This is a genomic window from Pseudomonas sp. F-14 TE3623 (assembly GCF_053629015.1).
This window is the reverse complement of record NZ_JBRJHM010000001.1, coordinates 1,803,702-1,847,500: the sequence shown is the minus strand read 5'-3', so window position 1 is coordinate 1,847,500 and position 43,799 is coordinate 1,803,702. Positions and strand designations below refer to the sequence as shown.

The 43,799-nt window shown below is 58.7% G+C and carries 38 protein-coding genes and 1 pseudogene (1 of these 39 only partly in view); 23 read left to right on the top strand and 16 right to left on the bottom strand.

All coding sequences use genetic code 11. The features are described from left to right. Positions 1 to 3: 3 nt before the first annotated feature. Both AB7M29_RS08260 and AB7M29_RS08255 read left to right on the top strand, forming a co-directional pair. Complete coding sequence (locus AB7M29_RS08260) at positions 4 to 1,941, top strand: alkaline phosphatase D family protein (RefSeq protein ID WP_454246678.1); 1,938 nt, start codon at positions 4 to 6, stop codon at positions 1,939 to 1,941. Between the two features lie 16 nt (positions 1,942 to 1,957). Beyond that, complete coding sequence (locus AB7M29_RS08255) at positions 1,958 to 2,482, top strand: adenylate kinase (protein ID WP_454246677.1); 525 nt, start codon at positions 1,958 to 1,960, stop codon at positions 2,480 to 2,482. 88 nt (positions 2,483 to 2,570) lie between these two features. Here the strand turns inward: AB7M29_RS08255 and AB7M29_RS08250 are convergent, their stop codons facing one another. Then, the gene (locus AB7M29_RS08250) at positions 2,571 to 3,746 is read right to left on the bottom strand and encodes an aspartate aminotransferase family protein (RefSeq protein ID WP_217857715.1); all 1,176 of its coding nucleotides are present in this window, start codon (positions 3,744 to 3,746) and stop codon (positions 2,571 to 2,573) included. Positions 3,747 to 3,848: 102 nt separating this feature from the next. On the opposite strand from AB7M29_RS08250, the gene AB7M29_RS08245 reads away from it, so the two are divergent. The 3 genes from AB7M29_RS08245 to AB7M29_RS08235 all read left to right on the top strand — a co-directional run bounded on the left by AB7M29_RS08245 (position 3,849) and on the right by AB7M29_RS08235 (position 6,512). Continuing rightward, positions 3,849 to 4,754: a LysR family transcriptional regulator gene (locus AB7M29_RS08245; RefSeq protein WP_052966631.1), complete on the top strand. Its 906-nt coding sequence runs from the start codon at positions 3,849 to 3,851 to the stop codon at positions 4,752 to 4,754. A 343-nt stretch (positions 4,755 to 5,097) separates the two neighbouring features. Beyond that, the gene (locus AB7M29_RS08240; protein WP_454246676.1) at positions 5,098 to 6,111 is read left to right on the top strand and encodes a sensor domain-containing diguanylate cyclase; all 1,014 of its coding nucleotides are present in this window, start codon (positions 5,098 to 5,100) and stop codon (positions 6,109 to 6,111) included. Then, a complete protein-coding gene (locus AB7M29_RS08235; RefSeq protein ID WP_217857713.1) occupies positions 6,108 to 6,512 on the top strand; it encodes a GNAT family N-acetyltransferase in 405 nt (134 codons plus the stop codon). Before AB7M29_RS08240 ends, AB7M29_RS08235 begins: the two co-directional genes overlap by 4 nt. Before the next feature lie 8 nt (positions 6,513 to 6,520). On the opposite strand, the gene msrA is transcribed toward AB7M29_RS08235, so the two are convergent. From msrA to msrB, 3 genes are read right to left on the bottom strand one after another with little or no spacing between them, the layout of a single operon-like run. After that, positions 6,521 to 7,228, bottom strand: coding sequence for a peptide-methionine (S)-S-oxide reductase MsrA (msrA, locus tag AB7M29_RS08230; protein WP_454246675.1), 708 nt, complete (start codon positions 7,226 to 7,228; stop codon positions 6,521 to 6,523). A 27-nt stretch (positions 7,229 to 7,255) separates the two neighbouring features. Then, positions 7,256 to 9,043: a cytochrome c biogenesis protein DipZ gene (locus tag AB7M29_RS08225; protein WP_454246674.1), complete on the bottom strand. Its 1,788-nt coding sequence runs from the start codon at positions 9,041 to 9,043 to the stop codon at positions 7,256 to 7,258. Between the two features lie 43 nt (positions 9,044 to 9,086). Further along, positions 9,087 to 9,602: a peptide-methionine (R)-S-oxide reductase MsrB gene (gene msrB, locus AB7M29_RS08220; RefSeq protein WP_454246673.1), complete on the bottom strand. Its 516-nt coding sequence runs from the start codon at positions 9,600 to 9,602 to the stop codon at positions 9,087 to 9,089. 153 nt (positions 9,603 to 9,755) lie between these two features. Between msrB and AB7M29_RS08215 the strand changes: the two genes are divergently transcribed. The 3 genes from AB7M29_RS08215 (at position 9,756) to AB7M29_RS08205 (ending at position 12,843) form a co-directional block, all read left to right on the top strand. Next, positions 9,756 to 10,472, top strand: coding sequence for a response regulator transcription factor (locus AB7M29_RS08215; RefSeq protein WP_454246672.1), 717 nt, complete (start codon positions 9,756 to 9,758; stop codon positions 10,470 to 10,472). Then, positions 10,469 to 12,001 (top strand): sensor histidine kinase, encoded by a 1,533-nt coding sequence (locus AB7M29_RS08210; RefSeq protein WP_454246671.1) that lies wholly within the window; start codon positions 10,469 to 10,471, stop codon positions 11,999 to 12,001. Before AB7M29_RS08215 ends, AB7M29_RS08210 begins: the two co-directional genes overlap by 4 nt. Positions 12,002 to 12,138: 137 nt before the next feature. Then, positions 12,139 to 12,843 carry a hypothetical protein gene (locus AB7M29_RS08205; RefSeq protein ID WP_454246670.1) on the top strand — a complete coding sequence of 235 codons (705 nt, stop codon included), beginning with the start codon at positions 12,139 to 12,141 and terminating at the stop codon, positions 12,841 to 12,843. Positions 12,844 to 13,117: 274 nt separating this feature from the next. On the opposite strand, the gene cyoE is transcribed toward AB7M29_RS08205, so the two are convergent. From cyoE to AB7M29_RS08145, 12 genes and pseudogenes are all read right to left on the bottom strand, one after another. Then, positions 13,118 to 14,005, bottom strand: coding sequence for a heme o synthase (cyoE, locus tag AB7M29_RS08200; RefSeq protein WP_095055612.1), 888 nt, complete (start codon positions 14,003 to 14,005; stop codon positions 13,118 to 13,120). A gap of 11 nt (positions 14,006 to 14,016) precedes the next feature. Further along, a complete protein-coding gene (gene cyoD / locus AB7M29_RS08195) occupies positions 14,017 to 14,352 on the bottom strand; it encodes a cytochrome o ubiquinol oxidase subunit IV (protein ID WP_008025399.1) in 336 nt (111 codons plus the stop codon). Then, entirely contained in the window at positions 14,353 to 14,979 is a 627-nt protein-coding gene (locus AB7M29_RS08190) for a cytochrome o ubiquinol oxidase subunit III (protein WP_217857706.1), read from the bottom strand. A 3-nt stretch (positions 14,980 to 14,982) separates the two neighbouring features. Continuing rightward, positions 14,983 to 17,013 (bottom strand): cytochrome o ubiquinol oxidase subunit I, encoded by a 2,031-nt coding sequence (gene cyoB, locus AB7M29_RS08185; protein WP_008010575.1) that lies wholly within the window; start codon positions 17,011 to 17,013, stop codon positions 14,983 to 14,985. A gap of 3 nt (positions 17,014 to 17,016) precedes the next feature. Then, on the bottom strand, positions 17,017 to 17,961 hold the full coding sequence (gene cyoA, locus AB7M29_RS08180; RefSeq protein ID WP_052966644.1) for a ubiquinol oxidase subunit II: 945 nt from the start codon (positions 17,959 to 17,961) through the stop codon (positions 17,017 to 17,019). Between the two features lie 828 nt (positions 17,962 to 18,789). Further along, complete coding sequence (locus tag AB7M29_RS08175) at positions 18,790 to 19,299, bottom strand: disulfide bond formation protein B (protein ID WP_052966645.1); 510 nt, start codon at positions 19,297 to 19,299, stop codon at positions 18,790 to 18,792. Positions 19,300 to 19,324: 25 nt separating this feature from the next. Next, positions 19,325 to 19,489 (bottom strand): annotated as a pseudogene (locus AB7M29_RS08170) (ester cyclase); the annotation flags it as partial. A gap of 137 nt (positions 19,490 to 19,626) precedes the next feature. After that, positions 19,627 to 20,079: a molybdopterin synthase catalytic subunit MoaE gene (moaE, locus tag AB7M29_RS08165; RefSeq protein ID WP_454246669.1), complete on the bottom strand. Its 453-nt coding sequence runs from the start codon at positions 20,077 to 20,079 to the stop codon at positions 19,627 to 19,629. 3 nt (positions 20,080 to 20,082) lie between these two features. After that, positions 20,083 to 20,325, bottom strand: a complete 243-nt coding sequence (gene moaD / locus AB7M29_RS08160; RefSeq protein WP_123719936.1) for a molybdopterin converting factor subunit 1 — start codon at positions 20,323 to 20,325, stop codon at positions 20,083 to 20,085. Beyond that, positions 20,322 to 20,795 carry a cyclic pyranopterin monophosphate synthase MoaC gene (gene moaC, locus AB7M29_RS08155; RefSeq protein WP_454246668.1) on the bottom strand — a complete coding sequence of 158 codons (474 nt, stop codon included), beginning with the start codon at positions 20,793 to 20,795 and terminating at the stop codon, positions 20,322 to 20,324. The genes moaD and moaC overlap by 4 nt, the downstream gene beginning before the upstream one ends. Before the next feature lie 174 nt (positions 20,796 to 20,969). Then, positions 20,970 to 22,364 carry a PhoH family protein gene (locus tag AB7M29_RS08150; RefSeq protein ID WP_217857703.1) on the bottom strand — a complete coding sequence of 465 codons (1,395 nt, stop codon included), beginning with the start codon at positions 22,362 to 22,364 and terminating at the stop codon, positions 20,970 to 20,972. Between the two features lie 337 nt (positions 22,365 to 22,701). Next, a complete protein-coding gene (locus tag AB7M29_RS08145; RefSeq protein WP_454246667.1) occupies positions 22,702 to 23,826 on the bottom strand; it encodes a polysaccharide deacetylase family protein in 1,125 nt (374 codons plus the stop codon). Positions 23,827 to 24,063: 237 nt separating this feature from the next. On the opposite strand from AB7M29_RS08145, the gene yaaA reads away from it, so the two are divergent. The 15 genes from yaaA to AB7M29_RS08070 all read left to right on the top strand — a co-directional run. After that, complete coding sequence (gene yaaA / locus AB7M29_RS08140; RefSeq protein ID WP_217857701.1) at positions 24,064 to 24,843, top strand: peroxide stress protein YaaA; 780 nt, start codon at positions 24,064 to 24,066, stop codon at positions 24,841 to 24,843. An 819-nt stretch (positions 24,844 to 25,662) separates the two neighbouring features. Beyond that, complete coding sequence (locus tag AB7M29_RS08135) at positions 25,663 to 26,979, top strand: nucleotide sugar dehydrogenase (protein WP_052966650.1); 1,317 nt, start codon at positions 25,663 to 25,665, stop codon at positions 26,977 to 26,979. A 202-nt stretch (positions 26,980 to 27,181) separates the two neighbouring features. Next, on the top strand, positions 27,182 to 28,663 hold the full coding sequence (gene alg8 / locus AB7M29_RS08130) for a mannuronan synthase (RefSeq protein ID WP_437180799.1): 1,482 nt from the start codon (positions 27,182 to 27,184) through the stop codon (positions 28,661 to 28,663). A 35-nt stretch (positions 28,664 to 28,698) separates the two neighbouring features. Next, positions 28,699 to 29,868 (top strand): alginate biosynthesis protein Alg44, encoded by a 1,170-nt coding sequence (locus AB7M29_RS08125; RefSeq protein ID WP_217857700.1) that lies wholly within the window; start codon positions 28,699 to 28,701, stop codon positions 29,866 to 29,868. A 15-nt stretch (positions 29,869 to 29,883) separates the two neighbouring features. Next, a complete protein-coding gene (gene algK / locus AB7M29_RS08120; RefSeq protein ID WP_367616780.1) occupies positions 29,884 to 31,386 on the top strand; it encodes an alginate biosynthesis TPR repeat lipoprotein AlgK in 1,503 nt (500 codons plus the stop codon). Continuing rightward, a complete protein-coding gene (locus tag AB7M29_RS08115; protein ID WP_123719942.1) occupies positions 31,383 to 32,870 on the top strand; it encodes an alginate export family protein in 1,488 nt (495 codons plus the stop codon). Before algK ends, AB7M29_RS08115 begins: the two co-directional genes overlap by 4 nt. Positions 32,871 to 32,896: 26 nt before the next feature. Beyond that, a complete protein-coding gene (gene algG / locus AB7M29_RS08110; protein WP_454246666.1) occupies positions 32,897 to 34,486 on the top strand; it encodes a mannuronan 5-epimerase AlgG in 1,590 nt (529 codons plus the stop codon). Positions 34,487 to 34,496: 10 nt separating this feature from the next. Then, complete coding sequence (locus tag AB7M29_RS08105) at positions 34,497 to 35,948, top strand: alginate O-acetyltransferase (protein ID WP_217857697.1); 1,452 nt, start codon at positions 34,497 to 34,499, stop codon at positions 35,946 to 35,948. Positions 35,949 to 35,959: 11 nt separating this feature from the next. Further along, positions 35,960 to 37,090 carry a mannuronate-specific alginate lyase gene (locus AB7M29_RS08100; protein ID WP_123719945.1) on the top strand — a complete coding sequence of 377 codons (1,131 nt, stop codon included), beginning with the start codon at positions 35,960 to 35,962 and terminating at the stop codon, positions 37,088 to 37,090. 212 nt (positions 37,091 to 37,302) lie between these two features. Next, the gene (locus AB7M29_RS08095) at positions 37,303 to 38,868 is read left to right on the top strand and encodes an MBOAT family O-acyltransferase (protein ID WP_217857696.1); all 1,566 of its coding nucleotides are present in this window, start codon (positions 37,303 to 37,305) and stop codon (positions 38,866 to 38,868) included. Positions 38,869 to 38,879: 11 nt separating this feature from the next. Next, a complete protein-coding gene (locus AB7M29_RS08090) occupies positions 38,880 to 40,055 on the top strand; it encodes an alginate O-acetyltransferase (RefSeq protein ID WP_217857695.1) in 1,176 nt (391 codons plus the stop codon). A 14-nt stretch (positions 40,056 to 40,069) separates the two neighbouring features. Then, positions 40,070 to 40,723: an alginate O-acetyltransferase AlgF gene (locus AB7M29_RS08085; protein WP_123719948.1), complete on the top strand. Its 654-nt coding sequence runs from the start codon at positions 40,070 to 40,072 to the stop codon at positions 40,721 to 40,723. Positions 40,724 to 40,937: 214 nt separating this feature from the next. Next, the gene (locus tag AB7M29_RS08080) at positions 40,938 to 42,389 is read left to right on the top strand and encodes a mannose-1-phosphate guanylyltransferase/mannose-6-phosphate isomerase (RefSeq protein WP_454246665.1); all 1,452 of its coding nucleotides are present in this window, start codon (positions 40,938 to 40,940) and stop codon (positions 42,387 to 42,389) included. 280 nt (positions 42,390 to 42,669) lie between these two features. Beyond that, positions 42,670 to 43,134 (top strand): multidrug transporter, encoded by a 465-nt coding sequence (locus AB7M29_RS08075; protein ID WP_454246664.1) that lies wholly within the window; start codon positions 42,670 to 42,672, stop codon positions 43,132 to 43,134. Positions 43,135 to 43,164: 30 nt separating this feature from the next. Continuing rightward, a protein-coding gene (locus AB7M29_RS08070; protein ID WP_454246663.1) for an SDR family oxidoreductase crosses the window boundary here: on the top strand, positions 43,165 to 43,799 show its 5' portion. It continues 190 nt past the right edge of the window; 635 of the gene's 825 nt are visible here — the first part of the coding sequence; the start codon lies at positions 43,165 to 43,167; its stop codon lies beyond the right edge, outside the window.

The window sequence follows — 43,799 nt, the reverse complement described above, 5'->3', positions numbered from 1 at the left end:
CGGATGTCCGTATCTTTGCCATTGCCCGCCGATCACTCCCCTTTGCCACCGGTCCTCGTCGGCCCGCTATTACGGCGACTGGAACCCAAACGGCTGGTGCTGTGGCTGGTGGGGTCACGTGCGCTGACGCTGACTCTACGCTTGCAAGGAGTCGACATCCGTCTCGATGCGGATCAATGCACGATCATCCCGGTCGGAACTCATGCCTTTATTCATTTGATAGATGTGCCACTGGATGCCACCCTGCCCTGCGACACGTTGATCGAGTACGACCTGCTGATCACCGAAGCGGGTGGCACGCCGTCGGGCATCGCCGAGTGGGCGCCGCATCTGCTATATGGCGAAGCGCATTGCCCGAATTTCGTGTTGCGCTCGCGCATTGATCAATTGCTGCATGGCTCCTGCCGCAAACCTCACCATCCGGCTGCCGATGGTTTGCTGTGCGTCGATCGGTTGCTGGAGTCCGAACCGGACGCTTGCAAGCGTCCTGCACTATTAATGATGAGCGGCGATCAGGTGTATGCCGATGATGTCGCGGGGCCGATGTTGCGGGCTATTCATGCCTTGATCGAGCGTCTGGGACTGTTCGACGAACACCTCGACGGTGCGGTGGTCAGCGATAGCGCCAAGCTCTATGAACACCCGGCCAGTTACTACCATCGTGCGGATTTGTTACCGGCGCTTGAGAGCAACGAAACCCTGCGCGAACGATTTTTCGGTGGAGCGCGTAAGCCGATTTTTACCAGTAGCAGCGCCGACAATCATTTGGTGACCTTCGCCGAGGTCATAGCCATGTACCTATTAGTATGGTCGCCAACGTCCTGGACACTGATCGCGCCGCAACCACCGGCACTGACGCCCGAACGACGCAAGCGCTATGCCCTGGAGCAGACGTGCATCGATGCGTTCAAGACGGGGCTGGGTGGTGTGGGGCGAGCGATGGCGCATCTGCCGTGCCTGATGATCTTCGACGACCACGATATAACCGATGACTGGAATCTTTCCGCGCAATGGGAGGAAACGGCCTACGGCCATCCGTTCTCCAAGCGCATCATCGGTAACGCGCTGCTCGCTTATATGTTGTGTCAGGGCTGGGGCAACAACCCGGATGCATTTGGCAGCATGCTGGAAAAAACCCGTCTATTGAGTGCCACGGGGCAAGACCATTACCTCGACAGCGACGTCCAGGATAGCTTGATCGATGAGCTGCTGAGCTTTCAGAAGTGGCATTACGTGCTGCCCACCCACCCGGCGCTGGTGGTGCTCGACACCCGCACCCGGCGCTGGCGCAGCGAGATGAACCTCAAGCAACCGTCGGGTCTGCTGGACTGGGAAGCACTCAGTGAGCTGCAACAGGAATTGCTCGATCATCCCTCGGCGATCATCGTTTCGCCGGCGCCGATTTTCGGCGTCAAACTGATCGAAACCGTGCAACGAGTGTTTAGCTGGTGCGGGTATCCGCTGCTGGTAGACGCCGAAAACTGGATGGCCCATCGCGGCGCGGCCCAGGTGATCCTGAACATTTTCCGACACTCCCGCACACCCGGTAACTACGTGGTGCTGTCCGGTGATGTGCATTATTCCTTCGTCTACGAAGTATTGATCCGACACCGCAAGGCTGGCCCACGAATCTGGCAGATCACCAGCAGCGGGATCAAAAACGAGTTTCCGCCCGCCCTGCTCGAATGGTTCGACCGCCTCAACCGCTGGCTCTACTCGCCCCGCTCGCCGCTGAACTGGCTGACCAAGCGTCGGCGCATGCACATTGTTCCGCACATTCCCGAACACGCCGAAGCCGGGGAACGCCTGTGGAACTCGGCAGGGATCGGCCAAGTGTTCTTCAATGAAAAGGGCCAGCCGCAGGATATTTATCAATTCAATGCGGATGGATCGCCGAAGACGCGGATGATTGCGCCTGAAATTTCCGAAGCGATTGAATGACTTTGCCCGAGTTGCCATGAGCAATTATTACCTTCACAGCATGAACCTCACCCGACCCCTGATCATCGGCAACTCCGGCTCGGGCAAGAGTTGGCTGGCCAAACGACTGGCCGAGCACCTACAAGCGCCCTGGATCGATCTCGACCTGATTCACTGGATATCCGATGAACACAGCATCGCTCGTCCCCGCGCCGAGGCATTGGGAATGGCGCGTGTGGCGGCGAGCAAAAATCGTTGGGTTATCGAGGGTGTGTATGGGTGGATGGTCAGTGAACTTGTGGAACAGGCGACGGCGCTGATCTGGCTTTGTCTGGAGGACGAAGACTGCGTCAGTTATATTCGCCAGCGAGAGGCAAAGCGCGAGCATGACGAGTTACTGATAGCGTTACTGGAATGGGCCAGCAGCTATCGTACTCGTGAAGAGTCCAGTGGATTTGCCGCGCATCAGCGTTTGTTCCAAGGGTTTAGCGGTTCGAAACTTCAACTGATGAATCGGGATGAAGTCACGGCTTTCGTCAGTACGATGCAACAAATCGACTGATCGTTCCTGACTCCACTGATGCAGACACCGATTCTGTAGGAGCTGCCGAAGGCTGCTCCTACAGGGCAATGCATTCATCCAAGAAAGGTCAGGCTGCGCTCACCGCCCGACCAACGCCTCTGACAATCATCTCCACTTCCCGCTCATCAATCGTCAACGGTGGCAGCAGGCGAATGGTTTTGCCCCGTGTCACGTTGATCAGCAGTCCATGATCCCGAGCAGCTATCAGCGTCAGGTCGCGAATCGGTTGTTTGAGTTCGATGCCGATCATCAAGCCTTGGCCTCGAATCGCCAGGACGTTGGGGTCATCGGCCAATTCGATGCGCAATCTCGCGAGTAGGCGTTCACCCTGCAGTTTGGCGTTCTCCAGCAGGCCTTGTTCCTCAATGATCTCCAGCACGGTGCACCCCACTCTGCACGCCAATGGATTTCCGCCGAACGTGCTGCCGTGGCTGCCGGGGGTGAACAGGTCGGCTGCTTTGCCCCGGGCCAGGCAGGCGCCGATGGGGATGCCGTTGCCCAGGCCTTTGGCCAGGGTCATGACGTCCGGGATGATGCCTTCGTGCTGGAACGCAAACCACTGGCCGGTGCGGCCGATGCCAGTCTGGATTTCGTCGAGCATCAGCAGCCAGGCGCGCCGGTTGCAAAGTTCGCGCACAGCTTTGAGATAACCGGGCGGCGCCATTTGCACACCGCTTTCGCCCTGAATCGGCTCCATCAGAATCGCCACGATGCGCGGGCCGTGGGCTTGTTGCAGCGCCTCCAGCGCCGCGAGGTCGCCGAATGGCACTTTAATGAAATTCCCTGGCAATTCATTAAACCCCAGGCGAACCGCCGGGCCATCACTGGCGGACAAGGTGCCAAGAGTACGACCGTGAAAGGCGTTTTCCATGACCACCACCAGCGGCTGCTCGATGCCTTTATGCCAGCCGTAAAGCCGCGCGAGTTTCAGTGCGGTTTCATTGGCTTCGGCGCCAGAGTTGTTGAAGAACGCCCGGTCCATGCCAGACAACCGAACCAGTTTCTGTGCCAGCTGCTGCTGCCAGTCGATGCTGTACAGGTTGGAGGTGTGCAACAACAGCCCGGCCTGTTCGCTGATGGCCGACACAATTCGCGGATGGGAATGGCCAACGTTGGTCACCGCCACGCCCGCCACCGCGTCCAGATATTCGCGACCGGCCTGATCCCATAAGCGCGTGCCCAGGCCTTTACTGAAACTCAGGGCCAAGGGTTGGTAGGTGCTCATCAGGCAGGCGGCGGTCATGACATCAAACTCCATTAATAGTCGGTGTTTTTGCAGTATGGTTAGCCACCTGAGTTGGATAAACACTGCAACACTTCAATCATTTTAAAGCCGAGCTTGATAATGGATTTATTCCAAGCAATGACCGTTTACGTAAGAGTGGTGGAAGCCGGCAGCATGACCGCCGCCGCTTTGCAGTGCGAAATGTCGACGACCATGGTCGGTAATCATCTTCGAGCCCTGGAGCAACGTCTGGGTGTGCGCCTGCTCAACCGTACGACACGACGCCAGCGGCTGACGGAATTCGGCACGGCGTACTATCAACGTTGTCTCGAGGTATTGGGGCTGGTGGCCGATTCAGAACGCCTGGCCGAACAGACCCTCGACGAGCCGAGCGGCACCCTGCGAATCACCGCACCGCTGACCTTCGGCACCGAACGGCTGGCGCCGGCCTTGAGTGAATTCGCCCTGCGTTGTCCGCAAGTCAAACTCGACGTCGTTTTGACCAACCAGCGCCTGGATCTGCTCGACAACGGTTTCGATGTGGCGATTCGCTTGGGCACTACCGAGATGTCCAACATGATCGCCCGCCCACTCATCGACTACACGATGACCCTGTGCGCTTCGAAGGACTACCTGGCGCGCCGAGGCACTCCGGAAAAACCTACCGACCTGCAACACCATGACTGCCTGGCCTTCGCCTACCCGGCCGGAGATGACTGGCACTCGGTAGCCAAACAATGGCGCCTGAGAGGACCCGAAGGCGAAGTCATGGTGGAGGTCAGCGGACCGATGCTGATCAACAGCTCGGCGGGGCTGCATCAAGCGGCGCGAACCGGGATGGGCATCGTGATGGTGCCCGATGCCTTGGTGGAGCAGGACCTTCAGGACGGAAAATTGGTGGCTTTGATGCAGGACTACCAATTGCCGAGTCGGCCGATGAATCTGGTGTACGCCCAGGACCGCTACCGTTTGCCGAAATTGCGCAGCTTCGTCGACTTTGCGCTGCAGAGGTGGGGCAAGCATTAGGGGGCGTTCTCAATTAGTTTCCCCACCGCGCCGGGTCTGCTGTTGTGCAGGGCAAGGCGCGAGAAGCGTGGTTTGGTCATTCCAAATAAGCTTCGAGCAACGCAGCCCCGCACAACAGCAGGCCCGGCCCTTCGGGTTGTGCCTTAAAACGGGCCAGGCTGCGTTGCAGGCCTTGGAAAGGGAACAACCATTCCCAGCGGCCTGCGCCTTGCCTGTCCCGCTTTAAGGCGACAACGCGGCGGGGAAACTAATTGAGAACGCCCCCTAGCAGGGGCAATACCCCATGAACTAATCTCCTCGACTGGCGAGTCACGTTGATATCAGTTCGGCAGGGAGACCGATGATGGGTGAGGCATCGAATATCGAGCCGTTGAAGTTCAATCTGTCAGATTTTAACGAAGACATGCTGCACACCATTCTGGAACTGGTCAGCGATGGCATCTGGGACTGGAACGCCAACACCGGGTTCGTCTATCGCAACCCTGGGTGGTACGAGATGCTCGGCTATCCGCCTCATTCCCTGGATAACAACGTGCTGACCTGGGAAAACGTTATCCATCCCGACGATTATTCACGAGTCATGGCGCTGTTTGATGACTACCTGAATCAGCGCGCACCCGGCTATCAAGCCGAGTATCGCTGCCGCATGCGAGATGGCACTTACACCTGGATCGAAGATCGCGGCTATGTGCTGGCACGTAATGCCGACGGCTCGGTGGCACGAATGGTCGGCGCGCACCGCAGTATCGAAGACAAGAAACGCCTGTTCGAAGAAATGGAGCGGCGCAATCAATCCCTGGAAGCCATCGTCGAAGAACGCACCCGGGAGTTGTCTCGGGTCAATCAGCAGTTACAGATTCAACTCGAAGAGAATCGAAAACTGGCGGAAACCGATGTGCTGACTTCCATCGCCAATCGCTATCGGCTGGAAAAGGCCCTGCCCCAGGAATGCGACCGCGCCCAACGCTTTCGCCACCCCATGTCGCTGATTGCGATGGACATCGATGACTTCAAAAACATCAACGATCACTACGGCCACGCTTTGGGTGATGCGGCGTTGGTGCAGGTGATCGAGAGCGTGAAGCACCACGTGCGCGAGGGTGATCTGTTGGCGCGTTGGGGCGGCGACGAGTTCATCATGATCCTGCCCAATACTTCGTTGGCCGACGCCAGGTCACTTGCTGAAAAAATCCGTCATGGCCTGTCGAGCCTGCTGCCGGTCGGGGATTTCCAAGTGACCATGAGTTTTGGCGTGGTGCAACGTTTTGAAGAAGAGCAACAGACCGGGTTGCTAGCCAGGGCCGATCAGGCGCTGTATCGGTCGAAGATTGCGGGAAAGAATGTGATTTCAGGGTGAATACTGTCCTGCTTATCCGTGATGTGCTGCCATCGGATGTCGAGTCGGTGCGACTTTTTCTTGGGGCTAATGGGTGGGCTCACCGCACCGGCTCCGCTGAGCATTTCGCTCAGTTGATCGCAAATTCCCAACGTACAGCTCTGGCGATAAAGGATTCCCACATCGTCGGGTTTGCCCGAGGTATCACCGATGGTTTATCCAACGGTTATCTGTCGATGGTTGTCGTGTGTGGGCAGCATCGACGTGAAGGCGTCGGTCGCGCACTGGTTGAGCATGTCATGGGCGACAACACCGCCATTACCTGGGTTCTGCGAGCAGGCCGTGAAGGCGCTTCGGATTTCTTTTCAAAGCTGGGCTTTGAAACGTCGACCATTGCCATGGAACGCTCACGCTTGAAGTAGCCAATGCACTATTGACCAGCCTTCACCAACACCGGCTTCTCCTGATACCGATCCGGATACAGCTGCTTCAACTGCGCCACTTTCGGCAGGTCATTGATCACGATGTAAGGGTACGTCGGGTGCTCGGTCAGGAAGTCTTGATGTTCCTCCTCCGCCGGATAGAAGCCGTTGTAGGTCTCCAGTTTGGTGACGATGGGTTTGTTGAACGAATGGGCGGCGTCGAGTTGCGCGATATAGGCCTGGGCGACGCGTTGCTGTTCAGCGCTTTTCAGGAAAAGCGCTGATCGATACTGGGTGCCGCTGTCCGGGCCTTGGCGGTTGAGTTCGGTGGGGTTGTGGGCCACCGAGAAATAGATCTGCAACAGGCTGCCATAGCTGACTTGAGCGGGATCGTAGGTGACTTCGACGGCCTCCGCATGACCGGTATCGCCATTGCTGACCCGCTCATACTGAGCGGTGTTGGCTGAGCCGCCCGCGTAACCGGAGACAGCGTTCTTCACCCCTTTGACGTGTTGAAACACCCCTTGGACACCCCAGAAGCAACCGCCGGCAAAAATTGCCGTTTCACTGCGCACTTGAGTGTTCTCGTCGAGAGTTGGTGGCGGAATGATGACCGCCTCTTCGGCGCCTCCGAACGAGAACGCTGCGCACTGACCGATAACACTGGCGGTGGCCAATCCCAGCAAGGTGCCACGCCAGTTGAATGAGGTTTTCATGGGATGTCTCCTGAGTGAATGAGGCTATCAACCGAACGTAAACGCGTACGCCGACACACCGGGATCGAGAAACTCAATGCTGAATGTCCGGTCCTTTACGCCTGCGGTCTGGCGTACCAGTTGATACAACCGCTGCTCGGTGACGCTGCCGCTGCCATCGGGCGCCACGTCAACACCATGGGCATCACCTGGGGGCTTGCCGTCAATCAACACTTTGAAACGCACCGGTTTGCCATCAGCATCGGGGCCCAATACCAGATGCAGATCGCGAGCGTGGAAGCGGTAGACGATACGACTGGCCGGTGCGTTTGAAACGGCCCGCTCCGGACCTACAGTCCATTGACCCTCCAGGCTCCAGTTATTAAGGGCCAGTTGTGACGGAGGGCTATAGGCCGTCACCTTGTCTGGCGCCAGATCGGTTTCAGCAACGAAATGCTCCGCCCGTCGGTAGCCGACATAGGTCTCCGGCGATCGCACTTCATTCATGTTCGGGGCGAGCTGGACACCCTCGGCACGAGCATTGATCAGCCCATCCGCGACTTTCGCGGCCCCCGCTTCGCGCAACAGTTGCTGAATCACTCGCTCCGATTCGGCGTATTTGCCTTCACCAAAGTGGTGATAACGAATGCGCCCCTGAGCATCGGCAAAATAGTGGGCTGGCCAGTATTGATTGTTGAAAGCACGCCAGACCTTGTAGTCGTTATCGATTGCCACCGGATAAGTGATGCCCAGGTCTTTCATGGTTTTGGTGACGTTGCCTACATCACGTTCGAAAGCAAACTCGGGCGTATGAACGCCAATCACCACCAAGCCCTGATCGCGATACTTCTCGGCCCAGGCCTTCACATACGGCAGGGTTCGCAGGCAGTTGATGCAGGAGTAAGTCCAGAAATCCACCAGCACAACCTTGCCCTTCAAGGCCTGGGCGGTGAGAGGGGGTGAATTGAGCCATTGCACAGCGCCCTCCAGCGATGGAAGGTTGCCTTCAATCGGTAGTTCGCCCGGTATCTTGGCGGTCATTTTCATACTGCCGGCGGGTTGATCGCCGCCCCGTGGAATCTGCGACATCATCGCCCCACTGTCGGTCGGCAACTTACCGGCGAATCGGCTTACCAACGCCTGCTCGATGCCGCCGGTGGAGGCTGTCGAGACCCGCGCCAGAATCCCGGTGTCCAGCCCCAGGGCGATCGCCACTACACCGACCAGCATCGCAACTCCCAAGCCTCGACGCAGCCACTCGCCTGCGCCTATCGAGCGCTTCATCGCGGCGAAGACTTTACCGCCCAGCAGCAGCGCCACGGCGAGAGAGGTGGCGGCGCCGGCCGCGTAAGCCAGTAGCAACAAGGTGGTGGCGATGTTTGCCCCTTGCAGCGCCGCGCCAGTCAACAACAGGCCCAGAATCGGCCCGGCGCAAGGCGCCCAGAGCAAGCCCGTGGCGACGCCGATCAGCAACGACGCGCCGGGACGCGGCCGGGAATCGGCGCCCACGATTTCCGATAGCCGACCGCCGGCCGCCACCAGTGGACGCGTCAGGCGCTCGGCCAACCGGGGCAGCAACAGCGTCAGCCCGAACAGTGCAACGAACAGCAACGCGAGCCAGCGACCGTACTGATTGACTTGCACCACCCAACCGCCGCCCACCGCCGCCAACGAGGCGACGAGCGCGAAGGTCAGCGCCATCCCCGCCAGCAGCGGCAAGCCACTCTTCATAAACGGCTGCCCGGTGCGAGCGAAGACAAAGGGCAATACCGGCAGAATGCACGGGCTGACGATCGTCAGCACACCACCGAGATAAGCGAGGACCAGAAGCCACATAACGTCGACCTGCGTGAAGTGAGTGAAAGGAAGTGCCCATGGATTACGCCTGTGGCTTGAAAGTCAGCCCCAGGCCATTCATGCAGTAGCGCAGACCGGTGGGCTTGGGCCCGTCCTCGAAAACATGGCCCAAGTGACCGCCGCAACGACGGCAGTGAACCTCTTCACGCAGCACGCCGAAGGAGCGGTCCTGACGGGTGGCCACCGCCTTGTCCAGTGGCGCCCAGAAGCTCGGCCATCCAGTGCGACTGTCGAACTTGGTGTCGGAAGAAAACAACGGCAGATCACAACCGGCGCAGGCAAAAACGCCCTGCCGATGCTCGTTGTTCAACGGGCTGCTGTAGGCCCGTTCGGTGCCCTCTTCACGCAGGATCTCGTACTGCTCGGCGCTGAGCATGGCGCGCCATTCGCTGTCACTGTGAGTCACCTCGAAAACCTCTGCCGCGTAGGCCTCATCGATCAGCGCGACGCTTGCGGAAAATTTTGGCAATACACCGATCACCAGGCCTGCAGCCCCCAGCCCGCCGCTTGCTACGAGAAACTGTCGCCGTGAAAACATGGGCCTTCTCCAAAATTCCAGATGCCTTGCATGGAACACAGCCTAGGCTTGAGTTGATCGCCAAATCCTCACGAGGAGTTAAACAATTCGTGATAACTCAGCCTCAGGAAAACCCGCACAATGTGTTCATTGCGTCACAAAGGATTGAGCTCCATGGAACAAACCAAACGCGTCCTGGTGGTCGAGGACGACCTGCATATCGCCGACCTTATCTGCCTGCATCTTCGCGATGAGCAGTTCGAGGTAGTGCACTGCGCCGATGGCGATGAGGGCATGCGACTGCTGCAGCAAGGAAGCTGGGACGCACTGATCCTCGACCTGATGCTGCCCGGCATCGATGGCCTGGAAATCTGCCGTCGCGCCCGGGCCATGGCCCGCTACACACCGATCATCATCACCAGCGCGCGCTCCAGCGAAGTCCATCGAATTCTGGGGCTGGAACTCGGTGCCGACGACTACCTGGCCAAACCCTTTTCCATTCTGGAACTGGTGGCACGGGTCAAGGCATTGCTGCGACGGGTCGATGCCATGGCCCGCAACCTGAAAATGGACGCTGGCAGTCTGATCAGCGATGGCCTGTCCATCGACCCGATCACCCGTGAAGTCTCCCTCGATGGTCGGCGTCTTGACCTCACGCCGCGGGAGTTCGACCTGCTGTACTTTTTCGTCCGCCAGCCCGGCAAGGTCTTCTCGCGCATGGACCTGCTCAACGCGGTGTGGGGCTACAGCCATGAAGGCTACGAGCACACGGTCAACACCCACATCAACCGCCTGCGGGCCAAGATCGAGGCCGATCCGGCGCAACCGGCGCGCATCCTCACGGTGTGGGGGCGTGGTTACAAATTCGCGACGAGCGGAGAGCAGCCATGAGGTTGACCCTGACCCAACGCCTGTCCCTGGTGTTCGCCGTGCTGTTGCTGGTGTGCTACGGCACCTCGGCATGGATGCAGGTGCGCTCCAACCACATGCATGAACTGGAAGTGGTGCAGGGTTTGTCGCGGGATCTGGCGCAACACATCGCCCACGACACCGTGCTGATGGACCGCAATGGCCCGATGCCCAATGCCGTGCGCGAATTGTTCAGCCAGCTGATGCTGGTCAACCCCAGTGTCGAGGTCTATCTGCTGGACACCGAAGGCCGAATTGTCGGCAGCGCCGCGCCCGAAGGCCGAATACGCCGGGAGCGGGTCGATCTGGCGCCGATCCAGCGTTTGCTCAAAGGCGAGGCCCTGCCGATTCTCGGCGACGATCCGCGCAGCGTCGATGGCAGCAAGGTGTTCAGCGCTGCGCCATTGCGGGTCAACGGTCAACCGGCCGGTTATCTCTATGTGGTGTTGCTCAGCGAAGAGCATGACCGCTTCGCCGAACGCGGCGCCACCAGCGCAGCACTCAATACCGCGTTGTTGTCCATTGGGCTGGTGGCGTTGCTGTGCCTGATTGCCGGCCTCACCGCATTTGCCCTGATCATCCGGCCATTGCGCCGCCTGACCGAAAAAGTCCGTCAGTTCGATATCAATGGCGTTCCGTCGGCGCCGCCCGCCTCGCCCGAGCCCGAGCCAGAGCCGGTAGAAAAAACCGCCAGCCACGATGAAATTGCCGTACTCGACGCCGCCTTCCGGCAGATGCAAGCGCGCCTCGGTGAACAATGGCGCTCGCTGACCCGTCAGGATCAGGAGCGTCGCGAACTGGTGGCGAACATCTCCCACGACCTGCGCACACCACTGGCCTCGCTGCACGGTTACCTGGAAACCCTGTCACTCAAGGACGCCACGTTGTCCCCCGCCGACCGCCGCCGTTATCTGGGGATCGCTCTGGATCAAAGCCGCAAGGTCGGCGGTTTGGCGCAATCATTGCTGGAACTGGTGCGGCTGGAGCACGGTTTCGTACAACCAGTGCTGGAGTGCTTCTCCCTGACCGATCTGGTGCAGGACATTTTTCAGAAATTCGAACTCAGCGCCGAAGCGCGCCAGATCGAACTCAAAGCCACCTTCTCCCCCAACGTCGCGGTGGCCTGCGCCGACCTGGGGCTGATCGAGCGGGTACTGACCAACCTGTTCGACAACGCCCTGCGCCATACCCCTCAGGGCGGAGAAGTCGAACTCAGCCTCCGCCCTCAGGGGGCTTTTATCGAAGTGACCGTCAGCGATACCGGCCCCGGCATCACCCCCGAGTTGCGCGAAGGCCTGTTCCTGCGTCCGTTCAACATTGGTGGCGCCAGGCGCGATGGCGGACTTGGGCTGCGGATCGTGCACCGGATCCTGCAATTGCACGGTCGCGAGATCGAACTGATCGATGTGCCCGGACGCGGCGCGACCTTTCGCTTCTCCTTGCCGGTGGATGAGCAAACAGCAGAACAATGGGTGGTTCGCTCGATGAATATAAATTCGATGGGGAAATAGTCGACAGCGCTGGCAAAAATGCTGACCAGCCGCCTGTTCATCCGTGACAACGCAGCCTCGGTCCAATAGATTAGGCGGCCTGAAAAGGCCCCGTGCTTTCTCGCCTCAATCCAAGTTAAAGAAGTAGTGAAATTTCAATGTCCGATTCCAATACCGCTGAATCCGTAGTCACCTTGTCGTCCAAAGCGGAATACGAAAACTCCATCAATCTTTCACAGCATGTGCCACAGGCCAAGACCATCAGCGAGATGGTTCTGGACGCTTTTCAATCCACCCGGGAAAGCGATCAGATTCGCGAGCTGCGCGCCGCGATTCGCCAGGCTCATGACAGCTTCGACGACGACAAAGCCTACGAACTGATGGGCGAACTCAAGCAGCTGAAAGACGCCGAAGCGGCCGACATCGCCGCCCTGGAAGACCTGAGCAGCAAATTCCCGATCAGCCGCATTCTGTCCAGCTTCAAGGATGACCCGTCGTTTCAGGAGATCGTCTATGGCCTGGCGCTGAAGGTACTGAACCAGACCCACCAAGCCATCAGCAACCCGAGCAGTGGCAAGAGCAAAGCGGCTCGCGCCAAGAAAGAAGTCGAAGTGTTTACCATCAGCAAGGACGGCATCAGCGTCACCCTGCCCCTGCGCACCCCGCGCTCACGCCTGAACGTTGACCGTGAAGCGCTGGAGTTCCTGGGCTTCACGTTCATCGGCGAAGGCGATGAAGCCGAACTGGAAAGCGAAACGTTCCTGGACAATGCCGGGGCCGAACAAGCGGTCAACCGCAAGAACATCATCACCGCGCTTCAGCAGCAAACCGCGTTCGACGGCTACAGCATCGCCGCGCAGTAACGCTAAACTCCGCACATAAAAATCCCCGCCATCAGAGCGGGGATTTTTATTGCCTGTTCGCCTATTAACTTTTTCCTGTTACACCGCAGCGCTCCTTTCGCGAGCAAGCCCGCTCCCACATTGACTCGGCATCGATCACAAAAAATGTGGCAACACCAATCCAGTGTGGGAGCGGGCTTGCTCGCGAAGGCCGCGCCGCGATATTTCAGGATAAGCCAATAAAAAGCCCCGCCATTCTCTCGAAGGCGGGGCTTTTCTTTACAGCATCCGAAGCTTAAGGCGCGTAAGTCAGCAACAGCTCACTCGGCACTTTAAAATCCAGCGACATCATCACGCTCAACGCAGTAATGGTGAAGATCGAGAACACGAAGAGCTTGCGTGCCCAGACCGTGTCATCCACTGCCTTGTAACCGGTCCAGGCCATGTACAACCAGTACATGCCCATGGCCGCGGCGACGGCGAGGTAGCTCATGCCGGCGTAGCCGCTGAAGGTCAGCATCAAGGTCGCTACGAGGAACGCCAGGATGTAGAGCAGGATGTGCTTCTTGGCCACTTGAATCCCGCGCTTCACCGGCAACACCGGAATCGATGCGGCCAGGTAATCGTTGAAGCGGAAGATTGCGATGGCGTAGGAATGCGGCATCTGCCACAGGCTGAACATCACCAGCAGCGTCAGTGCGGCCATGTCGAAGCTGTTAGTCACAGCCACGTAGCCAATCACCGGCGGCATCGCCCCCGACAGGCTGCCCACCAGCGTGCCGTGAACCGACTTGCGCTTGAGGTACAGGCTGTAGAAGCCGACGTAGATGACAAAACCGATCACCGCGAACAGGGCAGCCAACGGGTTGGCCACCTTGTACAACAGTGCAACGCCGAAAACACCAAGGATGGTCGCAAAAGCCAGGGCCAGTTTCAGGGAGATCAAGCCCTGGACCAGCACTCGGTTCTTGGTGCGTTCCATCTTCAGGTCGATGTCGCGGTCGATGCAGTTGTTGAACACGCAACCGGAAGCCACCACCAGGGACGTGCCGATCATGGCGGCCAGGAAGATGGCCAGATCGACATGCCCTTTGGAGGCCAGGAAAAATCCGCCTGCCACTGAAAGCACGTTACCGAAAATGATCCCCGGTTTGGTGATTTGGATAAAGTGCTTCAAGGACATCCGGACTTACCTCAGTGCGCCATCATGTTGGTGTGGATGCTGAACATGATCCACAGCGACAGGCCTACCAACAGGACGATTACGATCGCGGCGAAAACAAACGCAATGACGTTGTTACGCTGCGCCGCCGAACGGTCCAGGTGGAGGAAGTACACCAGGTGCACCAGCACCTGGATGACTGCGAAGGCCAGTACGATCCACAGGGTCAGGGCTTTCGGCAGCGACGGGTACATCACCAGGCCGAAAGGAATGACGGTCAGGATCACCGACAGAATGAAACCGATAGCGTAGGACTTGACGCTGCCGTGGCCGGCGTCGTGGCTATCGTGGGAATGAGCGTTAGCCATTTACATAGTCCCCATCAGATAAACAACGGTGAATACGCAGATCCACACCACGTCCAGGAAGTGCCAGAACAGGCTCAGGCAGCTCAGACGGGTCTTGTTGGTCGCCGTCAGGCCGTTTTTCTGCACCTGATACATCATGATCGCCATCCAGATCAGACCGCTGGTCACGTGCAGACCGTGGGTGCCGACCAGGGTGAAGAACCCGGACAGGAAGCCGCTGCGGCTAGGGCCGAAGCCTTCGGCGATCAGTACGTGGAACTCGTTGATCTCCATGCCGATGAAGCCGGCGCCGAACAGGAAGGTCATGCCCAGCCAGCCCAGGACCTGGTTCTTCTTGCCCTTGAACAACGCCAGCATGGCGAAGCCGTAGGTGATCGAACTGAACAGCAGCAGAGCGGTTTCGCCCAGTACGTATGGCAGTTCGAAGATGTCGGCGCCCGACGGGCCGCCCGCTACGTTGTTAACCAGTACCGCGTACGCCGCGAAGATCGACGCAAACAGAATGCAGTCGGTCATCAGGTAGAGCCAGAAACCGAATACGGTCATCTCGCCCGAGTCGTGGTGATGGTCATCATGCCCATGTCCATCGACATGGGTGTGTCCAGCATTGGTCACTAAGTTCGACATGGTTTAAGCCTGTTCCAACGAGGTTTCAACACGGGTGGCGGTGGCTGGAACTTTCCCGGCCGCTACCAGACGCTTGTGCTGCTCGGCTTCGATGCGCTCGATCACGTCGACCGGCACCATATAGCCCTGATCATCACGTGCAGCATGGATCACGAAGTACCCCACGGTGCCGACCAGGCTAACGATGGCCAACCACCAGATGTGCCAGATCATCGCGAAACCGAACACGGTCAACAGAGCACCCATGACCACACCGGTGGCGGTGTTGTTGGGCATGTGGATCGGCTCGTACTTGGCCGGAGCCTTGTACGCGGTGCCGTTTTCCTTGGCTTCGGTGAACGGATCGATGGTTTCCGCTTTTGGCAGCACGGCAAAGTTGTAGAACGGTGGTGGCGACGAGGTCGACCATTCCAGCGTGTGGGCATTCCACGGGTCGCCGTGTTCACACATGTTCTCTGGCTTGTTGCGATCACGCACGCTGACATACAGCTGGATCAGCTGGCAGGCGATACCGAAGGCAATCATCACCGCACCGAACATGGCAACGTACAGGTACGGTACCCACTCAGGGTTGGTGGTGGCGTTCAGACGACGGGTCATGCCCATGAAGCCCAGTACGTAGAGCGGCATGAATGCGACGAAGAAGCCGGTGATCCAGAACCAGAACGCTGCCTTGCCCCAGCCTTCGTGCAGCTTGAAGCCGAACGCTTTAGGGAAGTAGAAGGCGAAACCTGCGATGTAACCGAATACCGCGCCGCCGATGATCACGTTATGGAAGTGCGCGATTACGAACAGGCTGTTGTGCAGAACGAAGTCAGCACCCGGGATGGCCAGCAGTACGCCGGTCATGCCGCCGATGGCGAAGGTCACCATGAAGCCCAGGGTCCACAGCACTTGGCTGGTGAAACGCAGACGGCCCTGGTAGATGGTGAACAGCCAGTTGAATAGCTTCACCCCCGTCGGGATCGAAATCAGCATCGTCGCCAGACCGAAGAAGGCGTTGACGCTGGCACCCGAACCCATGGTGAAGAAGTGGTGCAGCCAAACCATGAAGCCCAGGATCGAGATCGCGCCCGATGCGTAGACCATCGAGTGGTGGCCGAACAGACGCTTGCCGGTGAAGGTCGAGATGACTTCGGAGAAGATCCCGAACGCCGGCAGAATCAGGATATAAACCTCGGGGTGACCCCAGGCCCAGAACAGGTTGACGTACATCATCGGATTGCCACCAAGTTCATTGGTGAAAATGTGGAAATCCATGTAACGGTCAAGCGTCAGCAGCGCCAGGGTAGCGGTCAGGATCGGGAACGAAGCCACGATCAGGACGTTGGCCCAGGTGCAGGTCCAGGTGAAGATCGGCATGTCCATCAGCTTCATGCCAGGGGTACGCATTTTCAGCACGGTGGCCAGGAAGTTGACCCCCGTCAGCGTCGTACCTAGCCCGGATAGCTGTAGCGCCCAGATGTAGTAATCCATCCCCACGCCCGGACTGTATTGCAGGCCCGACAGCGGCGGATAGGCAACCCAGCCGGTCTTGGCGAATTCGCCGACGCCCAGGGACAGGTTGATCAGCACTACGCCGGAAACCAGCAGCCAGAAGCTCAGGGAGTTCAGGAACGGGTAGGCAACGTCACGCGCGCCGATCTGCAGCGGCACTGCAAGGTTCATCAGGCCGGTGAAGAATGGCATCGCCATGAAGATGATCATGATCACACCGTGAGCGGTGAAGATCTGGTCATAGTGTTCAGGCGGCAGGTAGCCAGGCGAACCCTCGGTGGCCATGGCCAACTGGGTACGCATCATGATGGCGTCGGCAAAGCCGCGCAGCAGCATGACCATGGCGACGATGATGTACATCACGCCGATTTTCTTGTGGTCGACCGAGGTCAACCACTCGGTCCACAAATAAGTCCACTTCTTGAAGTAGGTGATTGCAGCGAACAGCGCCAGACCACCGAGCGCGATCATGGCGATGGTTATCATCACGATCGGTTCGTGGAACGGGACCGCTTCCCAACTTAATTTACCAAACATCGTTTACTCCTCTGCCCCGGCAGCTGAATGCGAACTCATGTCCATCCCTTCCATATGGGCCACTTCTTTGTCTTTCTTCTCGTGATGCATCGGCTTGCCTGGTTTCATGCCTTCGTACTTGTCGACGATGGTCTGGAACAGGTTCGGCGTGAACGAGGAGTAGAGCTCGACTGGGTTGTTCTGGCTTTGCTTGGCAAGGGCTTCGTATTCAGCTTTTTCAAGCTGTTTAGGTGCCTTTTTGACTTCGCTTACCCAGGCATCGAAATCTTCCTGAGAGGTGGCGATAGCTTTGAACTTCATACCGGTGAAACCCGCGCCGCTGTAGTTGGCGGAGATACCGTCCATTTCAGCGTTCTGGTTGGCGATCAGGTGCAGTTTGGTCTGCATGCCCGCCATCGCGTAGATCTGGCCGCCCAGAGCAGGGATGAAGAACGAGTTCATCACGGCGTCGGAGGTGATCTTGAAGTTGATCGGTGTGTGCGCCGGGAACACGATCTTGTTAACCGTGGCAATGCCTTGTTCCGGGTAGATGAACAGCCACTTCCAGTCCAGCGCGACCACTTCAATGGTGATTGGCTTGACGTCGGATTCCAGCGGCTTGTAAGGGTCAAGCGCGTGGGTCGACTCGTAGGTGATGTAACCCAGGGCGATGATGATCAGTACCGGAATAGTCCACACCGCGATTTCGATCTTGGTGGAGTGGGACCATTTTGGCGTATAGACGGCGTCCTTGTTGGAAGCGCGGTATTTCCAGGCGAACGCGAAGGTCATGAAAATGACCGGCACGACGACCAACAGCATCAGCAGCGTTGCGGTGATGATCAGGTTTCGCTCATCCAGGCCGACCTGGCCCTTGGGGTCGAGCAAGGTCATGTTGCAGCCTCCCAGCAACAACGTGCCGAGCAGCGGCAATAAGCCTAGTAGTCTGGGGTACCTGTTTTTACTCATCTCACGACCTCTAAAGCAGCTTGCGCAATGCAGTTGGGTTTTGATCGCCAACACTTCACCCTGCCAAGGGTTGGCATTTTTCTTGGATTGAATAAGGGCCTGCCCGTCGCGCGTCAGACGCTATTCGACAATTGCTGGGCCTGCGGTGAGTTCTTATTCGAATTCGTGGTCAAGGGCCTTGTTACAGACCAATTCCATTTGGTGCGGATAGTCGGAAGGCACCGACACCTGGGAGTCGCATGAAGCCATCAGGCCTCTCGACGCCCTGGTTCTGCTCATGCACCTGAGTAAGGGTGAGCAGTGCCGGGAATTCAGTGCGGGCGATTGTAGATATGTAACGATTCATAAACCATGTCTCATCCCGAAATAATTTTTATCCGATCCAGCAACAATCATTAACGGCTTTTGCAAAAGTGCGCCATGGTATCGAAATACATTCTCAACAAAAACACCAAAAAATGTAGGTCTACCATGCGAAGTTCAGACAGCTTCCAAGGCTCTGCGCTCGCCTTCGACCCTGCTCTACCCCCTATATGACAAGGACTTCGGCAATTCGCCAGGCCCTGTTAAAACTGCCTGTTTCGACTGATGAACGATGAAACCGACAGAGCCTGGGAAAGCCGGTTTTTGGTGCGAAGCGATGCCCTGAATCAGCGATTTGAAATGCCTTGCGACACTCAAGCTGTGACAACGTGTCGCACGCGTGTCGCACCCTTCCTTGTCGAGCATCAAGGTCTTTTTACCTGACCTGCGAATATGCAAAACGCCCCGGCCTCTCAACGAGAACCGGGGCGTTTTTTGTTTCCTGCAACGGTACGGCGTACAGCCTCAGCGCAGCGCTTTGCGGTTACGCGAAGTGAGCAGCGGCACCAGCACCACGATCAGCACGAACGCCAGCAGCGCCCACTGCGCCAGGGACAAGCCGAGGATCGGCGGGTACGGCGTAGAGCAGAAGCCATCGACCTGGAAGCCCAGCGGGAAGACCTTCGCCAGCGGCAGACCGTCGACAATCGGTTGCAGCACATCGATGCCACAGCTGACCGCAGGATAAAACTGGGTATAAACGTGATGCCCGGCCACTCCGGCGCCCGCAATTGCGCCGATCACCACCAACGCCTCAAACAGTGTGATGCTGCGTCGGGTGCGCATCGCAGCGCCGATAAAGGCGAACAGCGCAATCAGCAGCAACGCGTAGCGCTGCAGGATGCACAGCGGGCACGGTGCCTCGCCCAGAGCCACTTGCATGTACAGCGCGCCACCGATCAACGCCAGGCAGATAATGCCCAGCAACACCAGATAGCGCCGCTCACGCCCCAACCGCATCGTTTCCTCGCTCATCGCGTTTCCCTTTTGTGTCCGTGGATCAGCTCGCTGGCGGCTGCGCTTGCAGCTGCGGCATCAGGCTGATGTTGTCTTTGATATGCCAACTGGCGGCAATGCGATCTTGTCGATCTGATTTCGGTTGCCCGGAAGTCTACACGCTGACCCGACATTTGAGAGCCTTGAACGGCCCCTGATCCCGGCCTCGGGCAAGGGATCTTGTCGATGAACACTTCGACAAGGCCGCTTTGGCCAATGTCGGGGAATAAACGATAAACCGGTTAAGAACGGATTAACTTTCAATTGTTTTTCAAGCATCAAGCCCGTGAAGACGGATCGATTGGCTTACTGCTTCCACCGATCTGCCGCCGCATGATCGCTGTCACGCCCTTCCACCCAACGCGGCCCATCACCGGTGTTTTCTTTCTTCCAGAACGGCGCGCGGGTTTTCAGGTAGTCCATGACAAAGGCACAGGCATCGAACGCCGCCTGACGGTGAGCGCTGGCGGCACCGACGAAGACGATTGGCTCGCCCGGCTCCAGCGCGCCGATGCGGTGCAACACTTCCAGCTTCAACAGCGGCCAGCGCTGCTCGGCCTCCGCGGCAATCTTGCCCAGGGCTTTTTCGGTCATGCCCGGGTAGTGCTCAAGGAACATCCCGGCGATGTCGAGGCCGTCATTGAAGTCGCGCACGTAGCCGACAAAACTCACCACCGCACCGACGCCCACATTGGCCGCGTGCATGGCATTGACTTCAGCACCCGGGTCGAACGGCGTGGGCTGCACACGAATCGCCATGGTTCAGCCCCCGGTCACTGTCGGAAAAAACGCTACTTCATCGCCATCGCTCACCGGTTCGTCGAGCTGACAGAGGTCTTCGTTGCGGGCGCACATCAGGTTCTGCTCGCTCAGCACTTCGGCGCCGTCACGTTGGGCCAGCAGCGCGCGCACATCGTCGACCGTGGAAAAATCACCTTCGACCTTCACCGAGTCCACGCCGAGCGCTTCACGGTAACGGGCGAAAAACTTCACAGTAACGTTCATGGCTGATCCGCCTGGAAATGGCCGCTCTTGCCGCCGAGTTTCTCCAGCAGCCGCACGCTCTCGATGGTCATGCCACGATCCACGGCCTTGCACATGTCATAGATGGTCAGCGCGGCGACGCTGGCGGCGGTCAGCGCTTCCATTTCGACGCCGGTCTGCCCGGACAACTTGCAGCACGCCACGATGCGCACGGTGTTGTCGCCTTCGGCACTGAGTTCAACCTTGACGCCGGTGAGCATCAACGGGTGGCACAGAGGAATCAGATCGCTGGTTTTCTTCGCCGCCTGAATGCCGGCGATCCGCGCCACGGCAAACACGTCACCCTTGGGATGGCCGCCAGTGACGATCATCTGCAGGGTTTCGGGCAGCATGCGCACCAGCGCTTGGGCCGTCGCTTCACGGAACGTCACGGTTTTTTCAGTGACGTCGACCATATGGGCGCGACCTTGGGAATCGAGATGAGTCAGCACAGGGATACTCCTGATCAGGAGCATCGATTGTAAACCTGTGGGTCAATTTTCCGCACGTTTGATTATCGGGTCACTACATATCCCTGTGGGAGCGAGCAGGCTCGCTCCCACAGGGGTAAAAGAGTTGCCCATAAAAAACCGGGCGACCGTTAGGCCGCCCGGTTCTGGTGAGGGTTACAGATGCGATTCGGCGTATTCGGCCAGAATCGAACGTGGCACCCCTTGCAGGGTGATGTGCACACCGTTGGGGAAGTCCTTGAAGCGCTCGGTCAAGTACGTCAGCCCGGAGCTGGTCGCGGACAGGTAAGGGGTATCGATCTGCGCCAGGTTACCCAGGCACACCACTTTGGAACCGGCGCCGGCACGGGTGATGATGGTTTTCATCTGGTGCGGCGTGAGGTTCTGGCATTCATCAATCAGGATCAGACTCTGCTGGAAGCTGCGGCCTCGTATGTAGTTGAGGGATTTGAACTGCAACGGCACTTTGCTGAGGATGTAGTCGACGCTGCCATGGGTGTTTTCGTCGTCCATGTGCAGCGCTTCGAGGTTGTCGGTGATGGCGCCGAGCCAAGGCTCCATTTTTTCCGCTTCGGTGCCAGGCAGGAAGCCGATTTCCTGGTCCAGCCCCTGCACGCTGCGGGTGGCGATGATGCGCCGGTAGCGTTTGCTGACCATGGTCTGCTCGATGGCCGCCGCCAGGGCCAGGATGGTTTTACCCGAACCGGCCGCGCCGGACAGGTTGACCAGGTGAATGTCCGGATCAAGCAAGGCGTACAGCGCCAGGCTCTGATAGATGTCACGCGGTTTCAGGCCCCAGGCTTCCTGGTGCAACAGAGGCTCTTGATGCAGATCGAGGATCAGCAACTTGTCGACCTGGATTTCCTTGATCCAGCCGACAAAGCCCTGTTCGTCGATGATGAACTCGTTGACGTGTACCGCGGGCAGGTTGTCGATCAACTGCACCTGGTGCCAGGTACGGCCATGATCCTGCCGGGTTTCGACTTTGCTCACCCGATCCCAGAACGAACCGGTCATGTTGTGATAACCGTTGGGCAGCAACGAAACATCGTCCACCAGTTGGTCGGTGCTGTAGTCCTCGGCCGCAATCCCGCAAGCCCGGGCCTTGAGGCGCATGTTGATATCTTTTGTGACCAGCACCACGGGCAGTGTTGCATCCCGCGCGCGCAGGTCGATCAACTGGTTGATGATGATGTTGTCGTTCAGATGCTCGGGCAGAATGATGTTCGGCTCAGTGCGCTTGCTCATCAGAATTGACAGCAAACCTTTGGGCCCACTCTTGCCGCGCTGGATCGGTACGCCGAGTTCAACGTCTTCGGGGCTGGCATCGCCCAAAGTCTTGTCGATCAGGCGAATCGCCTGGCGGCATTCCGCGGCCACGCTGTGATGCCCGCTCTTGAGCTTGTCCAGCTCTTCAAGCACGGTCATCGGGATGGCGACGTGGTGTTCTTCGAAATTAAGCAGGGCGTTTGGATCGTGAATCAATACGTTGGTATCGAGTACATAAAGGATTGGCTGGTTGGAAGAAGGGCTACGTCCGTGATCATCCATACTCGGTCACCTTTGTGGGAGCCAGTCGACGCAGTACCATAACAGTGCTGCGCCTCGAAGTGGCCACCGAATTCACCTGCGAGGAGTCAAGTGAACTGCACACAAACTGGGGTCTTGGGAGACGCCACCTGTGTTGCAGGTTTCGGCGGTCTGTCTTCGTAATACTCCAAAACATGTGACAGAAAAAAGCACTTTGACGTTTTTTTGAAGTTTATTTTTCAGAGTGACGAATAGCCCTTGGCGTGCAGGCATTGTGCCGTTAAAGTCGGAAGTCCGCCTGCACCGATTTCTCTGCAAAAATCGCCCTTCACCCAATGTTTACGGCCTTTTGCCGTTTTCAGCGAAACGCGCCCTGACAGTCTGCCCAACCGATGCCGCTTGGCGCCGTTTGCATAATGAGCCAGGGCATCGCCGTTTTCAGCGCATCCTGCTTCACATTGAAATTGATCACCCCGTGCCGCCATAGCAGCATCAGGGTTAACACTCTTTGTGCGCTCTGGCTGCCCTTGAGCTTGCCGGCGCCGTCCTGGGCATCGATGTCCCACAGCGCCACCTGCAAGCTCTGAGACGTGAAGAAGCCTTCAGCATCGGACCTGCGCTGACCATCGGGCGGGCGAAACAGCGGCACGTAATTCTCCGGCAGCTTGCCTTTGACCAGCTCGACGCTGCGTCGCACCGAGTCCTGCCAGTCTTGCCAGTGGCTGTGGGAGCGGAACTCCCAGCCTTGCACGCCAACGCATTGCTGCGAATAAGTCCCTTGCAGGCTGGCCACCGAACGTTCGGCCAGACGGGCCTGGATGTCCTTGCCGAGGACGAAGAACGTAGCGCTCATGTTGGATTTGCGCAGGTACTCGGTGACCCAAGCGGTGTTATCTGGGGTGGCATTGGCGGCGCTGTCGAAAGTCAGCAGGAACAGGCGGTCATTCATGGCCTCGCCATTGCGCTCATAATCGCCAAAACGATCGACTTCGCTGCTGGCCTGCGGAAACAGCGCGGCCTTGCGCAACTGCTCGTCCAGATATTGGGCGTGGAACAGCCGGCTCGGCTCGGCCCACTTGATGTAATAGCTGTCGTCGCTCACCTGAAACTTGGCCGCTTGCTCACGCAAGGTGGCCATGTCCTCGACCAGAAAGCAGAAGGAAGCATCCTGATCGCAACTCTGCTGGGCGAAGTTGTAATTGGTCAGCAGACGCTGCCACAGGCGTTGGCGCAGCTGGTTGACCGACTCGAGATTGAGGGTGCGCAGGCCCAGGCGTTGAGCCAGGCTCGCCTCATCCAGCGACTCACTGGCCAGCAGAACGCGGGCGAACATGAGGATTTCGGCCCGTGAGGCGACGTCAAACAGCGTCGGGCTACTGAGCTGCTCAGGCCAGGTGCTGCGATCCAGCGTCGCCACATCGCCCGGCGCCGCCATGGCGCCGAAGCTCAAGAGCCAGGCCGAGAATAGAAAAACGATACGCAATGGGATGTCTCCATAACAAAACCCGCGCGGCACTATATCGCGGGAAGATCAAAAGATCGCAGCGTCGCTTCGCTCGACAGCTCCTACAGGTTGGAATGCGTTCCCTTGTAGGAGCTGTCGAGCGAAGCGACGCTGCGATCTTGTTCCATGACACCACCGATCACCTATGACACCCATAGCTGGAGTCAACAAGGACAACCCCCTAGAATCGCCGCCATGATTAAAGGAGACGACTTCATGCTGATGGTGATTTCCCCCGCCAAGACCCTCGATTACGAAACACCGCCGGCGACCCAGCGCTTCACTCAGCCGCAATACCTCGACCATTCCCAGGAGCTGATCGTGCAACTGCGCGACCTGACGCCGGCGCAGATCAGCGAGCTGATGCACGTCTCCGACAAGATCGGCGGTCTCAATGCCGCTCGCTTCGGCAGCTGGACTCCGGCCTTCACCCCGGCCAACGCCAAGCAGGCGTTGCTGGCATTCAAGGGCGATGTGTACACCGGCCTGAACGCACAAACCTTCAGCGAAGCCGACTTCGATTACGCCCAACAGCACTTGCGCATGCTCTCCGGCCTGTATGGCCTGCTGCGCCCTCTGGACCTGATGCAGCCCTATCGACTGGAGATGGGCACCAAACTGGCCAATGCCCGAGGCAAGGACTTGTACGCCTTCTGGGGAACGCGAATCAGCGAATGGCTGAACGAAGCCTTGGCCGATCAAGGCGATGACGTGCTGCTGAACCTGGCCTCCAACGAGTACTTCTCGGCGGTCAAACGCAGTGCCTTGAACGCACGCATCATCAATACCGAGTTCAAGGATCTGAAGAACGGTCAGTACAAAATCATCAGCTTCTACGCGAAAAAGGCTCGCGGGATGATGAGTCGCTTCGTCATTGAAGAACGCATCAATGACCCGGTCGCCCTCAAGCAGTTCGACGTTCAGGGTTATCGCTACAGTGCCGAACAGTCTAAACCGGACAATCTGGTGTTCTTGCGCGATCACGCACCGGAGTAATGGAGCCTGCACTAAGTCAGCGCACGACACCCATTACTTCGTCGTGCGCGCCCCCTTGAATCGTCGAACAATCCCTTCCTTTTCGCCGCTTTATTGGCGCCAATATTCAAGCACTCCATTTTCTAACTTTAGTTTCACTCGACATTGATCATTTTTTTCAGTAGTGGCACTGAAAATTTTTACTCGTAGTGGCAAAAACATATCCAGAGCAACAATCGCCCCGTATATAAAGGGCCAAACGGCAAGTGCTATCAATATGAAAGCAGTGCCATCTTTTTCAATATTTCAAGAAATTTCAGAATTCACGATGGGCGGACAGGAACTATGTCCAAATGCGCCGCTCATACCACCGGTAACGATTCTCTCGGTGATTGTGCGAGATAACTTACACAGACAAGAGATCCATGTAGCGAAGTTGTCACACTTACTTTGGCTTACTGATCACTTATTTGGGCAACACATGAAGGACAGGAGATAACGCACCATTACTATCCCCTACAAGGCCACGGCTGCGCCCCTATAAACGTGCTCACCTGAGCACCCAACCGCTTGATTTACGGGCTTTCGGGCCTGGCATTGAGCGCGCAAGACCTTTGCACGGAAATCTTCTGAAAAGAGGATCGGCTGCATAACAGGGCAAGTCATAACAATAAGGCCTGGTTGCGCACATCTTGAGTGCACTTATTTAGACACTCGGAACTTAGTATGCCTGCACACGGCATTGTGGCGCCTTTAAGTCGCACTTGCGAGTGCACTATGACCGCTGAACACCATTAACTCCGGCCATGTAATGGCTTGATAAATACAGAGGTAATTGCGATGCGCATCAGCATATTTGGTTTGGGTTACGTCGGCGCAGTATGTGCCGGTTGCCTGTCTGCACGGGGCCATGACGTCGTTGGCGTCGATGTTGCCAAAGACAAAATCGATATGATCAACGCCGGCAAATCGCCGATCGTTGAACCGGGTTTGGGCGAACTTCTGCAGAAGGGTATCGAGACGGGCAAATTGCGCGGCACGACCAACTTCGCCGAGGCGATTCGCGACACCGACCTGTCGATGATCTGCGTCGGTACGCCGAGCAAGAAGAACGGCGATCTGGAACTGAACTACATCGAAGCCGTGTGCCGCGAGATCGGTTTTGTCCTGCGTGACAAGACCACCCGCCACACCATCGTGGTTCGCAGCACCGTCCTGCCGGGCACCGTGGCAAACGTGGTGATCCCGATCCTCGAAGACTGCTCCGGCAAAAAAGCCGGCGTCGACTTCGGCGTAGCGGTCAACCCTGAGTTCCTGCGTGAAAGCACCGCGATCGCCGATTACGATCTGCCGCCAATGACCGTTATCGGCGAGTTCGACAAGGCTTCGGGTGACGTTCTGCAATCGCTGTACGAAGAACTCGACGCACCGATCATCCGCAAGGACATCGCCGTTGCCGAGATGATCAAGTACACCTGCAACGTGTGGCACGCCACCAAGGTGACCTTCGCCAACGAGATCGGCAACATCGCCAAGGCCGTCGGTGTTGACGGTCGTGAAGTGATGGAAGTGGTCTGCCAGGACAAGACGCTGAACCTGTCCCAGTACTACATGCGCCCAGGCTTTGCGTTCGGCGGCTCTTGCCTGCCTAAAGACGTCCGCGCCCTGACCTACCGCGCCGGTTCCCTGGACGTGGAAGCACCGCTGCTCAACTCGCTGATGCGCAGTAACGAGTCCCAGGTGCAGAACGCGTTCGACATCGTCTCCAGCCATGACAAACGCAAAGTCGCGCTGCTGGGTCTGAGCTTCAAGGCCGGCACCGACGACCTGCGCGAAAGCCCACTGGTTGATCTGGCGGAAATGCTGATCGGCAAGGGTTACGACCTGAGCATCTACGACAGCAACGTCGAATACGCCCGCGTTCACGGTGCGAACAAGGATTACATCGAGTCGAAGATCCCTCACGTCTCGTCCTTGCTCAACTCCGACTTCGACGATGTGATCGCAAACTCCGACGTGATCATCCTCGGCAACCGTGACGAGAAATTCCGCGCCCTGGCGCTGGAAGCTCCACACGGCAAGCAAGTGGTCGACCTGGTTGGCTTCATGTCCAAAGCCACCAGCGTGAGTGGCCGGACTGAAGGCATCTGCTGGTAACGCTGCATCTGTGTAGGAGCTGACGAAGCTGCGATCTTTTGATTTTCAGCGATCTCACTGACGCCAAAAGATCGCAGCCTGCGGCAGCTCCTACCAGGATTTCTGGCGTCATCCAGAGCGGGTGACGTCAGTTTTCACAGGCCTGCCTTAACCCCATCGGGCCACCCCACAGGCTCGCCCGAGATCGAGACGGATGCAGATTATGCACAGGCTAAAGCACGGCCTACTTCAGGCCGCCGGTTGGCTGTTTTACCTAAGTTTACTGATGGGCATCGCCATGGCGCTGCCTGCGTCCACGTTCGACTCCGAGTCGAAGGACTTCATCTTCCTGATCGGTATCGTCGGTATCTGGCGTTACTCGATGGGTGCCACGCACTTTCTGCGCGGCATGCTGTTTCTGTACGTGGTCTACCCGCACCTGCGGCGCAAAGTGCGCAAGCTGGGCAAAGCGGCAGACCCGTCCCATGTATTTCTGATGGTCACGAGCTTTCGTATCGACGCGCTGACCACCGCTCAGGTCTACAGCTCGGTAATCCGCGAGGCCATCGACTGCGGCCTGCCGACCACCGTGGTGTGCTCCATCGTGGAAATGTCCGATGAGCTGCTGGTCAAGAGCCTCTGGAAACGCATGAACCCACCGCCACGGGTCAAGCTCGACTTCGTGCGCATTCCCGGCACCGGCAAACGCGATGGCCTTGCCTACGGTTTCCGCGCCATCTCACGCCACCTGCCGGACGACCGCGCCGTGGTTGCCGTGATCGATGGCGACACCGTATTGGCCGAAGGCGTCGTGCTCAAGACCGTGCCGTGGTTCCAGATGTTCGGCAATGTCGGCGGCCTGACCACCAACGAGTTCTGCGAAGTGCGCGGCGGCTACATCATGAGCGAATGGCACAAACTGCGATTCGCCCAGCGCCACATCAACATGTGCTCCATGGCCCTGTCCAAGCGCGTGTTGACCATGACCGGCCGGATGTCGGTATTCCGCGCCACCGTGGTCACCAACCCGGACTTCATCGCCGATGTGGAAAGCGACTCGCTGCAACACTGGCGCCTGGGCCGCTTCAAGTTCCTGACCGGTGACGACAAGTCGAGCTGGTTCAGCTTGATGCGCTTGGGCTATGACACTTTCTACGTGCCGGACGCCGCTATCCACACCGTGGAGCACCCGCCCGAGAAGAGCTTCATCAAGGCCAGCCGAAAACTGATGTTCCGCTGGTACGGCAACAACCTGCGGCAGAATTCCCGAGCCCTGGGCTTGGGGATGAAACGTCTCGGCCTGTTCACTTCGGTGGTGCTGTTCGATCAACGCGTGTCGATGTGGACGTCCTTGCTGGGCCTGACCGTGGCAATCCTCGCCACCTTCAAGTACGGCAGCGCGTTCATCCTGGTTTACCTGCTGTGGATCGGCATCACCCGTCTGATCCTGACCGTGCTGCTGTCCTGCTCCGGTCACCGGATCGGCCCGGCTTACCCGGCGATTCTCTATTACAACCAGATCGTCGGTGCGCTGGTGAAGATCTACGTGTTCTTCCGCCTCGATCAACAGTCCTGGACTCGCCAGCCCACTTCTCTGACCCGTGATCTCGCCAGCTTTCAACGTTGGTTCAACACTTGGTCGTCTCGGACCATGACCTTCTCCGCCGGCAGCATTTTTGTCGCCGTGCTGCTGCTGATGGTCTGACCGAACTCGCCTGAATTAACTAGGAAATCGCCCATATGAATACCGCCGTCAACTCCAACGTAGTGCACGAATCCGAAGCCCAGCGCCAACACGCTCGCGTGAAAATCCCGGCCAAGCTGCGTTTCTTCGGTCCAGACCGGACTCCGGTTGAAGCCCGGGTCATCGACCTTTCCGCTGGCGGCCTGGCGTTCAACGCCGGTCAGCTGCCGCTGAAGGTCGGCGATGTGCACAAGGCCCGTCTGCAATTCGTGATCGATAACCTCGGCCTGGCCATGGACGTGGAATTGCAAATCCGCTCCGTCGATCGCCAAACCGGTCGTATCGGTTGCCAGTTCCAGAACCTGGAACCCCGTGACATTTCCACCCTGCGCCACCTGATCACCTCGCACTTGGCCGGCGACATCGTCAGCGTAGGTGAAATGCTGGCGACCCTGCAGCGCGACAACTTCACCAAGGCGCGCAAGGTCAAGGACGGCGGCCACGGCATGACCCCGCTCGGCCGTCTGAAAGCGGTGACCTTCAGCGCCGGTATCTTCGTGATCGGCCTGGTGGCGTTCGGTTTCATCTTCAAATCCGTGTACGGCATGTACTTCGTCAGCCACGCCCAGGCAGGTCTGGTCAGCGTGCAGGGTATGAACATCACCATGCCGCGCGACGGCACCGTGCAGAGCTTGATCAAAGCCGACGGCGTTGCTGCCAAAGGCGCCCCACTGGCGACCTTCAGCACCAGCATGCTCGACGTACTCAAGGGCCATCTGGACGAAGGTCAACTGCAACCGTCCAAGGTTGAAGAACTGTTCGGCAAGCAAATGACCGGCACCCTGACGTCGCCGTGCGATTGCACCGTGGCTCAGCAATTGGTGGCTAACGGTCAGTACGCCAGCAAAGGCGATGTGATCTTCCAACTGGTGCCGCGCAACACCGAAGCCAACGTTGAAGCACGCTTCTCCTATCGCCAGTTCGGCGACGTGCGTCCAGGCACCACGGTCAGCTTCCAGATCGCCGGTGAAGACCAAACCCGTACCGGCAAGATTGTCAGCAGCACCAGCCTGAAAAGCGCCGACCTGTCGTCCGACATCCGCGTGCAGATCAAACCTGACGAGCCACTGGACAGCGCCTTCGCTGGTCGCCCAGTGGAAGTGAACAGCACTCGTGGCCCGAACCTGAACTGGCTGATCAACAAAGCCATGGCCGCCGGTCTTTAAGTCGAGGACATGCCTGTGACCATTACAAAAATCCTGAACACACCGCACACCTTGTGGGAGCGGGCTTGCTCGCGAAGGGATCAACACGGTCTACCTGATGCACCGCAGCGCCTGCTTCGCGAGCAAGCCCGCTCCCACATAGGATCACTGTGTGCCGTTGCATTGGCCGTGAGCCTGGCCGGTTGCGCCGGTCTGCCCGACCAGCGCCTGGCCAATGAAGCCCTCAAGCGCGGCGACACCACGCTGGCGGCGCAGAACTATCAGCAACTGGCAGACCTGGGTTACAGCGAAGCTCAGGTTGGCCTGGCCGATCTGCAGGTCGACAGCCGTGACCCGGCGCAAATCAAAAAGGCCGAGGCGACTTACCGCGCCGCGGCCAGCGTCTCGCCGCGAGCTCAGGCTCGCCTGGGTCGTCTGCTGGTGGCCAAACCCGGCGCCACCGAAGCCGAACATCACGAAGCCGAAGCGCTGTTGAAGAAAGCCTCGGCCAATGGCGAAGGCAACACCCTGATCCCGCTGGCGATGCTGTACCTGCAATACCCGCACAGTTTCCCGAACGTCAACGCGCAGCAGCAGATCAGCCAATGGCGCACCGAAGGCAAACCGGAAGCCGGTCTGGCGCAAGTGCTGCTCTATCGCACCCAGGGCACTTACGACCAACACCTGGATGACGTGGAAAAAGTCTGCAAAGCGGCGTTGAACACCACTGACATCTGCTATGTCGAACTGGCCACGGTCTATCAGAAACGCGGCCAGCCAGAGCAACAGGCCGAACTGATCAAGCAGATGCAGGCTGGTCACAGCCGTGGCGTCGTTTCTGCGCAACGTGTGGACAGCGTGGCCCGCGTGCTGGGCGATGCAAGCCTGGGCAAGACCGACGAGAAAACCGCTCAGTCGCTGCTCGAAGGCATCGCACCTGGCTACCCGGCATCCTGGGTCAGCCTGGCGCAACTGCTCTACGACTTCCCTGAACTGGGTGATGTCGACGCCATGATGAAGTACCTGGACAACGGCCGCGCTGCCGACCAACCGCGCGCCGAACTGTTGCTGGGCAAGCTCTACTTCGAAGGAAAAATGGTGCCGGCCGACGCCAAGGTCGCCGAAGAGCACTTCAAGAAAGCCGTCGGCCGGGAAGTCGCCGCCGATTACTACCTCGGCCAGATTTACCGTCGTGGTTACCTGGGCAAGGTCTATCCGCAGAAAGCCCTGGATCACCTGCTGACTGCTGCGCGTAACGGCCAGAACAGCGCCGATTTCGCCATTGCCCAACTGTTCTCCCAAGGCAAGGGCACCCGGCCCGACCCGGTCAACGCTTATGTCTTCAGCCAATTGGCGAAGGCTCAAAACACCCCACAAGCCAATGAGCTTGCGCAAACAATCGAAACGCAACTGCCGCCTGACCGGCTGGCCGAGGCCCAACGCCTGCTGAAACAAGAGCAGGCCATTCGTAGCGCCGTGAGTTCGGACACGCTGGAACTGCACGCCCTGCAAGAAGAAGACGGCGAGGAATCCCTATGAAGCTTAATCCATTCGTGAAGGCCGGTATTGGCCTGACATTCGCCCTGCTGTGGTCGTGCCCGACCCTGGCGGCCCTGACCGAAGACAAGAACTTCGGCCTCGAAGTCAAAGTTACCGGCCAGTCCGAAGACGACCGTGACCTGGGCACTGCCAGCGGCGGCGACGTTTCCGGCGTCGGCCTCGACCTGCGTCCATGGGTATACGGCGAAAGCGGCGCGTGGAGCGCCTACGCCATGGGCCAGGCCGTGACGTCCACCGACATCATCGAAACGGACACCCTGCAACAGTCCGACAGCGACGGTACCCAGACCACCGACAACGGTGATCGCAAAACCAAGAAGAACTACCTGGCGATGCGCGAGTTCTGGGTCGGCTACAGCGGCCTCACGCCCTACCCTGGCGAGATCCTCAAGCTCGGTCGCCAACGCCTGCGCAACGACGACGGCCAATGGCGCGACACCAACATCGAAGCCCTGAACTGGACCTTCGACACCACCCTGTTGCGCGCCAACGTCGGTGTCGCCGAACGTTTCAGCGAATACCGCACCGACTTGAAAGAGCTGGCGCCCAAGGACAAGGATCGCCTGCACGTTTTCGGCGACGTTGCCACTCAATGGTCGCCGGGTAACTGGGTCGGCATTCGCGGTCATCACACCCATGATGACGGCAAGCTCGACTACCCGGAGCCGGGTGTGGCCGGCGATTCGCTGGATAAAAAACAGAACGGTGACATCAGTTGGCTCGGCCTCACCGCCGACAGCGACGCCTATAACTGGCGCAACACCAACACCGTCAACTACTGGGGCAGCATCACCGGCATGAGCGGCGACACCGACACGGTCAACCCGCTGAACGCCGATGGCACGCGTCCGACCGAAGCCAAACGTGGTGAAGACCTCAATGGCTGGGCCACCGATATCGGCCTGCGTCTGCGCCTTGATCCGCAGTGGCAAGTCGGTGCGGCGTATGCCCGTGCCAGCGCCGAGTACGAACAGACCGGCCTGGAAAGCAATCGCTCGAACTACACCGGTACACGCTCGCGGGTTCACCGTTTCGGCGAAGCCTTCCGTGGCGAAATGAACAACATGCAGACCGCTACCTTGTTCGGCTCGTGGATGCTCAACGACGAATACGACGCCAGTCTGATCTACCACAAGTTCTGGCGCGTCGACGGCAACAAGCCGGTGGGCAGCAACGGCATCAACGCCGTCGAAAACAACACCGACGACGTAACCGGCGCGATCCTCTCCAGCACCTCCCTGCCGCTGGAAGATGGCAACAAAGACCTCGGTCAGGAAATGGACCTGGTGGTCACCAAGTACTTCAAGCAAGGCCTGCTGCCAGCAGCGTTGAGCCAGTCGATCGATGAGCCTTCGGCACTGGTACGGTTCCGTGGCGGTGTGTTCAAGCCAGGCGATGCCTATGGCAAAGAAGTTGACTCGTACATGCACCGCGCGTTTGTCGACGTGGTCTGGCGCTTCTGATGCAAACCGCGAAGGGAGTGCCCGACATGAACAGTGCCAAGAAAGGCTCGATCAGCCTGCTGGCCGGCGCGCTACTGCTCGCCAGCGCAGCCGCCTTCGCCACCGTCGAACCGGCCAAGCCTGTACAACAGGGCAAATCGACGACCATGGCCAAGGGGCTGCAACAGGCCAAGACCTACACCGTCAGCAGCGCGCCAACCGCGCCGCTGGACCTGGCCAAGCCTAAACTGCCGGACACTTCTGGCTACACCGCCGAAGCCATCGCGGCGAAAATCGTGCGCACCAAACCCGGCAAGATCAGCGTGCGCCGGATGATGCAGGAAAACGCCCTGAAGGACTTCATCGGCGGTGACAACAAGATGGCCGAGTGGGTGGTGCGTCAGCATGGCATCCCGCAGGCGATCTTCATCGACGACGGCTACATGAACCTCAAGGACCTGGCGAAGAAGCTGCCCAAGCAGTACTTCAGCGAAACCTCGCCGGGCGTGTTCCTGGCGAAGTTGCCGATCGTGGTGGGTAACAAGGGCATTCTGGAAATCGACAAGCAGACCCAGGAATTGCGCCTGTCCCAAGAGGCCGGTTCGTTCCTGGTCAACGACGGCCAGCTGTTCGTGCGTGATACCAAAATCACTGGCTGGAGCGAGAAGGCAAACGGCCCGGCGGCCTTCAAGTCGCCCAAGGAGTTCCGTCCGTTCCTGCTGTCCTGGGGTGGCACCGAGACCTACATCGCCAACAGCAAGATCGCCAGTTTCGGTTACGCCAACAGTAAGTCCTACGGCGTGAGTATTTCCCAATACACGCCGAACATGGCCAAGGTGCTCAAGCGCCCTGAACCGTCCGGCTGGATCGTCGGCTCCGAGTTCTCGGACATGTGGTACGGCTTCTACTGCTACGAAACCCGCGACTTCGTGGTCAAGGGCAACACCTACAAAGACAACATCGTCTACGGCATCGACCCCCATGACCGTTCCCACGGCCTGATCATCGCCGACAACACGGTGTACGGGACCAAGAAGAAGCACGGGATCATTATTTCCCGTGAGGTCAACGACAGCTTCATCTTCAACAACCGCAGCTACGACAACAAATTGTCGGGCCTGGTGATCGACCGTAACAGTGTGAACAACCTGATCGCCTACAACGAGATCTACAAAAACCACACCGATGGCATCACCCTCTATGAGAGTGCTGACAACCTGCTGTGGGGCAACAAGGTGATCAACAACAAGCGCCACGGCATCCGTATTCGTAACAGCGTGAACATTCGCCTGTATGAAAACGTCTCGATGGCCAACGGCCTGACCGGTGTCTACGGGCACATCAAAGATTTGAGCGACACCGACCGGGACATCAAGCTCGACCCGTTCGACGCCCAGGTGTCGCTGATCGTGGTCGGCGGTGAACTGGCCGCCAACGGTAGCGGACCGCTATCGATCGACTCGCCGCTGAGCGTGGAGTTGTATCGCGTGTCGATGCTCGCACCGACCAAATCCATCGGCATCAGCTTCTCGGGGATTCTCGGCGAACGCCAGGATGAAATTCTCGACCTGCTGGTGCGCCAGCAGAAAGCCGTGCTGATCGACCCTGTCGAACGCCAGACCGAAATGCGGGACTGAGGATAATTTTATGCACCCACACCTGATCAAATTACTCAGCCTGTCGGCCCTGACCGCGGGCATTCTCGCGGCCAGCACTGGCGTACGTGCCGAAGATGCCAAAGCACCCAGCTTCAAGGCCGAGGATTGCTGCAGCCTGTGCCCCGCCGCCCATGACGCGAAGAACTACACCACCCGCTATCAGCAGAACTTCACCACGCTGGTGCAGGCGCAGGGCGATTGGCTGTTCCGTACGCAAGAAGACTTGCGCACCGAGTTCGACACCACACCCGCTGGCTACAAACGCATGAAACAACTGCACGATGCGTTCAAGAGCAAAGGCGTGGAACTGGTCATCGTTTACCAGCCGACTCGTGGCCTGGTGAACCGCAACAAGCTGAACCCGGCAGAGAAAGCGAGCTACGATTTCGACAAGGCGCTGAAGAACTACAAAACCATGCTCGGGCGCTTCGCGCAGATGGGCTACGTAGTTCCGGACCTGTCCCCGCTGACCAACGAATCGCTGCCCGATACCCTGCCGGCTCACGACTTCTACTTCCGCGGCGACCAACACTGGACGCCGTATGGCGCCCAGCGCACAGCGAAAATTGTCGCCGAGAAGGTCAAGCAATTGCCGGCCTTCGCCGACGTTCCCAAGCGTGAATTCGAGACCCATAAGTCGGGTCGCATGGGCAAGACCGGAACGTTACACAACATGGCTGGTCAACTCTGTGGCACTAGCTACGCGATCCAGTACATGGATCAGTTCACCACCGAGCCAAAAGGCGAAGCGGGCGATGGCGATCTGTTCAGTGATTCCGGTAATCCGGAAATCACCCTGGTCGGCACCAGCCACAGTGGCAAGAACTACAACTTCGCCGGTTTCCTCGAAGAGGCCATCGGCGCCGACATTCTCAACGTCGCGTTCCCCGGTGGTGGCTTCGAAGGTTCGATGCTGCAGTACCTGGGCAGCGAAGAGTTCCAGACCAAACCGCCGAAAATCCTCATCTGGGAATTCTCGCCGCTTTATCGCCTCGATCAGGAAACCATCTACCGCCAAATGATGGCGCTGCTGGACAACGGTTGCGAAGGCAAAGATGCACAGATGAGTGCCAGTGCCACGCTCAAACCGGGCAAAAACGAATTGATGGTCAACAGCAAGAACCTGGACCTGCGCAACAGCAGTCACCAGGTCGATATCCGCTTCGCCGACACCTCGGTGAAAACCTTGCAAGCCACCCTCTGGTACATGAACGGGCGCCACGAGGACATCAAGATCGACAAACCGGAAACCTCCGATACCGACGGGCGTTTCGCCTTCGAGTTGCGCACGGACGAAGACTGGGCCTCGCAGAATCTGCTGGCCGTCGAAGTCCAGGGACCTGAAAAACCAGGTACCACGCCTCAGAAGGTCGAAGCGAAAATCTGCAAACGCAACGTGTTCTCCGGCGCCGAGCAGCGTACCGCTCAAGCCGGGCAATGAGGCTACCTCTTATGAACTGCATGCAAACCCGAACGCTGAAAAAGTTACTCGCGCCCTCCCTGCTGACGCTGGCGATGTTCGCCGGCGCCACCCAGGCCGCCGCGCCACTGCGCCCGCCCCAGGGTTACTTCGCGCCAATTGAAAAAGTCAAAACCGGCGGCAAGAGTGAAGGCTGCGACGCGATGCCGACGCCCTACACCGGCGCCCTGCAATTTCGCAGCAAATACGAAGGCTCCGACAAGGCCCGTTCGACCCTGAACGAGGCATCGGAAAAAGCCTTCCGCGACACCACCGCCGACATCACCAAGATCGAGCGCGCCACCAGCAAGCAGGTGATGCAGTTCATGCGTGATGGTCGTCCGGAACAACTGGAGTGCACGCTCAACTGGCTAACGGCCTGGGCCAAGGCCGATGCGTTGATGTCCAAGGACTTCAACCACACCGGCAAGTCCATGCGCAAATGGGCGTTGGGCAGCATGGCTTCGTCCTATGTCCGCCTGAAATTCTCTGACTCGCATCCGCTGGCTACCCACCAGGAAGAAGCGCAAGTGATTGAAGCCTGGTTCAGCAAAATGGCTGATCAGGTAGTCAGCGATTGGGACAACCTGCCGCTCGAGCAAACCAACAACCACTCGTACTGGGCAGCCTGGTCGGTGATGGCCACGTCGGTCGCCACCAACCGCCGCGACCTGTTCGATTGGGCGGTCAAGGAATACAAGGTCGGCGTCAATCAGGTCGACGCCCAAGGCTTCCTGCCCAACGAGCTCAAGCGCCAGCAACGCGCCCTCGCCTATCACAACTATGCCCTGCCGCCACTGGCGATGATCGCCAGTTTCGCTCAGGTCAACGGTGTGGATCTGCGTCAGGAAAACAACGGCGCCTTGAAACGCCTGGGTGATCGCGTGCTGGCAGGCGTGGAAGACCCGGATGAATTCGAGGAGAAGAACGGTAAAGAGCAGGACATGACCGACCTCAAGGTCGATTCGAAATTCGCCTGGCTCGAACCGTTCTGCTCGCTCTACACCTGCACGCCGGATGTGCTGGCGCAGAAACACAAAATGCAGCCGTTCAAGACCTTCCGCCTCGGCGGGGATTTGACCAAGGTCTACGACCCGGCCAGCGAGAAAGGCAAAGGTTCCTAGGAACAATACAAAACCCTGTGGGAGCGGGCTTGCCCGCGATTGCAATCTGACATTCAGCATTGATGTCGACTGACCCACCGCTATCGCGGGCAAGCCCGCTCCCACAGGGTCGGTGTCGAGTTTGAGTTTTGTGAGTTAGCCCTCCGGTTTTCGGTGGGGGGTTTGGGGGGGCCGTTGGCCCTTGACTGTTGGTTAAACATGGAGAGATCGGGATGGTATTTTCATCCAACGTGTTCCTGTTTCTGTTCTTGCCGATCTTTCTCGGCATGTACTACTTGAGCGGAATACGCTATCGCAACTTGCTGCTGCTGATCGCCAGCTACGTGTTCTACGCCTGGTGGCGTGTGGACTTCCTTGCGCTGTTCGCAGCCGTCACGCTGTGGAACTACTGGATCGGCCTGAAAGTCGGTGCGGCAGGCGTTCGGACCAAACCGGCCCAACGCTGGTTGCTCCTGGGCGTGGGCGTCGACCTGTGCATCCTCGGCTACTTCAAGTACGCCAACTTCGGCGTGGACAGCATCAACGCGATGATGACCTCGGTCGGTCTTTCGCCGTTCATCCTGACCCATGTGCTGTTGCCGATCGGGATCTCGTTCTACATCTTCGAGTCCATCAGCTACATCATCGACGTCTACCGCGGTGATACCCCGGCGACCCGCAACCTGATCGACTTTGCCGCATTCGTGGCAATCTTCCCGCACTTGATCGCGGGCCCTGTGTTGCGTTTCCGTGACCTGGCCGACCAGTTCAACAACCGCACCCACACCCTCGACAAGTTCTCCGAAGGTGCCACGCGGTTCATGCAGGGCTTCATCAAGAAGGTCTTCATTGCCGATACCCTGGCGGTGGTGGCCGACCATTGCTTCGCCTTGCAGGACCCGACCACGGGCGATGCCTGGCTCGGCGCCCTGGCCTACACCGCGCAGCTGTACTTCGACTTCTCCGGCTACAGCGACATGGCGATTGGTCTGGGCTTGATGATGGGTTTCCGCTTCATGGAAAACTTCAAACAGCCGTACATCAGCCAGTCGATCACCGAGTTCTGGCGTCGCTGGCACATCAGCCTGTCGACCTGGTTGCGTGACTATCTGTACATCACCCTCGGCGGTAACCGTAAAGGCACGCTGATGACTTATCGCAACCTGTTCCTGACCATGCTGCTCGGTGGTCTGTGGCACGGCGCGAACATCACTTACATCATCTGGGGTGCCTGGCACGGCATGTGGCTGGCGATCGAAAAAGCCCTCGGCCTGAACACCTCGCCGCGCAGCATCAACCCGATCCGTTGGGCGCTGACCTTCCTGCTTGTTGTCATGGGCTGGGTGATCTTCCGTTCGGAAAACCTGCACGTCGCCGGTCGCATGTACGGTGCGATGTTCAGCTTCGGCGAATGGTCGCTGTCGGAACTTAACCAGGCCAGCCTCACCGGTCTGCAAGTGGCAACACTGGTGGTGGCCTACGTCACCCTGGCGTTCTTTGGCATCCGTGATTTCTACACCAACCGGCCACCGGTCAAAACCAAGCCTGCCGTCAACGTCGAGGCCGATGGCCCTGCTGCGGCTACGCCTGGAATGATCAAAGCCGTACCGGGTGAAAACCCGGCCAGCATCCACGAACCGGGTTACACCGTCGGCGTTGAAGCGACTGTGCAACCGGCCTACTGGACCGCTGACTGGTCCCGTTACGTGATGCGCGCTCTGGTTCTACTGCTGTTCATCGCCTCGATTCTCAAACTCTCGGCGCAAAGCTTTTCGCCGTTCCTTTACTTCCAGTTCTGAGGGATCTGACTATGACCCGCTCATTACGCATCTTCTACATCGCCCTGTTCCTGGTGACCTTGCTGGTCCTGGGCGTGTGGTCGGTACGCAGCTTCTTCGGTTTCAGTACCAACGCCGAAGCGACCGTGCTCAACGGTCGCTGGACCAAAGCCGTCGAGACGCACTACGACGAAGAGTTCCCGATCAAGCGCCTGGGCACCAATCTTTGGGCCGCGCTGGATTTCAAACTGTTCAACGAAGGTCGTCCGGGCGTGGTGCTCGGTCGCGATCAGTGGCTCTACAGCGATGAAGAGTTCCACCCGATCGTCAACGAAGAGTTGAACCTGCAGGGCAACTACGCGTTGGTCGAAGGCGTGCGCCAGACCCTGAAAAAGCAAGGCGTGCAATTGGTGATGGCGATCGTGCCGGCCAAGACGCGTCTGTACCCGGAACATCTGGGTGAAGTGAAGCCGGCGAGTATCCACGCCAATCTGTACAAGGACTTCCACGCTCGTGTCGCGGCCAACAAGATCATCGCCCCTGACCTGCTCGGCCCGCTGCAAAAGGGCAAGCAAGACGGTCAGCAAGTGTTCCTGCGCACCGACACCCACTGGACCCCGGAAGGCGCGCAAATCGCTGCCCAGACCCTGGCCAAAACCATCGCCGACAAGGCACCGCTCAGCGGCGAACCGCAAAACTTCGTCACCGAACCTGCGGAGAAGGTGACGCACAAGGGTGACCTGCGGTTGTTCCTGCCGCTGGACCCGCTGTTCGAAAACCTGATGCCGGCGCAAGAGCCTTTGCAGAAGCGCAACACCGTGGCTGCCCAAGATCAGCCTGCCGGTGACGACGCCCTGTTCGCCAACACTGAAGTGCCGGTGGCCCTGATCGGCACCAGCTACAGCGCCAACCCGAACTGGAACTTCATCGGTGCGCTGAAAGAGGCACTGCACAGCGACGTGGTCAGCTACGCCGAAGACGGCCATGGCCCGATTCTGCCGATGCTCAGCTACCTGAAAAGCGACGCCTTCAAGAACAGCCCGCCACAAGTGCTGATCTGGGAGTTCCCTGAACGATATCTGCCTGTGAACAACGAAATCGGTGACGCCGACCCGCAGTGGGTCGCAGAGCTTAAACAAGCCGGCGCACGCCAACAAAACGTAGCTGCAAACACTAAATCCGAGACGCCCGACCGGGCGCAAAACTGAAAGAGAGGTACACCATGACTTTCACTACTACTCCTCGCCGTCTCGCTAAGACCTTTGCTCTCGTCGCTGGCATGAGCGTATTGTCCTTGCAAGCCTTCGCCGGTGACGGCGCGCTCTACGGCCCGACCGCACCAAAAGGCTCCAGTTTCGTGCGGGTCTTCAACGCCGGTAACGCTGAAGTCAGCGCCACTGTTGGCACCACCAACCTGAGCGAAGTCGCGCCGCTGTCCAGCACAGACTTCAGCTTCATGCCGGGCGGCGATTACAGCGCCAAGGTCGGCAGCCAGACCCTGCCGGTGAAATTGGCCGGCGACCACTATTACACCCTGGTCAACAACGCCAGCGGCGCGCCACAACTGATCGAAGAGCCGCCGTTCAAGAACAAGCAGAAATCCCTGGTGCGCGTACAGAACCTCAGTGACAAGGCCCTGACCCTGAAAACCGCCGATGGCAAGACCGAAGTGGTCCCGTCCGTGGCGGCCAAGGGCCGTGGCGAGCGTGAAATCAACCCGGTGAAAGTCAGCCTGGCACTGTACGACGGCGCCACCAAAGTCGGTGACGTGAAACCGGTTGCCCTGGAACGTGGTGAAGCCGCGGTGCTGTACGTCACCGGCAAAGGCAGCAGCCTGTCGCCAGTGTGGGTCAAGCGCCCGGTTTCGACGCGCTAACACATTTGCCCGGTTGACCCATATCCCTGTGGGAGCCGGGCTTGCCCGCGAATACGGTTTCACATTCAACGATGATGTTGGCTGACCCACCGCTTTCGCGAGCAAGCCCGCTCCCACAAGGGACCGAGGCGTCAATTCGGACACGGAACAAGAACAAGAGTGAAACGACAGAACGCAGTAGCTCTAACCAAATCGATTTTAAAGGAGTAACAACATGATTCCGGTGATCTTGTCAGGTGGTAGCGGCTCACGTCTTTGGCCGCTTTCGCGTAAGCAATTCCCCAAGCAATTCCTCGCCCTGACCGGCGAACACACGCTGTTCCAGCAAACTCTGGAGCGCCTGGTGTTCGAAGGCATGGACACTCCGATCGTGGTCTGCAATAAGGAACACCGTTTCATCGTCAACGAGCAGCTGAGCGCCCGCAACCTGGACACCCAGCGCATCCTGATGGAACCCTTCGGTCGCAACACCTCGCCAGCAGTGGCCCTGACCGCGATGATGCTGGTCAATGAAGGTCGGGACGAGCTGATGCTGGTGCTGCCGGCCGACCACGTGCTGGAAGACCAGAAAGCCCTGCAACGCGCCCTGGCCCTGGCCACAGTGGCAGCCGAGCGCGGCGAAATGGTGCTGTTCGGCGTGCCGGCGACCAAACCGGAAACCGGTTACGGCTACATCAAGTCCACCAACGATGCGCTGCTGCCGGAAGGCGTCAGCCGTGTCTCGCACTTCGTCGAAAAACCTGACGTGAAACGTGCCACGGAATTCGTCCAGTCCGGTGGTTACTTCTGGAACAGCGGCATGTTCCTGTTCCGCGCCAGCCGTTTCCTCGAAGAGCTGAAAAAACACGATCCGGACATCTACGACACCTGCGTACTGACGCTGGAACGTAGCACGCAGGATGCCGACACCGTCGACATCGACCCCGCCACCTTCGCCTGCTGCCCGGACAATTCCATCGACTACTCGGTGATGGAAAAAACCCAACGCGCCTGCGTAGTGCCGCTGACCGCCGGCTGGAGCGACGTCGGTTGCTGGTCGTCGCTGTGGGAAGTCAATGAAAAAGACGCCAACGGTAACGTCACCAAAGGCGACGTGGTCATCCAGGACAGCAAAAACTGCATGATCCATGGCAACGGCAAACTGGTGTCGGTGATCGGCCTGGAAAACATCGTGGTCGTCGAAACCAAGGACGCCATGATGATCGCCCACAAGGACAAGGTCCAAGGCGTGAAACAGATGGTCAACACCCTCAACGAGCAGGGCCGTAGCGAAACCCAGAACCACTGCGAAGTCTATCGTCCGTGGGGCTCCTACGACTCGGTCGACATGGGCGGCCGTTTCCAGGTCAAGCGCATCTCGGTCAAGCCGGGCGCGTGCCTGTCGCTGCAAATGCACCACCACCGCGCCGAACACTGGATCGTGGTCAGCGGCACTGCTGAAGTGACCTGCGATGAGAACGTGTTCCTGCTGACTGAAAACCAGTCGACCTACATCCCGATCGCCTCGGTTCACCGTCTGCGCAACCCGGGCAAGATTCCACTCGAGATCATCGAAGTGCAATCGGGCAGCTACCTGGGTGAAGACGATATCGAGCGCTTTGAAGATATCTACGGTCGCTCTACCCCGATCGAACGCGGCGTGTCGGTGAAAACCATCGCGCAGTGATTTGACCGGTAAAAAATAAAAAGCCCCCGTCCAGCCCGCTGCGTCCCTATCCGCAGTGGGTTGGGCGGGGGCTTTTTTTAGGTTTTGCAGCGATTCAGAGGGCCCCTTCGCGAGCAAGCCCGCTCCCACATTTAATCGCATTCCCATAAGACAACTCGGTCGAATGTGGGAGCGGGCTTGCTCGCGAAGGGGCCATAACGTCCAACGCCGGAATCATGCCCATCGCCAACTCTACCTACGCTTAGGTAGGATGCTCTTTCCCTTCCCGAGGTTTCGCGTCATGTTCATCGGCGTCCTGCTGGTCATCACCTGGCTGATCCTGCTGCTGCGCTACCCGTCCAAGGCCGTGCCGGTTTCCATGGCCGCCGCTGTCGGATTGGGCCTGGTGGCGGTGTGGGTATTCTGGCTGGACACCCGCGAGGTCAAGCAACTGGCGCGCCTTGAGCTGCGTATCACCTACGCGCCCGAACACTGCCCGGCGGATCGCCCCTTGAAGCTAACGATGAACAACGGCAACGACGTGCCGCTGACCGAACTTCGCTGGCGCATCGCCGCTTATGCACCGGGCGATACGGTCAATCTGGCTGACAATCAATACGCCGCACCGCGCTATCGCGGCCCCGGCGAATTGCAGGCCGGCGACAACTGGGAAGACTGCTTGCCAATGCCGCCCCTGCGCCCCGGTTATCGCCCGCAAACCCTGGAGTTTCGCGCCGAGCGTTTGCAGGGTAGTTTCTCCGACTGATCCCTTTCTTCTTTGCACAAGGACCGCGCCATGCCCGTTGCGTTGATTACCGGTTGTTCCAGCGGCATTGGCCGCGCCCTCGCTGACGCCTTCAAAAGTGCCGGTTACGAAGTCTGGGCCAGCGCCCGCAAGGCTGAAGACGTAGCCGCTCTAACCGCTGCCGGTTTCACCGCCGTGCAATTGGACGTGAACGATGGCCCGGCCCTCGAACAACTGAGCGAGCGGATCAATCAGCAACGCGGCGGCCTTGATGTGCTGATCAACAACGCCGGCTATGGCGCCATGGGCCCCCTGCTCGATGGCGGTGTGCCGGCCATGCAGCGGCAATTCGAAACCAACGTGTTTTCGATCGTCGGCGTCACTCGCGCGATGTTCCCGGTACTGCGTCGCGCCAGGGGCCTGGTGGTGAACATCGGCAGCGTGTCCGGGGTTCTGGTCACGCCGTTTGCAGGTGCTTACTGTGCTTCGAAAGCCGCGGTGCATGCTTTGAGCGATGCGTTGCGCATGGAACTGGCGCCGTTCGGCGTGCGGGTCATGGAAGTTCAGCCTGGGGCTATCGCGTCCAGCTTCGCGAAAAATGCCGGCAACGAAGCTGAGCAACTGATCACCGAGCAATCGCCATGGTGGCCGCTGCGTGAAGGTATTCGTGCACGAGCCCAGGCGTC

Coding starts and splice junctions, on each gene's coding strand:
- AB7M29_RS08215 (WP_454246672.1), top strand. CDS start 9,756: ATGGAACAAACCAAACGCGTCCTGGTGGTCGAGGACGACCTGCATATC.
- AB7M29_RS08100 (WP_123719945.1), top strand. CDS start 35,960: ATGAACTGCATGCAAACCCGAACGCTGAAAAAGTTACTCGCGCCCTCC.
- cyoE (WP_095055612.1), bottom strand. CDS start 14,005: ATGTCCTTGAAGCACTTTATCCAAATCACCAAACCGGGGATCATTTTC.
- algG (WP_454246666.1), top strand. CDS start 32,897: ATGAACAGTGCCAAGAAAGGCTCGATCAGCCTGCTGGCCGGCGCGCTA.
- AB7M29_RS08105 (WP_217857697.1), top strand. CDS start 34,497: ATGCACCCACACCTGATCAAATTACTCAGCCTGTCGGCCCTGACCGCG.
- AB7M29_RS08080 (WP_454246665.1), top strand. CDS start 40,938: ATGATTCCGGTGATCTTGTCAGGTGGTAGCGGCTCACGTCTTTGGCCG.
- AB7M29_RS08260 (WP_454246678.1), top strand. CDS start 4: ATGTCCGTATCTTTGCCATTGCCCGCCGATCACTCCCCTTTGCCACCG.
- AB7M29_RS08090 (WP_217857695.1), top strand. CDS start 38,880: ATGACCCGCTCATTACGCATCTTCTACATCGCCCTGTTCCTGGTGACC.
- AB7M29_RS08085 (WP_123719948.1), top strand. CDS start 40,070: ATGACTTTCACTACTACTCCTCGCCGTCTCGCTAAGACCTTTGCTCTC.
- alg8 (WP_437180799.1), top strand. CDS start 27,182: ATGCACAGGCTAAAGCACGGCCTACTTCAGGCCGCCGGTTGGCTGTTT.
- AB7M29_RS08205 (WP_454246670.1), top strand. CDS start 12,139: ATGTCCGATTCCAATACCGCTGAATCCGTAGTCACCTTGTCGTCCAAA.
- AB7M29_RS08095 (WP_217857696.1), top strand. CDS start 37,303: ATGGTATTTTCATCCAACGTGTTCCTGTTTCTGTTCTTGCCGATCTTT.
- yaaA (WP_217857701.1), top strand. CDS start 24,064: ATGCTGATGGTGATTTCCCCCGCCAAGACCCTCGATTACGAAACACCG.
- AB7M29_RS08250 (WP_217857715.1), bottom strand. CDS start 3,746: ATGACCGCCGCCTGCCTGATGAGCACCTACCAACCCTTGGCCCTGAGT.
- cyoD (WP_008025399.1), bottom strand. CDS start 14,352: ATGGCTAACGCTCATTCCCACGATAGCCACGACGCCGGCCACGGCAGC.
- moaD (WP_123719936.1), bottom strand. CDS start 20,325: ATGAACGTTACTGTGAAGTTTTTCGCCCGTTACCGTGAAGCGCTCGGC.
- AB7M29_RS08245 (WP_052966631.1), top strand. CDS start 3,849: ATGGATTTATTCCAAGCAATGACCGTTTACGTAAGAGTGGTGGAAGCC.
- msrB (WP_454246673.1), bottom strand. CDS start 9,602: ATGTTTTCACGGCGACAGTTTCTCGTAGCAAGCGGCGGGCTGGGGGCT.
- AB7M29_RS08240 (WP_454246676.1), top strand. CDS start 5,098: ATGGGTGAGGCATCGAATATCGAGCCGTTGAAGTTCAATCTGTCAGAT.
- cyoB (WP_008010575.1), bottom strand. CDS start 17,013: ATGTTTGGTAAATTAAGTTGGGAAGCGGTCCCGTTCCACGAACCGATC.
- AB7M29_RS08075 (WP_454246664.1), top strand. CDS start 42,670: ATGTTCATCGGCGTCCTGCTGGTCATCACCTGGCTGATCCTGCTGCTG.
- AB7M29_RS08210 (WP_454246671.1), top strand. CDS start 10,469: ATGAGGTTGACCCTGACCCAACGCCTGTCCCTGGTGTTCGCCGTGCTG.
- AB7M29_RS08255 (WP_454246677.1), top strand. CDS start 1,958: ATGAGCAATTATTACCTTCACAGCATGAACCTCACCCGACCCCTGATC.
- cyoA (WP_052966644.1), bottom strand. CDS start 17,961: ATGAGTAAAAACAGGTACCCCAGACTACTAGGCTTATTGCCGCTGCTC.
- AB7M29_RS08225 (WP_454246674.1), bottom strand. CDS start 9,043: ATGTGGCTTCTGGTCCTCGCTTATCTCGGTGGTGTGCTGACGATCGTC.
- msrA (WP_454246675.1), bottom strand. CDS start 7,228: ATGAAAACCTCATTCAACTGGCGTGGCACCTTGCTGGGATTGGCCACC.
- AB7M29_RS08125 (WP_217857700.1), top strand. CDS start 28,699: ATGAATACCGCCGTCAACTCCAACGTAGTGCACGAATCCGAAGCCCAG.
- AB7M29_RS08150 (WP_217857703.1), bottom strand. CDS start 22,364: ATGGATGATCACGGACGTAGCCCTTCTTCCAACCAGCCAATCCTTTAT.
- AB7M29_RS08115 (WP_123719942.1), top strand. CDS start 31,383: ATGAAGCTTAATCCATTCGTGAAGGCCGGTATTGGCCTGACATTCGCC.
- AB7M29_RS08175 (WP_052966645.1), bottom strand. CDS start 19,299: ATGAGCGAGGAAACGATGCGGTTGGGGCGTGAGCGGCGCTATCTGGTG.
- AB7M29_RS08135 (WP_052966650.1), top strand. CDS start 25,663: ATGCGCATCAGCATATTTGGTTTGGGTTACGTCGGCGCAGTATGTGCC.
- moaE (WP_454246669.1), bottom strand. CDS start 20,079: ATGGCGATTCGTGTGCAGCCCACGCCGTTCGACCCGGGTGCTGAAGTC.
- AB7M29_RS08190 (WP_217857706.1), bottom strand. CDS start 14,979: ATGTCGAACTTAGTGACCAATGCTGGACACACCCATGTCGATGGACAT.